At 48.0% G+C, this 57,671-nt stretch carries 54 protein-coding genes (1 of these 54 running past the window's edge); 31 read left to right on the forward strand and 23 right to left on the reverse strand.

Features of this window, described 5'->3' with window-relative positions:
• Together AC5I6P_RS01265 and AC5I6P_RS01270 are read right to left on the reverse strand one after the other, a co-directional pair.
• On the reverse strand, positions 1-184 hold a 184-nt coding region (locus AC5I6P_RS01265; protein WP_495691944.1), incomplete at its 3' end, for a hypothetical protein.
• Complete coding sequence (locus AC5I6P_RS01270) at positions 184-402, reverse strand: hypothetical protein (RefSeq protein WP_495691945.1); 219 nt, start codon at positions 400-402, stop codon at positions 184-186. The genes AC5I6P_RS01270 and AC5I6P_RS01265, both read right to left, overlap by 1 nt.
• A 202-nt stretch (positions 403-604) precedes the next feature.
• On the opposite strand from AC5I6P_RS01270, the gene AC5I6P_RS01275 reads away from it, so the two are divergent.
• A protein-coding gene (locus AC5I6P_RS01275; RefSeq protein WP_495691946.1) for an IS5 family transposase occupies positions 605-1,434 on the forward strand; the annotation gives its coding sequence in 2 pieces (ribosomal slippage) (positions 605-995 and positions 995-1,434; 831 coding nt in all).
• Between the two features lie 211 nt (positions 1,435-1,645).
• Here the strand turns inward: AC5I6P_RS01275 and AC5I6P_RS01280 are convergent.
• The 3 genes from AC5I6P_RS01280 to AC5I6P_RS01290 all read right to left on the reverse strand — a co-directional run bounded on the left by AC5I6P_RS01280 (position 1,646) and on the right by AC5I6P_RS01290 (position 3,378).
• Positions 1,646-2,461, reverse strand: a complete 816-nt coding sequence (locus AC5I6P_RS01280) for an RICIN domain-containing protein (protein WP_495691947.1) — start codon at positions 2,459-2,461, stop codon at positions 1,646-1,648.
• A gap of 454 nt (positions 2,462-2,915) precedes the next feature.
• On the reverse strand, positions 2,916-3,128 hold the full coding sequence (locus AC5I6P_RS01285) for a type II toxin-antitoxin system HicB family antitoxin (RefSeq protein WP_495691948.1): 213 nt from the start codon (positions 3,126-3,128) through the stop codon (positions 2,916-2,918).
• Positions 3,112-3,378 carry a type II toxin-antitoxin system HicA family toxin gene (locus AC5I6P_RS01290; RefSeq protein ID WP_495691949.1) on the reverse strand — a complete coding sequence of 89 codons (267 nt, stop codon included), beginning with the start codon at positions 3,376-3,378 and terminating at the stop codon, positions 3,112-3,114. Before AC5I6P_RS01290 ends, AC5I6P_RS01285 begins: the two co-directional genes overlap by 17 nt.
• 705 nt (positions 3,379-4,083) lie before the next feature.
• Here AC5I6P_RS01290 and AC5I6P_RS01295 point away from each other — a divergent pair.
• The 6 genes from AC5I6P_RS01295 (at position 4,084) to AC5I6P_RS01320 (ending at position 11,057) form a co-directional block, all read left to right on the forward strand.
• Complete coding sequence (locus AC5I6P_RS01295; protein ID WP_495691950.1) at positions 4,084-4,491, forward strand: hypothetical protein; 408 nt, start codon at positions 4,084-4,086, stop codon at positions 4,489-4,491.
• Between the two features lie 279 nt (positions 4,492-4,770).
• Positions 4,771-5,955, forward strand: a complete 1,185-nt coding sequence (gene dxr / locus AC5I6P_RS01300; RefSeq protein WP_495691951.1) for a 1-deoxy-D-xylulose-5-phosphate reductoisomerase — start codon at positions 4,771-4,773, stop codon at positions 5,953-5,955.
• A gap of 243 nt (positions 5,956-6,198) precedes the next feature.
• Entirely contained in the window at positions 6,199-6,408 is a 210-nt protein-coding gene (locus AC5I6P_RS01305; RefSeq protein WP_495691952.1) for a hypothetical protein, read from the forward strand.
• 340 nt (positions 6,409-6,748) lie between these two features.
• Positions 6,749-7,726, forward strand: a complete 978-nt coding sequence (sds, locus tag AC5I6P_RS01310; protein WP_495691953.1) for a solanesyl diphosphate synthase — start codon at positions 6,749-6,751, stop codon at positions 7,724-7,726.
• 656 nt (positions 7,727-8,382) lie between these two features.
• Entirely contained in the window at positions 8,383-9,672 is a 1,290-nt protein-coding gene (locus tag AC5I6P_RS01315; protein ID WP_495691954.1) for a glycosyltransferase family 4 protein, read from the forward strand.
• Between the two features lie 293 nt (positions 9,673-9,965).
• Positions 9,966-11,057: a DNA topoisomerase IB gene (locus AC5I6P_RS01320; RefSeq protein WP_495691955.1), complete on the forward strand. Its 1,092-nt coding sequence runs from the start codon at positions 9,966-9,968 to the stop codon at positions 11,055-11,057.
• 190 nt (positions 11,058-11,247) lie between these two features.
• Here AC5I6P_RS01320 and pdhA read toward each other — a convergent pair whose 3' ends face one another.
• On the reverse strand, positions 11,248-12,279 hold the full coding sequence (gene pdhA, locus AC5I6P_RS01325) for a pyruvate dehydrogenase (acetyl-transferring) E1 component subunit alpha (RefSeq protein WP_495691956.1): 1,032 nt from the start codon (positions 12,277-12,279) through the stop codon (positions 11,248-11,250).
• A gap of 451 nt (positions 12,280-12,730) precedes the next feature.
• On the opposite strand from pdhA, the gene AC5I6P_RS01330 reads away from it, so the two are divergent.
• The 6 genes from AC5I6P_RS01330 (at position 12,731) to AC5I6P_RS01355 (ending at position 20,257) form a co-directional block, all read left to right on the forward strand.
• Positions 12,731-14,911: an IMS domain-containing protein gene (locus AC5I6P_RS01330; RefSeq protein ID WP_495691957.1), complete on the forward strand. Its 2,181-nt coding sequence runs from the start codon at positions 12,731-12,733 to the stop codon at positions 14,909-14,911.
• A gap of 102 nt (positions 14,912-15,013) precedes the next feature.
• Positions 15,014-15,970, forward strand: a complete 957-nt coding sequence (locus AC5I6P_RS01335; protein WP_495691958.1) for an AEC family transporter — start codon at positions 15,014-15,016, stop codon at positions 15,968-15,970.
• A gap of 129 nt (positions 15,971-16,099) precedes the next feature.
• Entirely contained in the window at positions 16,100-16,867 is a 768-nt protein-coding gene (locus tag AC5I6P_RS01340) for a winged helix-turn-helix domain-containing protein (protein ID WP_495691959.1), read from the forward strand.
• 175 nt (positions 16,868-17,042) lie between these two features.
• Positions 17,043-18,350 (forward strand): ATP-binding protein, encoded by a 1,308-nt coding sequence (locus AC5I6P_RS01345; protein ID WP_495691960.1) that lies wholly within the window; start codon positions 17,043-17,045, stop codon positions 18,348-18,350.
• Between the two features lie 261 nt (positions 18,351-18,611).
• Complete coding sequence (locus tag AC5I6P_RS01350; RefSeq protein WP_495691961.1) at positions 18,612-19,412, forward strand: pseudouridine synthase; 801 nt, start codon at positions 18,612-18,614, stop codon at positions 19,410-19,412.
• The gene (locus AC5I6P_RS01355) at positions 19,409-20,257 is read left to right on the forward strand and encodes a helix-turn-helix domain-containing protein (RefSeq protein ID WP_495691962.1); all 849 of its coding nucleotides are present in this window, start codon (positions 19,409-19,411) and stop codon (positions 20,255-20,257) included. Before AC5I6P_RS01350 ends, AC5I6P_RS01355 begins: the two co-directional genes overlap by 4 nt.
• Before the next feature lie 20 nt (positions 20,258-20,277).
• On the opposite strand, the gene AC5I6P_RS01360 is transcribed toward AC5I6P_RS01355, so the two are convergent.
• On the reverse strand, positions 20,278-20,946 hold the full coding sequence (locus AC5I6P_RS01360) for an SOS response-associated peptidase (RefSeq protein WP_495691963.1): 669 nt from the start codon (positions 20,944-20,946) through the stop codon (positions 20,278-20,280).
• A 170-nt stretch (positions 20,947-21,116) separates the two neighbouring features.
• Positions 21,117-21,614, reverse strand: a complete 498-nt coding sequence (locus AC5I6P_RS01365) for a rhodanese-like domain-containing protein (protein ID WP_495691964.1) — start codon at positions 21,612-21,614, stop codon at positions 21,117-21,119.
• A gap of 274 nt (positions 21,615-21,888) precedes the next feature.
• Here AC5I6P_RS01365 and AC5I6P_RS01370 point away from each other — a divergent pair, with 274 nt between their 5' ends.
• Positions 21,889-22,011 carry a hypothetical protein gene (locus tag AC5I6P_RS01370; RefSeq protein WP_495691965.1) on the forward strand — a complete coding sequence of 41 codons (123 nt, stop codon included), beginning with the start codon at positions 21,889-21,891 and terminating at the stop codon, positions 22,009-22,011.
• A 1-nt stretch (position 22,012) separates the two neighbouring features.
• Here AC5I6P_RS01370 and AC5I6P_RS01375 read toward each other — a convergent pair whose 3' ends face one another.
• On the reverse strand, positions 22,013-22,909 hold the full coding sequence (locus AC5I6P_RS01375) for a M23 family metallopeptidase (protein ID WP_495691966.1): 897 nt from the start codon (positions 22,907-22,909) through the stop codon (positions 22,013-22,015).
• A 448-nt stretch (positions 22,910-23,357) separates the two neighbouring features.
• Here AC5I6P_RS01375 and AC5I6P_RS01380 point away from each other — a divergent pair, with 448 nt between their 5' ends.
• Positions 23,358-24,080, forward strand: coding sequence for a class I SAM-dependent methyltransferase (locus AC5I6P_RS01380; protein WP_495691967.1), 723 nt, complete (start codon positions 23,358-23,360; stop codon positions 24,078-24,080).
• On the opposite strand, the gene AC5I6P_RS01385 is transcribed toward AC5I6P_RS01380, so the two are convergent.
• From AC5I6P_RS01385 to AC5I6P_RS01405, 5 genes are all read right to left on the reverse strand, one after another.
• Entirely contained in the window at positions 24,077-24,559 is a 483-nt protein-coding gene (locus AC5I6P_RS01385; RefSeq protein ID WP_495691968.1) for a WbuC family cupin fold metalloprotein, read from the reverse strand. The two genes, AC5I6P_RS01380 and AC5I6P_RS01385, sit on opposite strands and share 4 nt — an antisense overlap.
• A 10-nt stretch (positions 24,560-24,569) precedes the next feature.
• Positions 24,570-25,442, reverse strand: coding sequence for an S-methyl-5'-thioadenosine phosphorylase (locus AC5I6P_RS01390; protein ID WP_495691969.1), 873 nt, complete (start codon positions 25,440-25,442; stop codon positions 24,570-24,572).
• Positions 25,443-25,473: 31 nt separating this feature from the next.
• On the reverse strand, positions 25,474-25,959 hold the full coding sequence (locus AC5I6P_RS01395) for a Tab2 family RNA-binding protein (RefSeq protein WP_495691970.1): 486 nt from the start codon (positions 25,957-25,959) through the stop codon (positions 25,474-25,476).
• Positions 25,960-26,048: 89 nt separating this feature from the next.
• On the reverse strand, positions 26,049-28,277 hold the full coding sequence (gene glgP, locus AC5I6P_RS01400; RefSeq protein WP_495691971.1) for an alpha-glucan family phosphorylase: 2,229 nt from the start codon (positions 28,275-28,277) through the stop codon (positions 26,049-26,051).
• Positions 28,278-28,544: 267 nt separating this feature from the next.
• The gene (locus AC5I6P_RS01405; protein WP_495691972.1) at positions 28,545-28,802 is read right to left on the reverse strand and encodes a helix-turn-helix domain-containing protein; all 258 of its coding nucleotides are present in this window, start codon (positions 28,800-28,802) and stop codon (positions 28,545-28,547) included.
• A 738-nt stretch (positions 28,803-29,540) separates the two neighbouring features.
• Between AC5I6P_RS01405 and AC5I6P_RS01410 the strand changes: the two genes are divergently transcribed.
• Positions 29,541-30,749, forward strand: a complete 1,209-nt coding sequence (locus tag AC5I6P_RS01410) for a M20 family metallopeptidase (RefSeq protein ID WP_495691973.1) — start codon at positions 29,541-29,543, stop codon at positions 30,747-30,749.
• Positions 30,750-31,152: 403 nt separating this feature from the next.
• A complete protein-coding gene (locus AC5I6P_RS01415; RefSeq protein ID WP_495691974.1) occupies positions 31,153-32,988 on the forward strand; it encodes a M23 family metallopeptidase in 1,836 nt (611 codons plus the stop codon).
• 99 nt (positions 32,989-33,087) lie between these two features.
• On the opposite strand, the gene AC5I6P_RS01420 is transcribed toward AC5I6P_RS01415, so the two are convergent.
• Positions 33,088-34,281 carry a class I SAM-dependent methyltransferase gene (locus AC5I6P_RS01420; RefSeq protein ID WP_495691975.1) on the reverse strand — a complete coding sequence of 398 codons (1,194 nt, stop codon included), beginning with the start codon at positions 34,279-34,281 and terminating at the stop codon, positions 33,088-33,090.
• Between the two features lie 422 nt (positions 34,282-34,703).
• Here AC5I6P_RS01420 and AC5I6P_RS01425 point away from each other — a divergent pair, with 422 nt between their 5' ends.
• The 4 genes from AC5I6P_RS01425 (at position 34,704) to AC5I6P_RS01440 (ending at position 39,326) form a co-directional block, all read left to right on the forward strand.
• The gene (locus AC5I6P_RS01425; protein ID WP_495691976.1) at positions 34,704-36,407 is read left to right on the forward strand and encodes a sensor histidine kinase; all 1,704 of its coding nucleotides are present in this window, start codon (positions 34,704-34,706) and stop codon (positions 36,405-36,407) included.
• Between the two features lie 166 nt (positions 36,408-36,573).
• Complete coding sequence (locus AC5I6P_RS01430; RefSeq protein WP_495691977.1) at positions 36,574-37,059, forward strand: hypothetical protein; 486 nt, start codon at positions 36,574-36,576, stop codon at positions 37,057-37,059.
• A gap of 127 nt (positions 37,060-37,186) precedes the next feature.
• A complete protein-coding gene (locus AC5I6P_RS01435) occupies positions 37,187-38,275 on the forward strand; it encodes a glycosyltransferase (protein ID WP_495691978.1) in 1,089 nt (362 codons plus the stop codon).
• Positions 38,276-38,369: 94 nt separating this feature from the next.
• Entirely contained in the window at positions 38,370-39,326 is a 957-nt protein-coding gene (locus AC5I6P_RS01440; RefSeq protein WP_495691979.1) for a DUF4432 family protein, read from the forward strand.
• An 84-nt stretch (positions 39,327-39,410) separates the two neighbouring features.
• Here AC5I6P_RS01440 and AC5I6P_RS01445 read toward each other — a convergent pair whose 3' ends face one another.
• The 3 genes from AC5I6P_RS01445 to AC5I6P_RS01455 all read right to left on the reverse strand — a co-directional run bounded on the left by AC5I6P_RS01445 (position 39,411) and on the right by AC5I6P_RS01455 (position 41,675).
• Positions 39,411-40,091, reverse strand: coding sequence for a cyanoexosortase A system-associated protein (locus AC5I6P_RS01445; RefSeq protein WP_495691980.1), 681 nt, complete (start codon positions 40,089-40,091; stop codon positions 39,411-39,413).
• On the reverse strand, positions 40,088-40,918 hold the full coding sequence (gene crtA, locus AC5I6P_RS01450; RefSeq protein WP_495691981.1) for a cyanoexosortase A: 831 nt from the start codon (positions 40,916-40,918) through the stop codon (positions 40,088-40,090). The genes AC5I6P_RS01445 and crtA overlap by 4 nt, the downstream gene beginning before the upstream one ends.
• A gap of 283 nt (positions 40,919-41,201) precedes the next feature.
• Complete coding sequence (locus AC5I6P_RS01455) at positions 41,202-41,675, reverse strand: hypothetical protein (RefSeq protein WP_495691982.1); 474 nt, start codon at positions 41,673-41,675, stop codon at positions 41,202-41,204.
• A 353-nt stretch (positions 41,676-42,028) separates the two neighbouring features.
• On the opposite strand from AC5I6P_RS01455, the gene AC5I6P_RS01460 reads away from it, so the two are divergent.
• Complete coding sequence (locus AC5I6P_RS01460) at positions 42,029-42,712, forward strand: MotA/TolQ/ExbB proton channel family protein (RefSeq protein ID WP_495691983.1); 684 nt, start codon at positions 42,029-42,031, stop codon at positions 42,710-42,712.
• A gap of 2 nt (positions 42,713-42,714) precedes the next feature.
• Positions 42,715-43,122 (forward strand): ExbD/TolR family protein, encoded by a 408-nt coding sequence (locus AC5I6P_RS01465; protein WP_495691984.1) that lies wholly within the window; start codon positions 42,715-42,717, stop codon positions 43,120-43,122.
• Positions 43,123-43,199: 77 nt separating this feature from the next.
• On the opposite strand, the gene AC5I6P_RS01470 is transcribed toward AC5I6P_RS01465, so the two are convergent.
• Positions 43,200-44,315, reverse strand: a complete 1,116-nt coding sequence (locus tag AC5I6P_RS01470) for a hypothetical protein (RefSeq protein WP_495691985.1) — start codon at positions 44,313-44,315, stop codon at positions 43,200-43,202.
• A gap of 299 nt (positions 44,316-44,614) precedes the next feature.
• On the opposite strand from AC5I6P_RS01470, the gene pstS reads away from it, so the two are divergent.
• The 5 genes from pstS to AC5I6P_RS01495 all read left to right on the forward strand — a co-directional run bounded on the left by pstS (position 44,615) and on the right by AC5I6P_RS01495 (position 49,735).
• Entirely contained in the window at positions 44,615-45,652 is a 1,038-nt protein-coding gene (gene pstS, locus AC5I6P_RS01475) for a phosphate ABC transporter substrate-binding protein PstS (protein WP_495691986.1), read from the forward strand.
• Between the two features lie 239 nt (positions 45,653-45,891).
• Complete coding sequence (gene pstC / locus AC5I6P_RS01480) at positions 45,892-46,857, forward strand: phosphate ABC transporter permease subunit PstC (RefSeq protein ID WP_495691987.1); 966 nt, start codon at positions 45,892-45,894, stop codon at positions 46,855-46,857.
• Between the two features lie 2 nt (positions 46,858-46,859).
• On the forward strand, positions 46,860-47,738 hold the full coding sequence (gene pstA, locus AC5I6P_RS01485; RefSeq protein ID WP_495691988.1) for a phosphate ABC transporter permease PstA: 879 nt from the start codon (positions 46,860-46,862) through the stop codon (positions 47,736-47,738).
• Between the two features lie 99 nt (positions 47,739-47,837).
• The gene (pstB, locus tag AC5I6P_RS01490) at positions 47,838-48,656 is read left to right on the forward strand and encodes a phosphate ABC transporter ATP-binding protein PstB (protein ID WP_495691989.1); all 819 of its coding nucleotides are present in this window, start codon (positions 47,838-47,840) and stop codon (positions 48,654-48,656) included.
• Positions 48,657-48,985: 329 nt separating this feature from the next.
• The gene (locus AC5I6P_RS01495) at positions 48,986-49,735 is read left to right on the forward strand and encodes a response regulator transcription factor (RefSeq protein WP_495691990.1); all 750 of its coding nucleotides are present in this window, start codon (positions 48,986-48,988) and stop codon (positions 49,733-49,735) included.
• A 97-nt stretch (positions 49,736-49,832) separates the two neighbouring features.
• Here AC5I6P_RS01495 and tpiA read toward each other — a convergent pair whose 3' ends face one another.
• The 3 genes from tpiA to AC5I6P_RS01510 form a co-directional block, all read right to left on the reverse strand.
• Positions 49,833-50,564: a triose-phosphate isomerase gene (gene tpiA, locus AC5I6P_RS01500; RefSeq protein ID WP_495691991.1), complete on the reverse strand. Its 732-nt coding sequence runs from the start codon at positions 50,562-50,564 to the stop codon at positions 49,833-49,835.
• 81 nt (positions 50,565-50,645) lie between these two features.
• Entirely contained in the window at positions 50,646-50,885 is a 240-nt protein-coding gene (locus tag AC5I6P_RS01505) for an Asr1405/Asl0597 family protein (RefSeq protein ID WP_495691992.1), read from the reverse strand.
• 170 nt (positions 50,886-51,055) lie between these two features.
• Positions 51,056-51,430 carry an IS1/IS1595 family N-terminal zinc-binding domain-containing protein gene (locus AC5I6P_RS01510; protein ID WP_495691993.1) on the reverse strand — a complete coding sequence of 125 codons (375 nt, stop codon included), beginning with the start codon at positions 51,428-51,430 and terminating at the stop codon, positions 51,056-51,058.
• Between the two features lie 254 nt (positions 51,431-51,684).
• Between AC5I6P_RS01510 and dpsA the strand changes: the two genes are divergently transcribed.
• Positions 51,685-52,221: a DNA starvation/stress protection protein DpsA gene (gene dpsA, locus AC5I6P_RS01515; RefSeq protein ID WP_495691994.1), complete on the forward strand. Its 537-nt coding sequence runs from the start codon at positions 51,685-51,687 to the stop codon at positions 52,219-52,221.
• A 445-nt stretch (positions 52,222-52,666) separates the two neighbouring features.
• Here dpsA and AC5I6P_RS01520 read toward each other — a convergent pair whose 3' ends face one another.
• Complete coding sequence (locus AC5I6P_RS01520) at positions 52,667-53,560, reverse strand: alpha/beta fold hydrolase (RefSeq protein WP_495691995.1); 894 nt, start codon at positions 53,558-53,560, stop codon at positions 52,667-52,669.
• A 240-nt stretch (positions 53,561-53,800) separates the two neighbouring features.
• On the opposite strand from AC5I6P_RS01520, the gene AC5I6P_RS01525 reads away from it, so the two are divergent.
• Positions 53,801-54,478, forward strand: coding sequence for a CIA30 family protein (locus AC5I6P_RS01525; RefSeq protein WP_495691996.1), 678 nt, complete (start codon positions 53,801-53,803; stop codon positions 54,476-54,478).
• Positions 54,479-54,720: 242 nt separating this feature from the next.
• A protein-coding gene (locus AC5I6P_RS01530) for a GAF domain-containing sensor histidine kinase (protein WP_495691997.1) crosses the window boundary here: on the forward strand, positions 54,721-57,671 show its 5' portion. It continues 124 nt past the right edge of the window; the window shows 2,951 of its 3,075 coding nt (coding positions 1-2,951); its start codon is at positions 54,721-54,723; the stop codon falls past the right edge of the window.

The following is a 57,671-nucleotide window of genomic DNA, read 5'->3' on the forward strand; positions in this document are numbered from 1 at the left end:
GCGAGGGCAGTTCATAACTCAGTCCTACATCATCATTTCTTAGTATGCAACACCACTTTACGACTCCACCCTCACCGAAAACTACGTGATAGGTTGCAGAGGATACGACGGGAGCGGGACGGCGTTTTATTTCCATCGCACCTGGAAGATCAACGGTCACTGAATCACCAGCATTGAAGGGCATCAAACAACCTCCTCGTCAGGGAACAAAGAGGCTGCGTACTGCAACGAAAAACTAACGACATCTGTTTGATCCTGTTCAGTCCAATCATCCTGTTGATCGATAATGGATGAATTTTGCTGGACTAGCTCATTGAGAATCAGCGTTGCTAAACGTAAGCGTTCAGTCGGGGGTAAAGCTCGAATGAGTTGGTCATAAATCTCTTGAGCAGTGGACGGCATCTGAGATTCTCCGAGTCATCATCTCATCAGCCTAACATTTCTCCCACGCGCCCCATTATGCATAACTACACATCTCAAGTAGCCTACCAACACTACCTAAAATGCGATCGCTCCACAGCAACATTAGAGTGCGATCGTTCTATAGACCTCTTGCAAAAGTCATCGATAGGGGAAATAGTGAGGTGATTGAGAGGAGAACCTGATGACCTACGAACAAGTACGAACTTTGAAGCCCGAAGCCTTCAAGCGATTCTGCGGCGTTCAAACCACGACCTTTTCAGAAATGGTGTCCGTTCTGAAGCAAAAGCAACAGGCGAAACGCAAACCTGGTCGTCCTGCCAAACTGAGCTTGGAAGACCAAGTGCTGCTGACGTTGCAATACTGGCGAGAGTACCGCACCTACTTCCACATTGCTCAAGGCTGGAATATCAATGAGTCCACTGCGTTCCGGATCATTCGGCATGTCGAGCAGACCTTGATTCGTTCCGGTCGATTTCGGTTGCCTGGAAAGAAGGCATTGGTGCAATCGGACTGCGTTCTCGAAGTCGTGGTGGTGGACGTGACGGAAAGTCCAGTCGAGCGTCCAAAAAAAACCAACGACGCATGTTCTCCGGTAAGAAAAGGCATCATCCCTTGAAGTCGCAGTTGGTGGTCAACCAAGGCACCGGGGCAATTGTATGCACGGCTCACGGCAAAGGCAGAGTTCATGACTTTCGTCTGTTTAAGATGAGCCAAGTTCGGTTCGTCGCCACGATCCAGCTTTTAGGTGACAAGGGGTATCAGGGAGTTGCGCAACTCCATCCCAATAGTCAGACCCCTACGAAGAAGCCAAAAGGCGCTCACTTATCTCAGGCTCAACGGCAGGCGAATCGAACCCTCGCAACTCAGCGGATTGTTGTTGAGCATGTCAATCGCAGCCTGAAGATTTTTCGGATTCTTGGGGAACGTTACCGCAATCGCAGACGCAGATTTGGCTTACGATTCAACCTGATTGCTGGCATCTATAACTACGAACTCAAGTCAAAGAGTTGACTTTTGCAAGAGGTCTTATCACTAACTTAGAGTGCGATCGCTTTTTAAGCTCTAGAAGTGTGATACTTACACTTATCGCTCTAACATGAGGTTTTGTGAAAACCTGATATAAGCCGCCTAAAAACGCGACACATAATGTTTAAAGGGGCTGTGAGCGTTTGTACTTAGTGTTTATCTTTCACATATTGTGGCGTCTTGATAGACCGCGCATCTATTCAACTTCAACTTGTCTTAAACTCCATGTCTGTGTAGGGCTTCCTTTGCATTGCTCTAAATGTAGCGGAGAGCCATCCTGGCTTTCTCCATTATTTTTTATGGCTAAACAAAGATTACCTGCACTTAAAATTTTTCCGTGCAAATATGTCCATTTTTGAGCAGCTTGTGTGTTGCACTTCCACAGATGTAAAGGATTACCCAGGCGTTTTTCCCCATAATCCTTTGCATCTAAACAAAGATTCCCTGCACTCAGAATGCGACCTTGCTGAAGACCTTGCTGAAGCTGAAATTTCCACCACTGAGGCGGTAGAGGCGGTTGACTACTACAAGACCAAACTTGCAAACTGCCTCCTTCCTTGTCATAGCCGTAATCCTTTGCATCTAAACAAAGACCACCTGCACTCACAAGTTGGTATGTACCTTTTGAAGAAGGTTTAAGCACAGCCTTCCTCTTCGCAGAAGCGTTGAGCGAAGTGGGCAATTGATTGTTTTCTACTATTTCTCGTATTCTCTCAGTATCCAAACTCCGAATAACACCAGAGTCAATTAGAAAAACTAATTGTTTTGCAGCCTCACTTCTATCTTTAGTTTCTAATGCTTTTTGAACTAGATTAAACTCGAACTTTTGTCTCTCCAGTTGAAAGCTTGAGTATCCTTGAAGAGCGGCTCCAAACCCAGTACCAAGCAATCCTGCAAGTGTAAGAATTAATGGGGACGATAGCCACCTACGTTCTTTGCCGGATTCTGCGTCAGTCTTTGCTTTACTTTCCTTTAGATCAAGCTGTGTTTCCTTAGGAGTGGTTCCATCCATCGGCTTCTTCTCGTTTGAGTGATCTTGTGATGGTCAAGCTTCATCGAGCGTATCTCAGCTAGCAAGAAATCATTTCAGACGATACGGATGAAACTGCAACCGTGTCCATGCAGAAGAATGTGTGGTCTAACTAATTATCTAGACTGCTCTGACCCGTTCAAACCCATCTAACGCTCTGAAATGTAACCTTATTACAGAAGATAGTCTGTTAACATGAGCAGATTTGATTTCGTACAAACCGTAATTCAGAATTATATATTTAGACAAGGGAAATCAGGTTAACTCTTCATCAAGTCTTTATTTTCAAGCCTCGTGTAGCAAAGCTATCCGATTGTGAAGTAGCTTTTTCTAGAACCGAACTGCTCTTCTACATAGAAGTATCTAATTGAGCTTGATCACGCTCACACATCTCTATCAGCAAGTCAATCAGTTTCAACTATTCTAAACTAACAACCTACGCAAATAGTAATCGACCTTTGGGTTCTGGGATCGGTCGCCCTAACGCTTGTGCCGTTTCAATCCATTCTCCAATCACAACTTCCGCATTTTGCACGGCGGCTTGATATGTTTCGCCATCTGCCATACAACCCGGCAGTTCTGGAACCTCGACAATAAACGCTTGATCCACATCGCTCCAGTAAATGATGAGTTCATACCGAATCTTCATCTTGACCTCCAAGTTGATAGTTCAAAATCATAGTGCGGACTTGTTTAACTTGATACGCCTTGGCTTTTCCTTGCTTAGGCTGGAGGTTCAAGATTTCCTCAACCCCTTCTTTAGAAAAGATGTGGTGGCTGCCTCGTATGCGTTCCTCAAAACCAAGATTGCACAACAGTTGACAGAGTTGCTCAAAAGGAATGTTGGCATCGGAGTTGCCCAGCAAGATTTTGACCAGTAGCTTGTCTCGCTGACTCACTTTCGTCACTTCCCCCCATCGCTAGTGCTTCAGTCCGGTAAAGCCACTCAACTGCAAAGCAAGCTTCCTTCAGGATCGTATTTTACACAAAAGAGTTTGGTTGAGCTTGATTTGCGATTCTGCTGTGCCACCTTTGAAAGGATCGCCTCAAACCTACACTAGCGATTCAAGCAGATCCTCGATCGCAGCAGCGCTAATGCCAGAAGGAAACAAAGATAGTTCTATTTCCCCTAGCGGCGATACAGAGCTACCAGATTAACGATCGCAGTAGAAAGCTCAGTTCTTGATCGACAGGGTTTTGTTCTTAATGCGATTAGCGCCAAGGCACAACTCCAAAGGAACCGCACCAAGAACAGAGCAACGTACTTTAATAACCTATGTTTATTCGGTAAGAACTAAAGCTTCCATTTATGTTATCGATGGACTAACGTTTGTTCTTCATGTTCGAGTTTTTGTTCTTAATGCTCAAACTTTTGTTCTTAATGCTCAAACTTTTGTTCTTAATGCTCAAACTTTTGTTCTTCATGTTCGAGTTTTTGTTCTTCATGTTCGAGTTTTTGTTCTTCATGTTTGAGCTTTTGTAATTTTTCCAGTACAACTACTGATTCAGTCCACATATCTTTATTCAAACAATACAAAAAATCTGCGAGATTTGCGCCTCCGATTATCACAATGTGCCAGCTAATTTAGAAGTGTCCTGTTATCTTGAAGTCTCTACTATGGCTAGAAAAAAGCGTACTTCTTCTGCACTCAAAAAAAGCTGAGATCCGTATCGCCGGACTGAAAGCAATTAATCCCACAATCGATTTTGGCAACGATCGTAACATCCCGCAGTTGACTCAGCTAATTGATAAAGTCCGCACTCGATTGAACGCCTACAATGATGCGCTTGCCGTAATTGATGCCACCCAGAATGAACTCGACGATCTCGAAAAGCAGTTAAATACCTTAGTCGATAAAATGCTGTTGGGCGTTGCGTTTGAATACGGTCGAGATAGCCATGAATATGAATTGGCCGGCGGAGTCCGCACGAGCGATCGCGTTCGTAAAAGCATGAGAACTCGCATCAAAAGTGCAACCGAAGGTCAACCTAGCGAAATAGTTTTAGCCTAAGCGATCGCGCCTCGCTTCCGAATTCCTTCAATATTTTGCAAAGCGGAGTCAAAAGAATTTTTGATCGTGAAAGGATGTAAATTCACCTAGTTCGACATTAGGTGAACTTATATTGTTTTAGATAAGCCCGTGAACCCCAAAAACGATATATCCAGACTTCTCCGAAAACTAGTTAGCTGGGCGAACGATGTCCTGCCTAAGTAACGCTCTTTCTCTCCCTCTATCCCCTTGTCCCCTCTACCCCGTAAGATACGGTTGGCGTGTCACCACAACCGAACCGTGAAAGCACTTTCCCTTCTTGGCTCAACTGGCTCAATTGGAACCCAAACCCTGGATATTGTGGCTCAGTACCCAGAGCAGTTTCGGATTGTTGGCATGGCCGCCGGGCGAAACGTTGAACTCTTTGCCCAACAGATCCGTCAATTTCGCCCACAAATTGTTGCTATTTGTGACGAAAGTAAAGAGCAAGACCTGAGAGCCGCGATCGCAGACCTGAATCCGCAACCTATCTTATTATCTGGAGACGCGGGAATTGTTGAAGTAGCCCGATACGGTGATGCGGAAGTCGTGGTTACCGGAATTGTCGGATGTGCTGGATTGCTGCCAACGATCGCCGCGATCGAAGCCAAAAAAGATATTGCTCTCGCCAATAAAGAAACCTTAATTGCTGGAGGCCCAGTTGTTTTGCCGCTCATTCAGCAACACGGCGTCAAGTTATTGCCTGCCGATTCCGAGCATTCTGCAATTTTTCAATGCTTACAAGGCGTTCCTCAAGGAGGATTGCGTAAGATTCTCCTCACAGCATCGGGCGGTGCCTTTCGAGATTTACCCGTCGAGAAGCTAGCAGAGGTGACAGTAGCGGACGCATTGAAGCATCCAAACTGGTCGATGGGTCGCAAAATTACCATCGACTCTGCCACCTTGATGAACAAAGGATTAGAAGTAATCGAGGCCCACTATCTGTTTGGTATGGAGTATGACGATATTGAAATCGTGATTCATCCACAAAGCATCATTCATTCGCTTATCGAGTTGCAAGACACCTCTGTATTAGCGCAGCTTGGTTGGGCAGATATGCGGCTTCCGTTACTCTATGCCTTGTCCTACCCAGACCGGATTCATACCGATTGGGAGCGCTTAGATTTGGTCAAAGCTGGAAACCTGACCTTCCGCGAACCCGATCATGCAAAGTACCCCTGTATGCAACTTGCCTACGCTGCTGGTCGTGCTGGCGGATGTATGCCCGCCATTTTGAACGCGGCAAATGAACAAGTCGTTGCTCTATTTTTAGAAGAGAAAATTCGCTTCTTGGATATTCCGAAATTAATTGAACAAGTCTGCGATCGCTATCAATCTCAAAATAAGCTCAATCCAACCCTAGAAGATATATTGGTTGCAGATCAATGGGCGCGACAAGAAGCGATCGCTCTGCATGAAAAGGCAAAAACATTAGTAAATTTATAGTTACAAGTAGTTCGTAGTTAAAGACAGTTTTCCAGGCTTTGATTTTGTTATTTAAAGGAGAATTAATGAGATTTAATTTTTCTTAGAGAAGCGATGAAACGCTAACAAAATTAAGGTTTCCCTTTTCAAAAGCAATTAATTCAGTGCCATACTTTGCGAATTAGTGATTGTAAAGATCATTCTCCGGATAGGTGACTTACGGTTAGAATCCTATTTGATTCGCAGTTCACTCACACACACGGCATGAATCCTCAATTCCACAACTTCGACAGATTTCCGTTCTGGGCATATTTAAACCAACCCTTGTTTGACGCCAATCAACCCTTCATCCTTAATCCCCGTGAGTTTACTCACTGTCACAAGATCCGCCAATTAGAGCACTGCTGGAGGCTCTCAGAACGCCGTCTGCTGGAGCATTGCTGGCGTCAAGATTTGAAGGATAAGAATCCATAACTCATTCGGTCGCATCATACGAACAACTGAAGATGAAGGTTATGGTTTGATCTCTAGAGTAGGGATGTGAGCCTCTGCTCTAGAGATCAAAGCGTCGTATACCAAGCTTATTAATGCCCTTGAGCTTTTGCGCTTCAGGGCTATTTTAGTATCAGTATTCTAAAAATCTTCGCCCCACCTCAACTTTGTGAGAAATTGTCAGCCTGACTGAGGCAGCCATGCTGCTCATTTTTTGCGCCTTTCCAAACTAATTTCCAGCATTTCCTTTGATCTAGCAGTCTAGTACCTTAGAATAAAGTCATAAGCCTTAAAATAACTTAACTATCGCCCCTGAGTCGGCATGTCCATGACTTCAGCAACATCTTTATTTTCTCCAGTCGAGGCAGATCTTTCCCAATTGACGGAGAACCTTAAAAATCTAATTGGTGCCCGTCACGCAATGCTCTACGCTGCTGCAGAGCATCTCTTTGGCGCAAAGGGAAAACGAGTCCGACCCGCGATCGTGCTGCTAGTGGCACGGGCGACGATGCCCAATCAGGACATCACTCCCCGCCATCGACGGTTAGCAGAAATCACTGAGATGATTCATACCGCAAGTCTGGTACATGACGATGTAGTAGATGAGTCGGAAATTCGGCGCGGCATCCCCACGGTGCATACTAGTTTTGGCAATCGAGTTGCTGTCTTGGCGGGCGATTTTTTGTTTGCTCAATCTTCTTGGTATCTTGCAAATCTAGATAATTTAGAAGTTGTCAAGCTGCTGTCGGAAGTCATTATGAACTTGGCAGAAGGTGAGATTCAGCAAGGCTTAAACCGATTTGCAACCGAACTTACAATTGATGCTTATCTTGAAAAGAGTTACTACAAAACAGCATCATTAATTGCTAATAGTTCCAAAGCTGCAGGCATTTTGAGTGATGTTTCAGATGCTCAAGCGCAAAAGCTTTACAATTACGGTCGTCATTTAGGCTTAGCATTTCAGATCGTTGATGACATTTTAGATTTCACGGCATCTACAGAAGGATTAGGTAAACCCGCTGGCTCGGATTTAAAAAGCGGCAATTTAACGGCTCCGGTATTATACGCATTAAAAGAAAAGCCGTATTTGGAAGCATTGATCGAACGAGAATTTGCTCAAGATGGTGATTTGGATCAAGCATTATCGCTAGTCCACGGTAGTCATGGAATTGAGCGATCGCGGGAACTCGCTGCGCACCACGCAAAACTGGCAACAGATTGTCTTTCTGATCTGCCTCCATCCCAGTCTCGCCAAGCCTTAATCAAATTAACTGATTATGTATTGAGTCGGTTGTATTAGCCGATTTAGAATGTAATACTTAGTTTAGACCTTGCTAACGTTTCAGCAGGAGATAGGTGCCAAATCTGTCTCCTAATTTTTTGGTTTCAGATGCGATTAATTGTTAGTTGGCTCTGAATTGCCTTCTTCTATAGAGGGATAGAACCTGGGATAAGCGAAGAAAACTGTCTCTAAAATGACAGTTTTTGCGTTGTTTTGTTACTTCTAAACTTCTACTTAGATTGGTCTTGATGCTCTCAAATTCTACAATCTACTCAAGTATTAGCAACGTGTTACTGTAAGGATAAAGGCATATTGCTCTGCACGCTAAATATCATAAACAGAACATTCTATATTGCGCAGTTATTAGAATTCTAAGGCGTAGAAACGGACACTAGCTGTTTTAGATCCTCAACTAGAATCACAATGTCTTGCACTGTGAATGCTCAACTCCCTATGAAAAGCCATCCACCTTATGACATAGGTAAGCTCAACTTAACTGATAGAAGAATCGGTGTCCTTCTATATCGATTTATTTCCCATGACTGATGAAGAGAAATACTCTTATTTGTATTGTTTAAATCAATAGAATATACCGGATTGAACCAGAGTTTCTGCGGTACATTCGTCCCCATTTTATTAGTGATCCCTTTTAGTGTGTTTTGGTGAATTGATCTATGTTTATTTCAAGTCATAAAAAGCGGCTTGCGTTGATCTCGGTTCACGGTGATCCGGCAATTGAAATTGGTAAAGAAGAAGCAGGCGGACAGAATGTATACGTGCGCCAAGTCGGTGAAGCGCTATCGCGCCAGGGATGGCAGGTTGATATGTTTACCCGGCGTTCTACTCCTGATCAAGCTGGGATTGTGCAACACACACCCGATTGCCGCACGATTCGACTCACCGCTGGACCTCAAAAATTTATTCCTAGAGACGAACTATTCGAGTATTTGCCAGAGTTTGTGCAAGCGTTTCAACAGTTTCAGAGCGATTTAGGAGCACAGTACGAGATCGTTCACACGAATTATTGGTTGTCTTCTTGGGTAGGGCTTCAGTTAAAGAAACTCCAGGGCGCGAAGCAGATTCACACCTATCATTCGCTCGGTGCAGTTAAGTATCAAGCTGTTTCAACGATTCCACTGATTGCCAAAACACGTTTAGCAACCGAGAAAACTTGCTTAGAGACGGCAGAACGGATTGTCGCAACGAGTCCGCAGGAAGAAGACCACATGCGATCGCTTGTCTCAACGAAAGGTGAGGTTGATATTATTCCTTGCGGAACCGATATCCGCCGCTTTGGTTGTGTTTCCCGTGCAGAAGCTCGTCAGCAGTTGGGTCTTGATCAAGACGCCAAAATTGTGTTCTACGTTGGACGGTTTGATCCGCGCAAAGGCATTGAAACGATTGTTCGTGCTGTGGGACGTTTAGAACGGCAAGATAACTTTAAGCTGGTCATCGGTGGTGGTAGTCGTCCGGGTCACAGCGATGGCAGAGAGCGCGATCGCATTGAGAGCATTGTTGCTGACCTTGGTTTGCAAGATGTCACTACTTTTCCTGGGCGCTTAGGGCTAGATAATCTCCACCTCTACTACGCCGCCGCAGATGTCTGCGTTGTGCCCAGCCACTACGAACCGTTTGGATTAGTCGCAATCGAGGCAATGGCAAGCCGGACGCCTGTCGTCGCTAGCGCGGTGGGCGGATTGCAATTCACTGTGATTCCAGAAGTCACAGGGCTGCTTGCACCTCCTAAAGATGATGCTGTCTTTGCAGACGCGATCTCTCGGATTCTGTCTAGTCCTGAATGGCGCGACCAGTTGGGAGAAGCTGGACGAGAGCGAGTTGAGACGATCTTTAGTTGGGATGGTGTAGCATCTCAGTTGAGCAAGCTCTACAAGCGTGTGTTGAAAGAGTCAAGTCAATCAGAAGTCGCGGCGAAAGAGTCTAGCGATTCTGCCGTGAGTGCCTGATGAAACTCTAACCATTCTTTCATCGAAAGATTAGGACTGGCTTGGAATCAGCAGTATGCGGGTGAAGCAGAGCATTCATCCGCTATTTTTTTGCTGACTAGATTGATGCTGCCTCAAAGGCATAACCACCCTGCATGCCTAGCTTCTCGCCGTAGGATTTGACTAGTGTAGTTTAAGTCACTCAAAAGGCAGACCCCACTTGTGAATCAACTTCTGCTTTGCTGTAGAGTCCGCAACAGTTGCTATCCGTTACGCTACCGAATATAGGAGCCTAAGCTCACAATTAGCAAACTATGCAACTCCAGAGCGAACGTTTGATTGACCTAGACTCAATTGATGTAGAAGCGTCTGCAAGCCCCATTGAATCTGCTGAAGCAGTTGGACTGAAGTATGTAACGGACGACATGCCAGGGATTCGACGGCAGAAGTCAGGGAAGAAGTTTATCTATTTTGATGTGAACGGTGATCGCATTCGAGACCAGAAGACGATCGATCGCATCAACTCCTTAGCTATTCCACCTGCCTATAAAAAAGTGTGGATTTGTCCGCTAGAAAATGGGCATCTTCAAGCAACCGGACGCGATGCCAAAGGGCGCAAGCAATACCGATATCATCCCCTGTGGCGTACGGTGCGTGACCAGTCCAAATTCAGCCGAATGATGGCATTTAGCGAAGCGCTGCCCAACATTCGACGCCAGCTAGAGAAGGACTTAGCGCGACCAGGATTGCCCAAGCAAAAGGTATTAGCGGCAGTTCTAAAATTGATGGAGTTGACGCGCATTCGAGTTGGCAACGACGAATATGCGAAAACCAATGACTCTTACGGCCTGACAACGCTCCAAGACGAACACGCTGATATCTCTGGCTCAAAAATCCAATTTACCTTTCGAGGAAAAAGCGGCGTCGATCATGAAATTGAAGTCAAAGACAAACGTCTCGCAAAAATTGTAAAACGCTGTCAAGATCTGCCTGGACAAGAATTATTTCAGTATCTTGACGAAAATGGCAATGTTCAAGATGTCACGTCAACGGATGTGAACGACTATCTCAAAGAAATTGCTGGAGACGATTTCACCGCTAAAGATTTTCGGACTTGGGCCGGAACTGTTCTCGCTGCGACTCATCTCTCAGAAATGGGTCGTTTTACCTCGCAGACCGCCGCCAAAAAAAATATTACGCAAGCGATCAAAGCCGTTGCAGCTCACTTAGGCAATCGACCCGCAACTTGTCGGAAGTATTATGTGCATCCAGCTATTCTAGAAGCTTATTTGGATGAATCGCTGCATGTTGTGACCGAGAAGCATTCCACGCTCGTAGTGGAAGACGGTCACGCCCTCAGAGTTGAAGAGCTAATCGTTGTGGCGCTACTGGGTGAAGTCCCATAAAGCAATAAAACCCCCAGCACGAGTGCCAGGGGATTCATCAGGGTGCATCTACCAATCCACTATTCCCAAATTTCAGGTCGCGATCAGGAAAGTTTAGGCAGAATTTCTAGAACTTCGCGTCAAGGAGGACGCTGGAGAAGAACCTAACCCGATTAGGACAGAGTTACGCTTTGCGCGAATCGCACCTACTTTAATCTTCCGCAAAGATGTACTTGTAAAGCTCACTCGGATCAGGCTCAGGACTGTCGATCGCGAATTGAACCGCATCTTCCACCACAGTTTGAATCTTTTTATCGATATCTTTGAGTTCCTGCTGATCCGCCAAGTTTTGCTCAATCAGGTAGGCAGAAAACTTTTTGATTGGATCGCGAGCCAACCATGCCTCTTTCTCAGCCTTTGATCGCAGTTCATCTGGGTCAGCTAACGAGTGGCCCCGGAAGCGATAGGTCAAACACTCGATCAGCGTTGGACCTTCACCCGCACGGGCACGCGCTACGGCTTCTTCAGCAATACCGCGCACTGCCAAAACATCCATCCCATCGACTTCGTATCCCGGCATCCCAAATACGCTGGCTTTCTTGTAGATTTCGGGTTGCGAGGTCGCGCGATCGTGCGCCATCCCAATCGCCCACTTGTTATTTTCGACCACAAATAGAATAGGCAACTTCCAGAGGGCCGCCATGTTAAGACACTCAAAGAACTGACCGTTGTTGGTGGTGCCGTCGCCAAAGAAAGCCGCCGTGACCTGATCTGCACTCGTATCACCCATCGCTTCCCGGCGATACTTCGTTTGAAATGCGGCTCCAGTCGCGACTGGAATGCCTTCTGCAATAAAAGCAAATCCTCCTAGCAAGCGGTGCTTCTCAGAGAACAGGTGCATCGATCCACCCCGGCCTTTGCTACACCCGGTCGCTTTACCAAACAGTTCTGCCATCACTTCTCGCGCAGGCACGCCGCAGCTAAGCGCATGGACGTGATCTCGGTAAGTACTGCATACGTAATCGTCTCCCTGACGCATCGCTCTAATGACGCCTGACGAGACTGCCTCTTGACCGTTGTATAGGTGAACAAACCCGAACATTTTGCCCCGATAGTACATTTCGGCGCACTTGTCTTCAAAAGAGCGCCCCAGTACCATGTCCTCGTAGAGCATTAGCCCCTCTTCCCGCGTCACTTGGGCAGGGGCAGTTTGAAATGTGGGAAACGCTCTTTCCTGAACCATAAAAGTAACAACCTCGCTGCAATACCCAATTAGGGACAGAATGTAACAGGGCTAACGACAAAAAGCGTCAGCACTCATAATTTAATCTAAAATACCTTTCTGGTGGGTCAAAGATCAAACAGTCGGCGGAGGATGATAGCGGTAACCGCAGACAAATGCCTAAAGCTTCATCTTCTATTAAGGTTAAGATCTGCTCTCTATTAATATTGGTTTTTAGAACAATTTTGGTTTCTAGAACACTCGTTCCTCGAACACTCTGCATGTTAGACAACTTTAGAGTGAGACCGCTATCATCTGATATTGCCTGAACATTCTATCTATCCTTAAGACTGATGAACAGATGACTACGCTTTATTTAGGGTAAAATACCGTTTCTGCTGAGACGGGGTATGATGGCTCTCATTCGCTCGTCACGTCCGCTAATCACTTTTGACTGTTGGGGAAGTTAACCGTGCGTATACCGCTCGATTATTATCGGATTCTGGGTCTGCCAAATCAGGCAACGTCTGAGCAGTTGCGGCAGGCTCATCGCGATCGCACTCTCCAACTTCCGCGACGAGAGTACTCTGAAGCGGCAATTGCTACTCGCAAAAGTCTGCTAGATCAGGCATATGCTGTTTTGTCTAATCCTGAGCAGCGACAGGACTATGATGAGAGTTTTCTCGCGTCAACTTATGAGCTTGAGTCCAACCCACCGGAAGGGCTGGCGGACGATGCCTTAGACGTTAATACTCCGACGATCGAAATTGACGATCGCCAGTTAATCGGGGCGCTCCTTGTGCTGCAAGAACTCGGCGAGTACGAATTGGTTCTGCGATTGGGGCGTCCTTATCTCAGTAGTGGCACAACCAATCTGCGCGATGGGCGCTTTGGCGATCCAAAACTAGTGCTACCCGATATTGTGCTAACAGTTGCGTTGTCCTGCCTAGAATTGGGCCGCGAACAATGGCATCAAGGGCAGTACGAAAATGCCGCAGAAGCGCTAGAAACAGGGCAAGAGTTACTCTTACGGGAAGGGTTATTTGCCAGCGTTCGTCATGAGATTGGCTCGGATTTATATAAGCTGCGCCCCTATCGCATTTTGGAACTGTTAGCCCTGCCGATTGAACACAACAACGATCGGCAGCAAGGCATCCGGCTGCTGAAGGACATGCTACACGAACGGGGCGGCATCGACGGCGCCGGAAACGACCAGTCCGGTTTAAGCATTGATGATTTTCTGCGGTTTATTCAACAGCTACGAGGCTACTTGACGGCGGAAGAACAGCAGACTCTGTTTGAAGAAGAATCCCGTCGCCCCTCTGCTGTAGCAACTTATCTGGCAGTCTATGCCCTCCTTGGTCGCGGATTTGCCCAGCAGCAGCCCGCCCTGATCCGCCGAGCGAAGGCAATGCTAGCGCGATTAGGAAGCCGTCAAGATGTCCACTTAGAGCAAGCGGTTTGCGCCTTGCTATTAGGACAAACTGAAGAAGCGAGTCGAGTTTTAGAACTCAGTCAAGAATACGAGCAAATTGCGTTTATTCGTGAAAATTCTCAAGGCTCTCCTGACCTGCTGCCCGGACTGTGTTTGTATGCAGAACGGTGGCTGCAAGATGAAGTTTTTCCGCACTTTCGTGACCTCGCCAAGCAGCAAGCCTTGCTGAAAAGCTACTTTTCAGACGAGCAGGTGCAAGCCTATCTTGAAGAACTGCCCACTGAAGCAGAAAGCCGACACGACTGGTCGCTCACTCAGAGTTGGAACCGTCGCCAGGAGGAAGCCACTCAGGACTCTAAAATTGCGACTCGTAATGGCCGCTCAACTGGGGCCGTGTCGGTTGAGCAATTCGGTTCTCGGGCGGCAACGGCAACCCTAACCTCGGCTGCAGGGTCTACTGTAGTTACCTTGTCGCCTGCTGAGCGCTTTGCCAATCGGTCGTCAGAAGGCAGTTTGCAAGAAGTAAAATCTCCAGTCGGGCGCAATCCCTCGGTTCGACGATCGCCGGGAGGAGATGCTTCGGAGTCTGGTAAAGCCAATCGTAGTGGCGTTCAAGCAGACGCGGTTCCTTCCCGTCGAGGCGAGGGCTCGACGGGAAGGAACCGTCTGCCAATTTTGCTGCTAGGAGTGGCGGCGGCAGGCTTGCTGGGATTTATTTTGATTAAATCTGTCCGATCGCTAATCGGGAGTAGCACGAGTCCTGCAAGTGAGCCACTGTTAGTACAACTCGATCAGCCAGTTGTTCCCTTGCCGGAGGCATCTGAAGCGGCCTCAATTTCGGGGGAGATGAACCAAGCAACCGCGCAAGCTGTTCTTGATGCTTGGTATAGCGCTAAGCAAGCGGCAATGGGACAAACGCACTCCCCTGAAAAGCTAGCTCAAATTTTAGCTGAGCCGAAGCTAACCGAGTGGCAGCGTAACTCGGAAGAGGCGAAACGAGATAACTTAGCCATTCAGTATGAACACTCGCTCAAAATCGATAGCGTAGATGTGAGCCAAACCGATCCGAACCAAGCGATCGTGAGCGCAACGGTCACCGAAATCAGAAAGTACTTCCAAGGCTCGCAACCATCTGACACACAGACCGATCGCGACATGCAAGTGCAATACACGATGGTGCGTCAAGATAATCAGTGGCGGATCAAAGACTGGGAATAGCGATTGAGAGAACGTGCTGCGCTCCCCATCTGCACAATGCTTTGAGACAGGAGGGCTTGATTTCGCTAAGATTATTTGACAGTGTCGCCCGGTGCAGTGGGCATGATTGAAGTTCTTTTGCATGCTTATACTCCTTTGATCCTGTGGACAGGATTGGGAGCGATCGCGCTTCGGTTTTTGCCTCAAACGTTTCCTCGCTTGCTGGGTCGGAGTCTCTATTGGGTCGGTGTGCCCTGGCAGCTTTTTGGGTTGGCGCGGCATACGCATTTTGATCCAACCCTCAGTTTGGCTCCGGTGGTGACGATCGCAACCCTCGGCGTGGGCATTGTTTTAGCCTGGCTTACTCTACGAGGCTTGATTGCTCTAAAACAGAGCAGATCAAACGTGTGGATGCCTCCCATCCCGCCCCTAGATAGCCCTCACCAAGGAACCTTTGTGATTGCCTCTATGCTGGGTAATACTGGGTTTATAGGGCTAGGCATTATTCCAACTTTGCTACAAGCAGGAGATATGAGTTGGGCGGTGCTGTTTAGCGTCACGCAAAACCTGGTGGGAACCTATGGTGTTGGAGTTTTGCTGGCTAGTTACTATGGGAGATCTGAGCAGCCAAATCATTGGTGGATGCTGCTACGGGACATGGTGACGGTGCCGACGCTATGGGCATTTGCAGCGGGTTATTTGACGCAATCGGTCGAGTTCGCGCCGTGGGGGAGCGCGATCGCAGACTCGGCGTTGCTGTTTGTAATTCCCACTTCATTTGTTTTGATGGGAATGCGTCTGGGTCAACTCCAAGGGTTGAATAGCTTAAAAGTTGCTGCCATTCCTGTCTTTCTCAAAGTGTTGGTTCTACCTGCCTTGGTCGGCATTGGCACAACGCTCCTAGGACTGTCAGGAGATACTAGACTTTCGTTAATCTTAATGGCAGGGACGCCCAGTGCTTTTGCAAGCTTAATCTTGGCAGAAGAATACAATCTCGATCGTGACCTTGCAGCGAGTTGTATTGCCCTCAGTACGGTTAGCATGTTGCTGACTATTCCACTGTGGCTGCTAATTTTCTAACCCAATCCTCATCTAAATAGCACTGTATTAAAAGAGAATGTATCGATTCGCACTCAAATTCTAAACAATGGTAGAATCGGCCCGACACAGCTATTTCGGTATCTGCACAGTTGTCTTGAAGCGTTAGTTATGCCACCCACCTTGATTGCAGAAGCGACGACCGCTCAGTTTAAGTCCACCCTTGGACACATTTTAGTGGTCGAAGACGAAGATTTGATTCGAGAAACCATTGCCCTCGCGCTGACAGAAGAAGGGTACGATGTAACCGCTGCATCCAATGGTCGCCAAGCATTAGATTTGCTGCAAGCCTCGCTAGGAAAGCCGTCTAGCGCTGCTCCCAGAGTTGTCATTGATCTCATCATTCTCGACTTGATGTTGCCGTATGTAAATGGCTTGGATCTCTGTCGCCTGATGCGGCGCGAAGGAAATAGCATTCCGATTTTGATTCTGAGTGCCAAAGGTAGCGAAACCGATCGCGTTGTAGGCTTAGAAGTCGGGGCAGATGACTATCTCACGAAGCCCTTTGGAATGCGAGAACTCGTTGCTCGCTGTCGGGCCTTGCTGCGTCGGCATCAGCAGTTTCAGACTGCACCCAAGTCCTTGACTCTACAGTATCAAGGCATCACGCTCTATCCTGAAGAATGCCGTGTCACTGTCCGGGGCGATCTCGTCAGCTTCTCTCCAAAAGAATTTAAGCTGCTGGAACTGTTCATGACGCATCCCAAACGGGTTTGGTCACGAGATCAGCTTCTAGAACGAATTTGGGGACCTGACTTTATTGGAGAAAGTAAAACCGTTGACGTTCATATCCGTTGGCTACGAGAAAAACTAGAGCGCGATCCGAGTAATCCTGAATATTTAGTCACGGTCCGGGGGTTCGGCTACCGATTTGGCTAAGTTCTTGGTCACTGATTCAGATGATTTACAGTTTTCTAGCGCTTTATACTCTGCCGCTCCCCAGGGTCAGAATAATCCGCTAGGGTTGTAAATGGTGGCTGTAATCACTACTATGGCTAGTGCAAGCTAGTTTGGATGCACTGGCGACGCGCCCCTTTTTCTCTAGAATCATGTTGTGAGCTTTTTGTGGTTTCTGCTTGGACTGGCGATCGGTGGTGCTGCATTGCTGATCTATCGAATGCGGTTGAGTTCTCGGCTAAAGCAGCTAACTCATGCTCTCAGTACGGATCAGGCAGGGGTAGGAATTTCGCTGACCTCACAACTGACCCTTGCGATCGCGCATCACCAGGAGATCAATCACGATCTAGAGCACGTGATCGAAACGTGGAAACAAATTGTCAACGCGGCACCGATTGGCTACATTCAAGTCGATGAAGAAAATCAACTGATTTGGTGCAATCCTCAAGCGTGTCAGCTGCTGGGCATTCAGTTTGGAGTTCAACATTCTCCACGACTGCTGCTGGAATTGGTGCGATCGTACGAACTCGATTCGCTGATCGAAAAAACTCGGAATTCCCAGCAACCCCGGCAGCGCGAGTGGCTATTCTACCCAGCAGCCGTCGATACCGAAAATGTGACTGATCCTCGAACAACCCCGATTCGAGGATCAGCAATTCCTCTGTCTGATGGGGCGGTTGGTGTGTTTTTAGAAAACCGACAAGAAGCCTTTACGTTGACTCAACAGCGCGATCGCTGGGCATCAGATGTCGCTCACGAACTGAAAACGCCGCTGACCTCCATTCGTTTAGTGGCAGAAACGCTGCAATCTCGGCTAGAGCTACCCCTACGCGATTGGGTTGATCGGCTGCTAAATGAAACAGTCCGGCTCAGCATGCTCGTGCAAGAGTTGTTGGATCTAGGTCAGCTAGAGATGAATCCAACTCAGCAACTTCGCCTGAAAAAAGTAAATGTAACCTCACTGATCTATGCGGCATGGAGTAGCCTTGAACCTTTAGCGACTGAAAAACAACTACACTTAGAGCATACAGGTCTAGAGTCAGCTATCGTGACCGCCGACGAGGCGCGACTGCACCGTGTGTTTCTCAACCTTTTTGATAACGGCATCAAGTACAGTCCGAATCAGCAGCCGATTCACGTTCATCTTCAAAAGGACGACACCGGCGAGAACGTGTGGTTGAAAATTGATGTCATCGATCACGGACAAGGGTTTCCTAGGCAAGCGTTGTCTCACGTGTTTGATCGCTTCTATCGGGCTGATCCCTCCCGATCGCGGCTGGATCGATCGCGTGATTCTACCGCGACTTCGCTCCAGCCGAGTAGTGGTAGTGGGTTGGGACTGGCGATCGTTCGGCAGATCGTTGAAGCCCACCACGGCACTGTTTACGCTAGAAACCACCCTGAGACGGGAGGGGCTTGGCTGCAAATTGTTCTTCCTTTAAGTTATTCTTCGTTATTAAACTGACATAGAAGATTTGAATTTGAAATCAAACTAGTTTTTGTTGCTCCACCGAAGCATCTCCCTGTACGCTAGACAGCACGCCCCCCCTGCAATCCGTGAACTTTTAGCGCATCTACGCGGGCAGTTTACGCTATTTAACGGAATCCATCATCGTGTAATATTTATACATATTAGTATTTATACAGGTGCTACTTCCGTAATTTGAATGTATGTAAGTGATTGATAGAGATCCAGCAGTTTCACAGGTTCCGCCATCGAGTTTGTATGCAAGAACGGGTGCAAAAGCTTCTTTCCCAATGGGGTATCGCCTCCCGCCGACAAGCGGAAGAGATGATTGTGGCGGGGCGAGTCCGGCTGAATGGTGCGATCGCAGAGCTTGGACAAAAAGCCGATCCGACTCACGATCTCGTTGAAGTGGATGGCAAGCGGGTACAGGTTGAGGCGCGTCCGGCTCGACTGTATCTGCTGCTCAACAAGCCGGTTGGCGTAGTATCGACCTGCACTGATCCGCAAAATCGCCCCACCGTATTAGATTTGCTGCCTCCCGAACTTCGGTATCACCAGGGTCTTCATCCAGTCGGTCGTTTAGATGTAGAATCGACCGGAGCCTTGCTCCTAACAAACGATGGCGAACTGACGAACTATTTGACCCATCCTCGCCATCACGTTGCTAAAACCTACGAAGTTTGGGTAGAAGGGTTTCCCTCAGAGTTGGTCTTGCGGCAATGGCGAGAGGGAGTTATGTTAGACACCCGGCAGACATTGCCTGCTACAGTCAAGGTGATTCGTCGTTCAGAGTCTCAAACCCTGCTGCACGTTGTGCTTCGAGAAGGCAGGAACCGACAAATTCGCCGGATTGCAGAGCAGCTAGGGCATCCCGTTCGACGCCTGCATCGAAGTGCGATCGGCTCTATCAGTTTGCGGCAGGGTGACACTTTTCTTGCTCCCGGAACGTACCGTTTTTTGAAACCCTCTGAAATTTCTTCTTTAAAGTCCCCCTTAAAATCTCATAGTGGTCCACAAGTCGTCATGTTGTCAGCACAGGTGAAGGAGCGTAGCGTATGAAGAGGCAAATTTCCCAGCACAATCGGGAGCAGTCCGAACGGCTGACCGAGCTAGGAATGCGTCTTCGCGATCTGCGCCAGCAGAAAGACATTCCTTTGGAAGAGATTGCTGGCAAAACTCGAATTCAGCCCCGACTGTTACGCGCGATCGAGCAAGGCAAGCTAGAGGAACTGCCAGAAGCGGTTTATATTCATAGCTTCTTGCGTCAGTACGCCAATGCGCTCGGGCTAAATGGTGTTCAGTTCGCCAGCGAGTTTCCGACGATTTCAGGATTACCCGCCTTTCGTTCTACACGATCATGGCGGAGCCTGCCGGGAGCGCAACTGCGCCCGATGCACTTATATTTGCTCTACATGGTGTTGATTGTTGCTGCCGTAAATGGGCTGTCGCTCTTGGTGAATCGCTCTGCTCAATCTCCAGTCGCAACGGCAGATCTGCAAACGCTTCGACCGATTCCATCGGTCACGTTGGGCCCGGTCAGCCCGGCACAATTAAGTGTTAGTAAGGCGGGTACGAAGAATCAGCCGAAAGGCGCTCAAAAGTCAGTGCGTTTGGGTGTCACCTTGACGGAGCAATCGTGGGTGCGAGTCGTGGCTGACGGCAAAACCGAGTTTGAAGGTGTCCTCTTGGAGGGGAGCCAGAAAACGTGGACGGCAGATAAACAACTCGTCATCCGAGCTGGAAACGCCGGTGGAGTTTTGGTTGCGTTTAACGACGGGCAGGCAAATGTTATGGGGCAGTCCGGCGCAATCGCAGAAAAGGCATTTCCGCCAGATGCCCAGTTTGCCAATTTGCCTGGCAATGTGCCCTATGTAGAGCCAGCGATCGCACCATCCTCGCCTTAGGGTTTGTACGCGAGGCGGTTTTAGGCGACCTGTTGAATGCAGTCTGGAGCATCGTGAGTAGGGCTATTGACAGCGCGATCGACCGGATAAATCTTCAGGTTGCCTGAGTATGGATCGAGCAACGATCGTAACTCATCGGTTTGCGTCACGCGGGGATCGAGCCAGCGATCGTACTCATCTGGATCGAGAATCACGGGCATTCGATGATGGATTGTTGCTGAGCTTTGATTGGCATCGGTTGTAATGATCGTGCAGGTTTCGAGCAGCGCGCCGCCTGCCGCACCTCGCTGCTCGCACAATCCAGCAAAAGCAAATGGTCTATGGCTTTCTAATTGAAAATAAAACGGCTGCTTCTGACCTGATTGCGTTTTCCACTCGTAGAAACCATCCGCTAAGATTAGGCAGCGTCGCCGCCGAAAGGCATCGCGAAAGGCAGGTTTCTCAGCGATCGTTTCCGCTCGGGCGTTGATTAGTTTTGACCCGATAGATTCGTCTTTGGCCCAAGACGGGATCAAGCCCCAGCGCAATGTTTTGAACGTCCGGTCCTGCTGTTCTAGGGTTTGAACGATCGCGGGGATCGTTTGCGTCGGGGCAATGTTGTAGCGAGGCTGCCACTCTGGAACTGCACTAAGTTGAAAGGTTTCTGCAATACTTTCAGCAGACTGGGCTAGAGAAAATCGACCGCACATATTGATTCGCGTAATGAGTAATTTAGGTAATTTGCAACCCTAAAATCTGATAAAAAGCTTGGCAGTCCGCTTTAGAACTGCCAAGCTTTATTGAATTCTTCTCGTTCACAATCTATACAAGTTGGACGATCGCTTCAACACCAATTCGTTGGCATTACTCCTTCACGCCTTTACTCCTTCACGCCTTTAAAGTCAGCCTCTTGAGTTTTAGCGTGGAAGGCAACGTTTTCTGCAACGTTGTAAGACTGGGGAGGAGCATCAGTTCGGGAGTCGGAAATGCCTTCGGTTGGCCCTGCGATCTCTTTCCATGCTTGTAGTCCGCCTTTAAGTTCTGCCACACTGTTGAAGCCCGCCTGACGCAATTGAGCGGCTGCTTCAGACGTCTCTGCGTCATTTGCGCCGTACACATAAAGATCACGCTCGGCCTCAAAGTTATTCTTTGCCAAGTCCACAAGTTCGTCCATTGGAAATTCCATCGCGCCCAAAATATGGCTGTCATTGTAAGCGTCGCGAGGACGAACATCTAAAATCGTGAGTGCGGGCTCACCCCACTCTAAGCGGGACTTTAAATCATGTACTGAAGATTCTTTTTTAAGATCGGGAGGCGTCGGAGTGAGGTTAGGCAGCGCGTCCTTAGCTTTTTGGATCAGATCTTGTGGATTTTCCATAAAAATAAATTCCCAGTAAAGATAACTTAAGACTCACAGTTCACACTCAAGCTGCAAACTACGAGCAACATTCGATGAATCTCCTAAACCGGTTTTTCACCTATTGAAACTTTAATGGGGACTGGAGATATGACAATCTTTCTAAGGTAGGAGGGCAGGGATCATCTAAAGATATAAATATTCAGGAATGATTCATTCGTACTGAAAATTTCTGAAGAGCGGTAAATTTGGGTTGACAGCGGATGTATAGAACGGATGAAGAAGACATAAACAGATGGATCTGTTGTCCGTCCGCTTCATTGACTATCGTGCATCCGCTGCCAGTATTTTTCTCGGGCATTTTCTAGGGGATGTGAAGCGGTTACAGGCGAAACCGCTCCCCAGTACTGAGCAGTAGCTTATTCCACGCTTTGAGTTCTCCACGGTGAGGGATCGATGGATTGACCCTGAACGTACAATCCCCAGTGGAGGTGAGGCCCTGTCGCTGCGCCAGTGCCACCCAAGGCACCAATCGTTTGTCCGGCTCGAACGAGATCCCCTTCTTTAACGTTGATTTTGCTCATGTGCAGGAATATGCTTTCAACTCCTTGCCCATGATCGATTCCAACGCAGTTCCCGTGAATTTTGAAACCTTCCGATTCTCGACCGATCAACATCACCCGTCCTGCCGCTGGGGCAACGATCGCAGAGCCATAGTTGCCCGCATAATCCACGCCTCGATGGTAATAATCTTTGGCAAAAACACCATTGTAGTAGCGCCGCAAGCCATATCCAGTCGTTACTTCCCCAACGTTAGGACGGGCAAACTTGCCGTTCCAAAACTTCTGCGGACTGACGATCGCTTTGAAGGCATCGACGCGATCGAACTCTAAGTCTGTGCCATCTCCATCTTTGCCGGGGGGAAGCCAAATTCGCTGAGTTGGAAATGAGCGATTCCGTAGCTTCACGTTTAGCGTTTGAACGCCGCTACCTGCATTCACTTTAAGAGCAAGGGTTCCCGGACGATCTAACGGGGTAGTTGGCAAGAGGGCACGATACCGATTGTTGCCAATATCAAACGTTGGATAGGTTTTTGCGCCCATTGTGACTGTCGGAGCCGCGCCTTGAGCTTGCACAATGACCGAAATCGTATCTCCTAGCTGAGGACTACTGGGACTAACTTGCGCCTGCATTGCTCGTGAAGGAGTTGCAAATACGACAAGCGCGATCGCAACGCATCCTGCAATCACAACGTTGAGAACAACCGACGATTTGAAGAACGAGAAAATGGATCTGACCTGGTGAGGAACAGGCATGGATTACAAGAACTCCTGATTGAATGCAATTCGATAAACAGTCTACAAGCAATCTAGGAGAGGGAAAAACTCTTGCAGAGAGTCTAATGAGCGATTCCTTGAGCTTGGCAGAGCGAAGCGCTAGTGGAGTTGCGATCGCACAATTCTTCTGAATTTCTTCTGAGACAAAATCAGTTCATCCGCGCGGCCGGAATAGTAGTTAGGATTGCTCGGTTGTACTTTGATATACAAATGCTCGTAGTTAGTTCACATCAGATGCAGCTTGATGTACAAGCGTGCGAACTACGATCACACCAGTTGCAGCTTGATGTACAAGCGATCGCAGTTAGTTCACACAGGTTGCAACGAAGTACGAGAGGCGACGCGGCCAGAAGCAAGTAATTCGATAGCGTGAAGGTTCTCGTGAGTCTGTCTTGTAAAGTAAAGGCGTTGTGGTTAGAGAACTGTGATGGTGCGGAACCTTTTATTGGTGCTGATTATAGGGTTGTGTTGGTTGGGGCTTCCGAGTGTTGTTTATGCTGATGCTCCAGTTTATGAACAACGTACCCGACACAATCCAGATGGAATCGGCAAGATTTATATGGGGCGCGAGATCGCTCATGTGATGGGTTATGAAGGAGCGGGATGGTTAGAGCGATCGGGGCGAGATGCTGAAGAACAACCGCAAAAAGTGATCGCCGCCTTGAGTCTGAAGCCGAGCGATGTTGTCGCCGATATTGGTGCTGGAACCGGGTACTTTAGCTTCCGAATTGCATCCGCCCTGCCTCAAGGTAAAGTCTACGCCGTGGATGTTCAGCCCGAAATGATTGAGATTCTGAATGCGCTCAAAGCAGAGAAACAGATTTCCAATGTTGAACCGATCTTAAGCAGTCTGACCAGTCCGAATCTGCCAGAAAATAGCGTTGACGTGGCATTGATGGTGGATGTCTATCATGAGTTGGAGTATCCACGAGAAATGATGAGCGCGATCGCGCAATCGGTCAAACCCAGCGGACGGATTGTACTGGTCGAATATCGTGGCGAAAATCCATTTGTGATGATCAAACCGTTGCACAAAATGACCCAGAAACAGGCGAAGAAAGAACTGCGATCGCTGGGACTAACTCACCTAGAAACGATCAATAGTTTGCCTCAACAACACGTGATGATCTTCCAAAAAAGCGCTGCTTAGGCGAAAGTCTCCCACGTTTTCACCCAGTGTTGCGCTTCAACTGTGCCTTCCGTTGGAAATTGCTCCAAGAATTCTTTATCGGAGGCGCGATCGTAAGGCCCTTCTTTAATCTCTAGCATCACCGTATCGGGTTCTAACGCAATTAGCGTGTGATAGATTCCTTCGGCTAACTCAATGCCGCGAGTTTCGCCATTGGCTGTAATTCGCTCCGTTTGCAGCACCTCACCTTGTTCGTTTAGAATCAGCAGCGCGATCGCCCCTTGTAGCACCAAAAAAAACTCGAAGCCATTCACATCGGGTACACGTCGATGGCGGTGAGGACGCACATAAGTTCCGGGTTGTAGAACGTTGAGAAAACGCTGAACCCGCTCGTCTAATTCGTGAAAGTTGTAGTTTTGGCGCTGACGAGAACTCATGCGAGACTGAGATGCGATCGTAGCAAGCAGGTCTTGGGTGAGGCGTTTAATCGGTAATTCCACAGGTCATCGATTAAAGATACTTTTCTAGTAGTAAGTTCAGCTTTTCTTTAGCGGCGTCAGGAATTTTATCCAACCGCGTGAGGATCGCATACTTCAACGCCGAGTGCGCCTCGGACGGAGGCGGATTCTGGGTCAACCGTCGCACCGTCTCTTGAATCACTTTTTGAGCATTGGTCGCATTGCGCTGAAGATTGCCAATCACCATCTCAACCGTGACACTATCGTGATCGGGATGCCAACAGTCGTAATCTGTGACTAACGCTAGTGTTGCGTAGGCAATTTCAGCTTCACGAGCCAGTTTGGCTTCGGGTAAATTGGTCATGCCGATCACCGTCGCGCCCCAACTCCGATGCAAATTTGATTCTGCTTTGGTCGAGAAGGCGGGACCTTCCATACAGACGTACGCTCCACCGCGATGCAGCGTCACATCGGTTAGATTGAGACTTGCGATCGCGTCCCCCAGCACGTTCGCTAGATTGAGACAGACCGGATCGCCAAAGGCGACGTGCGCCACAACTCCCTCTCCAAAGAACGTAGAGATGCGGTTTTTGGTGCGATCGATAAACTGATCGGGGAGTACCATGTCAAGCGGCTTCGCTTCTTCTTTTAGCGATCCCACTGCCGACGCTGAAATCAAGTATTGGACGCCCAAACTCTTCATCGCATAGATGTTTGCCCGAAACGGAAGCTCAGACGGCAACAAATGGTGATTTCGTCCATGTCGCGCTAGAAATGCAACTCGCGTTTCGTCCAATGTCCCTAAAATCAGAGCATCCGACGGATCACCAAACGGTGTTTTAACACGCAGTTCCTCTACGTCTTTCAAGGCATCCATTGTGTAGAGACCGCTACCGCCAATGATGCCGATTTTTGCTTGTGACATAAATTTCTAGAGGAGGAAACCAGGATTTATTTTAATGCTTTACGGTGTCTGAGTCCTGACGCTGTAATAACCAAACTCCGGTGTACGTCATCCCAGAATCATCTGGCTGAACGAGCAGAAAATGCAGCCCTCCACTCGCGTGTTTACGCTGTTCATACTGCTCCGCCGCCGATCGTACCTCTGGGTCATCAAACGTGTTGAGAATCCAGCGATCGCGCTCTCCGGCTTCTAGAATGAGTCCGTCGGGCGCACCTGCAATGTAATTGAGAGAAACAGGTTGGGAGTCTTGTAGCCATTGAGCGAGTTGCCGCGATCTCCGCCCCCCATCAAACACAACTCCTGGAATGGGCAGCGTTGAGGCCAACCCAAGGTTCAGAGGTTGTAAGTCGTGGGGTAGGTTTAAAAACGGAATGAGGCGATCACGGAAGGCATCAACGATATCACCTGCTGGGAGGGACGCAAATCGCCAGCTATCGCCTCTAAAAGCATCAGGAATGGGCTGAGGAGGATTTCTCATAGATCATTCATAACTCGGTTTTCTCATTATCGAACTCTCATTATCAAACAGAGGGATCGAACAGAGAGTAACCGAGTTACGACGATAAATTAGAAGCTGCTCTGCTGTGGAACTTTTGCCAGCGTTATTTCAAACGCTTTTGTTCCGGGAGCATAGACTTGCGCAACATAATCCGCGATCATCCGATGTGTACTGAAGGCAGGACAGTTCGTTTTCAGCGAGCCTTTCATCATCGCAATCCAGCCGTGAGGGATGCCCTTCTCATCGCGATCGTAGTAAAGCGGCACAATTTCCTCTTCTAACAGCTGATACAGCGACTCGGAATCAATCCGGTCTTGCAGGGCTTGGTCGCTGGTGTTGGCGTCTTCACCAATCGCCCAACCATTCGTGCCTTTGCCGTTCGCATCTTCCTGGTAGCCTTCACACCACCAGCCGTCTAGCACACTGCAATTCAGACCGCCGTTAAAGCAGACCTTCTGACCGCTGGTTCCAGACGCTTCGAGCGGACGACGGGGATTATTCAGCCACACATCAACGCCTTGCACTAACTTCCGCGCCGTATGCATGTCGTAATCTTCGATAAATGCCACGCGATCGTTGACATTGCCATGATTGCGACACCATTCGATAATCCGTTGAATAATCCGCTTGCCTTCTTCGTCTCTAGGGTGTGCCTTACCAGAGAAGATAATTTGCACCGGACGTTCTTTATTGCTAAAAATCCTCAGCGCTCGTTCTGCATCCCGCAGCAGCAAATCACCCCGTTTGTATGGGCTAAAGCGACGGGCAAAGCCGATCGTCAGAATGGTTGGATCGAGGAGTCGGTTGGTCGCCTCAATCGAAACGCCATGTTCGCCGCGCTGCTGCCGTGATTGACGCACCTTGTATCGCGTATGGGCGATCAGCCGCTCCTTGAGGATTTGATGGCGCTCCCACAATTCTTCATTGGGAATCTGATCAACTTTTGCCCAAGTTTGGGGATCGACAAGTTGAGTTGTCCAATCCTCACCCAGGTATCTGTTGTACAAGTCTTGCATCAGGGGAGCTGCCCACGTTGCCGCATGAACGCCATTCGTGATGTAGCCAATCGGAACGGCATCCTCTGATTTTTCGGGATACATCACCGTCCACATTTTGCGTGAAACCTTGCCGTGCAGTTCGCTGACGCCATTCGCAGAGCGACACAGCCGCAACGCCAGAACGGTCATGCCAAACGGTTCCCAAGGATCGCCCAATCGACGAGCACCCAACGCTAAGAACTGCTCACGAGACAACCGGAGCTGATCCCAGTAATTGGCGAAGAACGAATCCATCAGGTCGGCGGAGAACACATCGTGTCCTGCTGGGACGGGCGTGTGTGTGGTGAAGACGCAGCGATCGCGCACCGATTTTTCGATGTCGTAGAACGATTTGCCTGTTTTCTGAATTTCTAACCGACACACTTCTAATAAGCAGAATGCCGCGTGACCTTCGTTTAAGTGATGCACCGATGGCTCGATGCCTAAGGTTTGTAGCGCCCGCACGCCGCCAATACCCAACACGATTTCTTGGGCAATGCGCGTTTCTTGGTTGCCGCCGTACAGGTGCCCGGTGAGCCAGCGATCGATGGGATCATTATCCTCGCGATCGCTATCGAGTAGATAAAGGCTGACCCGTCCAACCTGCGCTTTCCAGATCTGAATCTTGACCGTCCGGTGGCGAACCTGAATCTCAAATTTGAGGGGCTGCACTCCGCCCTCATCTTTGAGCAGTTCAAGCGGCATCTGCTCAAACGGATTGTTGGTGTAATAGTCTTCTTGCCAGCCGCTGCCATTGAGGCGCTGATGAAAATAACCTTGACGGTAGAGCAATCCGACACCAATCAGCGGTACGCCCAAATCCGAAGCAGATTTGAGATGATCCCCAGCCAGAATGCCCAAACCGCCCGAGTAGATCGGCAGCGATTCGTGAATGCCAAATTCAGCGCAAAAATAAGCGATTGGCTTCTCAGCTGTAATTTGTGGGGCAACGCGGCTCGACCACGTGCTATCCGCCTTCATGTAGCGATCGAACTGATCTGCCAGTCCTTCTAACCGCGTCATGTATTGGGGATCACAGGTCAGTTGCGCCAGACGCTCATAGCTCACGGTTTCTAGTAAAGCGACCGGATTGTGTCCACAGCGCTCCCACTCCTCAGGGCTAATCGTCTGAAACAGCGAGATCATATCTGGTGTCCAACACCACCAGTAGTTGAACGCAATGTCTGCTAACCGTTTGAGTGACGATGGTAATTTGGCACTCAATCTGTCAGCAGGAGCGGCAGTCATAGTATAAGTCATAGATTAATCTCTGAGCGTTTGCAAAGCGGAGCTTAAATCGTAGAAGTGTGAATAAACATTGGCTTGACCTACTTCCACGAAATTTAAACCCGCCAATATTAGGGGGTAATTACCTTGATCCCAGTCCGTGCCTTACTTTACGGGGTGTTCTGAACTACACGTTTTCGATCAAAAGCATTTGTGTTTGCATCGTAACCTGTTGATCGACAGAAAAAGTCTATCGATTCTTCAAACACTTTGAAGATTTTCAACTCGATTGATTACGAATTACAAATTTTCCTGGTCTCGATCTCCTTCCTGAACGTGCCGTTCCAGATAAAGGTCTACAAACTGCTCGGCGGCAGTGCCATCGAGTTCCCGCAATGCTTTGATAACTTCAGTGACAGCTTCAGCTAGAGGGTCACTGATCTCATTCACCCACTGGTGAACGGTAGAACGGTTGATTCCCATGGTCACTGCCAAGCGGTTTTGGCTAATGCCGTGGCTAGACAGTACTTGTTTAAGTGCCTTTCCTGCTTTTCCCATGATGTCGATCGTTGCAGAGCTAACCCTGTTGCTAAAAGACGGTAGTAGATACTGACGATGATAGATACTCCGAAGCGTCAAAATGCCCAATTGGTAAAGATGCAGTCTGATCTAAGTACTAGAGAATTCAACTGACTTTGCAATGCAAATCTCTTGGAGCCAATCGCGCAGATTTTTGAATCAGAGCGGTTTTTCCAAGATAATTATGTCGATAATTTTCACCCTTGAATCTAGAATGCTTTGAATCTAGAACGCAGGCTGATTTGCCGCCGAGCCTAATTTGAGGAAACACCCTGCAATTGACTTAGCTTGATTATATATAGCTATATATCGTTCTATCTTGATCTGAGTAAACATTCCTGTCCTCCCTATTAGCTGTTTGTCTTGACTAAATCATTTGTCTTGACTAAATCATTTGCCTTGACCTAATTGTCTTGCCCTAACAGTAATGCAAATCTTCCAAATTGTTCAGCTTTGCGATCGTATAAGGAATTTTCGACGAAAATTATAGCTATAGAAATTCTGTATGCTTCAAGTCAGGTGCCATTAAACGTCGCATGCAGAACTGACAGAAGACCATTTACCACAGCGTTTAATCTGAAGTTGTTTAATCTGAAGGTAGAGGATGTAAATGCTAAGGGTTTGCTCCCTTGATTGTTCATGAATCAAGAGCTGTAACCAGGTGGATAAAATTTTCTCTATGCTTCTCTGTCGTCATCTAAAAATAAGGTCAGTTGTATGTCTTCTACCAGTCTGAGTTCCGTTTCGGCTCATTTATCACGCATTCGCTTAGAGATCCGATCGCTCCAGCCCCAGTTGGTGACGTGGCGTAGAACCCTCCACCAGCGTCCAGAACTTGGTTTTACAGAAAAACTAACTGCCGACTTTATCGCCCAAAAACTTCAAGACTGGGGTATCCCTCACCAAACTGAAATTGCCCAGACGGGAATTGTCGCAACCCTTGAGGGCAATCGTCCTGGTCGAGTGCTGGCGATTCGAGCCGACATGGACGCTTTGCCGGTTCAGGAAGAAAATGATGTGCCCTACAAGTCTCAGCACGACGGCAAAATGCACGCTTGCGGACACGATGGACATGTGACGATCGCGCTCGGCACAGCTTACTATCTCGCCCATCATCGCGATTTTGCAGGGACGGTCAAAATCATCTTTCAGCCTGCGGAAGAAGGTCCGGGTGGAGCGAAACCGATGATTGAGGCTGGCGTCTTAAAGAATCCTGATGTAGACGCGATCGTAGGACTCCACCTGTGGAATAACTTACCTCTGGGCACAGTAGGGGTGAGGGCAGGGGCACTAATGGCAGCCGTAGAAACCTTTCACTGTACTATCTTGGGTAAAGGCGGACATGGCGCGATTCCTCAACAGACGATCGATTCAATTGTGGTGGCATCTCAAGTCGTGAATGCGCTGCAAACGATCGTGGCGCGGAATATTGACCCGATTGAGTCAGCGGTTGTGACGGTCGGCAAATTTCACGCTGGAACCGCTCTCAATGTGATTGCAGATACGGCTCATTTGAGTGGAACGGTGCGCTATTTCAACTCAAACTATGCGGGGTATTTTGAGCGACGCATCGAGCAACTTATTGCTGGAATTTGTCAAAGCCACGGCGCAAACTATGACTTGAGCTATCAGTCGCTCTATCCGCCTGTGATCAATGACGGCGCGATCGCGGATCTGGTTCGGTCGGTCGCAGAAACTGTGATTGAGTCACCGCTCGGTGTTGTTCCCAATTGTCAAACCATGGGCGGTGAAGACATGTCATTTTTCTTGCAAGAAATCCCAGGCTGCTATTTCTTTTTGGGGTCTGCCAACGCTCAAAAAGGACTCGACTTTCCTCATCACCATCCCCGGTTCGACTTCGATGAGACGGCGCTGGGCATGGGAGTTGAGATGTTTGTGCGCTGCGTCGAGCAGTTTTGTCAGTAAGAGGATTGATTGGTAGCGGATGTAGCTGAAACGGCTGATCTATGACAGATCTATCTAGGTTGCGATCGCGCGATTTGACTTGATGTAGTAGAAGAACGGTAGAAGGATTAATCCCGAAACTTACACAATCGGCGTTGCCTCCAATCCGCCAATTGGGAGAGTCCCCTTTCTAGCTCCCTCAAACTTGAAGGATTAAGGGGGCGAGTATGTAAATCCTACATCCGCTACATCCGTTACAACGTCGGCTGGCAATTGGATATCTGTGTTAGTTCTGAGGCAACCCTCTTTTCTGCATAAAGTTTCTATGAAGAAATGAGATCTCTTTATATAGACAGATTATTTCATCCTGAAATCTACGTAGAGAAGTGTACTAGCTGGATGTCCCTCCCTCGCTAGGAGTACGATGTTAGAGCTAGTTCCCTCAATCTTGGCATTGCAATCTGTTCAAGATGCCCAACTCGCCAACGACAAATCTGTAGAAGAGATCGCCGTTACTCAGCAGAAAGCGCCGCTTCCTCAGGCAAACCCGAAGGTAGATCCAACGCCTGCGATCGCGATTCCGGAATCGATCTCAGTTCCATCAATCTCCGTGAGTCCTATTCCGATTCAAACTCCAGTCATCATCTCGACGCCTGCCCCTCGCGCAATTTCTGCAACGCCTTCTAGAACTTTGCTCAATTCTCAAGCCGCTGCACCGAACCCCATTGCCAAAGCCCCAAATCCCTCTCAAGCCGCCGACCCGAAACCCGTTCTTAAAGCACAGGCTACTTCGCTCAGCCGTTCTCAAACGGTGAAGTCCGTATCGTCGTCAAAAGGGATGGTTTCGACCAAAGTAGCAACTAAGGCCTCAACTCCTTCATCTACACCCAAAAGAATATCCTCCACAAAAGACGTTATTGTTTCTACTCAAACCGTATTACCTGTCTCCGTCGAACCGGTGATCCTCAAAACTCAATCTGCAACTGAAATTCAGTCTAAGAATGAGGTGAAACAGCGGATTGCGATTGAGAAGCCCTTAAACAAGTCAACTGCTGAGAGAGCCACATCAGCTACTCCTGATGTAGGTCAACAAAATTTAGGTCAGCAAATCGATCAAAAGAATTTGGATCAACCGAAACACCTGCAAGAGCAGTCCGCTCAGCGGCTCGCGAACCCGGCAGTTGTGCAGCAGCAAAAGCTGCTAGAACAGCGGTTAGCCGAGATTGTAGTGAAAGATAAGGCGGCGAAACAAGCAAAGCGACAAGAAGCCCTGATTGCTCGTGCTTACCAATTCGCTGCCCAACAAAAATTTGAGCAAGCCAGAAAAACTCTACAAGACCCGGAAATTGCTTCTGAGGTGCGATCGCAGGTGTTAGAAACGATTAGCTCGATGCAAGCCAGGAGTCCGCTTTCTAAACCAACGCAGGTTGCTAAAGCTCCAATCATCGTCAACCCCCCTCAAGCTAAACTGCCTCAAGCTAAATCCCCCCAAGCTAAACCTCGTGTCGTTCAGACTGTTGCTCAGGCTCCTGTTATCACTCAAATTCCAGTGGCGGTTCGAGAGGTTGACCGAGTTCCGATCATCATTCAATCGAGAAATCTGCCTCAAAGTCCTGTGAAGTCAAAGCAATCTCTGTTTAGAAACGAGCCGAAGACGCCGCAATTGACTCCGCCAAACTCCCAAGCAAGTCGCTTCGATAAGTTTGTTGGGTCGAGTGATGGTGATTATGCCGTTGTCAATCCGTCCTCAACCAATTCGTCCTCGACGAATCTAGCGTACAACCCTAATCTTCCTAAGTCTGGTCAGATCAGCGATCCCACAGGTGAAGTCGTGTATCCTCTACCTGCGCCTGTTCCAGTCACATCGAGCTACGGTTGGCGCACTCACCCCATCACGCGGGTCAAGCGATTTCATTCTGGCATCGATCTGGGCGCGGCGCAGGGCACTCCGATTCTGGCGACCCGTCAAGGAAAAGTTGCCATTGCCGATCGTTTAGGCGGATATGGACTCGCGATCGTAGTGGAACACCAAAACGGCAAGCAAGACACGATGTATGCTCATCTTTCCGAGATTTTTGTCAGCCCTGGGCAAAAGGTAGAACCGGGCGCGGTGATCGGACGAGTGGGTAGCACTGGCGTTTCAACAGGCCCGCATCTTCACTATGAAGCGCGCCAGCGAAATGGCTCAACGTGGGTGACGGTCGATCCTAGCCCTCAGTTAGAGTCTGCGAAGGTACGGTTGATGCGAGCCAATTCGTAAGCGTGCGATCGGCTTCACCAAGCTCCGTTTGAGTTAGCTCCGCAAAGTCTCTTGGGTTGGCTCCGCGAAATCCGTTGGCTCGCTTTCAAGTACCAGCTTTCAAGCACTAATGGATTTTGCAGCTCGAACGCAGGTCTGCAAATTTGCATCGGTCTTAATCGCATCAGGATGAATATGAGTCGAACTGACCCGATAACCCCAGTCTTGCAAAATTTGCGTTAGCGAGGCTCGTTTCGGAATATCGATTTGACCACGCCGCCCAATTTCACCTAACAGATAGAAGTAAGGCGGCAGGTCTGTTTCGGTCTGCATTAGCCGCAGCAGTCGAGCTTGCGACTTCCAATTCCAAGCTTCGGCAAGGGCAATGCAGGCTTGGAGATACTCCGCATCGTGCAGTTGACCCAGCCAAATCGGGCCTGTGACTACCATTGGTTGAGCATCGTGAGGACAGACCGCTCGTCCTAACTCTCGCCATGCGATCGCGCGGTAGTTGCCACAGTGATGGCAGTATCCTAAGTAGCCGTAATTTTGGGGCGTTAAGCACGATCGCGCTACCAAGCGCACCATGACTCGATAGATTTGTCCCTTAAAAAACGAAAAAATGGGTTCTACTCCAAAGCCATTGGTCGCGGCGAGTTGTTGAACGCGGCCAATCAGGAGCCTCAATCCCTGTTCGTGTCCTGCTGGGTGGACGCGCACATACGCTCCATAATCAGATAAGCAGTTTTGAGGAGCATGTCCGGTTGCAGTTCGTCCATCGGTGCTGGTGAGATAGAGTAATCCTCCAATCGCGACTGCTCCTAGACTTGCGCTCAAATACGGTGCCGGAGAACCGAAGCAATCTAAATCCACCAAGTCGTAAAAATCTTGGCGGTAGTAGCACCCGAGTAAAAGACGATTTGCCTCTTGATGGGTGATCTGATAGCGCGTCGAGGGCAGCGTTCCTGTAGGGCTTGGCAAGGCCAATTGGGCTAAGTTGTGCTGCAAAACCTCGCTTACATCTGGATTGCCGTCATTTGCCCATACCCAGTCGGCTTGACTTTCCAGGGCATAGCGGAGGGCACGGATACCGCATCCTGACATCACATCTAGCACTCTTAAACGAGCCTGTCTCTGACGATAAACCTCAGCCGCTAAGACTCCTAAATCTCTTGAAATAGCGCTCTGCGATCGATAGAACGAGTTGCCAATCTGAATCTCTGCTTTGCCTTCAGTGATGTAATCCTTGACCTGCGATTCGTAATGTTTAATCTCAAAATCCTCCTCATTCGTTCTAAAAAAGTAAAGATGCAATACTCCAGTTACCAAAACTAGAATCAATCTGTAAATGAATTTGATAGCTACTACGAATACTAAGTTTTTATTCTTAATAACGGATTGCTCATATCAAATCCAGCAGTTTAATTATTATTTATGATAAATCTCTAATTGGTTGTGCTACCGATAAACACTTAGAACACTTAGTTGAATTAGAGCAACGAAATATCACAAAAAAAGTCTATTAATTTAATTGTGGATACTATGGTTCCAGTTCATTTAGTGGGAGCAATTAAAACAACATCTCCTACTCCAGCTAGAGACGATTCTCCCTCTCAAGGCACTAACATGGACAGCTAGGCATAATCACGTTGCTGGGCTGAATTAAGCATAAGGAGCAACATGGGTTTAGCTCCCCCGTTCTCACTGGACACTTTGTTCTCTCGATGAAAACGCATATGGAGTCGCAGTCGAAAGTTAAGATTTTGCTCGTGGACGATCAGCCAGAAAATCTTCTTGCTTTAGAAGCCATCTTAGAGCATTTAGATGTGATTTTGGTTCGAGCAAGATCGGGAGAAGAGGTACTGCGATCGCTCCTGCATCAAGAATTTGCTGTCATTCTCATGGATGTGCAGATGCCTGGGATCGACGGGTTTGAAACTGCCGAACTGATTCGTCACCGTTCTAAATCGCGTCAAACACCCATTATTTTCCTGACGGCACTCGATAACGACCAGAAAATGTTTCAGGGCTACGCCTGCGGTGCGGTCGATTATTTGCAAAAACCAGTTGACGCTGCCGTTCTTCTCTCTAAAGTCTCTGTTTTCGTCGATCTGTTCAAAAAATCCGAGGCATTAAAGCATCAAGCTGCCCAACTGATTGCCGTCAACACCGAATTGCGGAAGAGCGAAGAACGATTTCGTTCGTTGAGTACCTGCTCGCCCGTCGGCATCTTCGTCACCGATCCCGATGGACGGTGCACCTATACGAATCCGCGATGTCAGGCGATTTGCTATCTCTCGATGGGAGAACGCATTGATACATCCTGGCTTCAGTCTGTTCATCCAAGCGATCGCGATCGCGCCATTTCAAGCTGGCAAGCCCATCTAAATGATGGCGGCGAGTACTCCGATGAGTTTCGGGTTGAGTTGGCGTATGGCACGATCGGCTGGGTGCACGTTAGCTCGGCTCCTATGCTATCGGCGGAGGGTCAACTCCTCGGCTATGTCGGAACGCTAGAAGATGTCACCGCCCGTAAGCAAGCTGAACTCGCCCGGGTTCAGGTGGTGCAAGAGCAACTCGCGCGTCAGGAGGCAGAATCTTCTAACCGCTTAAAAGATGAATTTCTAGCGATTCTCTCTCACGAGTTGCGGACTCCTCTCAATGCGGTGCTGGGCTGGTCGCGCCTCTTGCGATCGCGTTCCTTTGATGCGGAAGCCCGCGATCGCGCCTTAGAAACCATTGAGCGCAATGCCGCTGCCCAAGCCAGCATGGTAGAGGAAATTTTAGATATCTCTAAAATTATTCAAGGAAAACTTCACCTCAAGTTTGGGCTAGTTAATTTAGAAGCAATTATTAGTAACGCTCTGCAAGCGGTTCGTCCATCAGCAGAGGCAAAATCGATCCAGTTAACCGCCGTGTTAGATACGCCGGGGGGCCAAGTTTGGGGCGATCCGGCGCGATTGCAGCAAGTGATTGGCAATTTACTCTCAAACGCAATCAAGTTTACGCCTGAATCGGGGAAGGTAGAAATTCGTCTTAAGCGTCAGCCCAACTCTATGCCTCTCAATTTGCAAAATTCGATTCGCCCTCCGTCTCTGGTTCCTCGAACCTCAGAACATGTTCAAATTCAAGTTGTGGATACGGGCATTGGCATTAGCTCAGAGTTTTTGCCGATTATTTTTGATCAATTTCGCCAGGTCGATAGCAGTATGACTCGCCAATTTGGCGGGTTAGGGTTAGGGCTTGCGATCGTCCGCCATTTAGTGGAACTTAATGGGGGTCAGGTCGAGGCGACGAGTGCAGGTGAAGGGCAAGGCGCAACGTTCACCGTCAGCCTGCCAATTTGGAAAGAAGATGTAGAGGCGATGAGACTCGCTAAAGTTTGCAGTTCTGATCTCGGGTTGCAGAAGAGTGCAGATTGGGTGAGTCAGCACGTTTAATGACCTCTAATTTACAGTGGGGTTTAGTCAGGTAAGTGCTGCTGATACTAGCCGTCACTTAACGTCTTTGAGGGTTAAATCTAGGCTTATGGCACATATCTTCAGATAGAGGTTAGCCTATCTATGCCGCAGTAGGATTCCTATCACGGCGTATGAGGGTTAAGCAGTGCGACAAGATTTAGAATCCACCCAAAAGAATTCTGAGTCTATTAGTTTAGAAAATTCTAAACTTTGGCTAGTCGTTCCCTCTAATTTAACAGGGCGAATCCCTCAACTGTATGACAAAACAACAGAGCTAGATACGCTCACATCTAGTTTTCAGGATCGACCGGATGAAGAGACTCCGGTTTTGCTCAAACACTATGCCGAGATCGGAATCGAACCTGGCGATGGTATTTCGCTGCCAGATTATTCGATCGACTCTAGGGTTCTCGACTCAGACAAAGCTCTGAGTCATGTTCCAAACTTCAAGATTGAGATTCAAGCTTTAGGGAAGCCAGTACCCCGATTCCAAGGCAGGATTCAGCATTCACTGATATTGGGAACCTGGATTGGACTTCTCGTTTGCTCTGATGAAGGTGGTGTGATTAGCCTTCACGAGGTTGGAGACACTCAAGTGCGATCTGCTGGAGATGTTGTTCCTCCCCCCTGATCTGATTCCCCTAGTCTGTGTCCGCTGCTCACTTTAATGGAGTGGAAATAGCCTATTACCTCTTCTTGGCTTCTGAAGTTGGTACAACTCGTTTGGTCATTTGAGATTTTACTTTTGAGGTTTTGCTATGGTGCGATTGGCTTTGCCAAGCTCCGAAGGATCGCTAACTTGGGGACTCGTTGTTGCAACCTACAACCGTGAGAAAGTTCTCCCAACCTGTCTTAAACTTGCAGTGGAACAAACTCGTCCACCTAGTGAAATTATCGTTGTTGATGCCAGTGATCGGTGGGAGGAAACCCGCGATCGCATTTCGATTGAGATTGCAGCCCATCATCCCCAGATTCGCTGGACTTATGTCGCTGCCCACACTCGATCTTCAACCCATCAACGAAATCAAGGCATTGACTTAGCCACTGCGGATGTTTTGTTTTTGTTTGATGATGATACGTTTATGTATCCGATGTGTGCTGAAGAAATCATGCGCGTCTACGAGGCAGATCCCGAAGAACGAGTGAAGGGCGTGCAGGCAGCGGCGATCGATGTTCCACCTTCAGAAGTAGAAGTTAGTGACACTAAGAAAAAAGTAGGTTGGTCAACCCAACAATTTTCGCGATTGGGTGCGCTTCAGAGACTGCTCTGGAAGTATCTGCTTTTGATGGACATGGAACAGCTTTGGATTCCTTACGATCAAGACTATCCCGATCGTGAAATTCCAATGGCTGTTCAGCAATTGAATACCCATCCAGTCCATATCATGGCAGGATATCGCATGACCTTTCGACGTGGAGTGCTTTTAGCTGAACCCTTTGAACCCCTGCTGCTGTACTATGCAATGGCTGAAGATGCGGATGTTAGCTATCGAATCTCTCGACATGGAGCTTTGGTTGAGGCAGGCAATGCTAAAGCACACCATTTTAATAGTGGCAGCGGTCGGCTTTCGCGCTACCAAGTTTCTGCTATTTCTGGCTTAAATCAGGCACTTTTCCTTAGAAAAAATTCTGATCACTTACTCCGCAGTCAAGTGCGATTTTATCAACTAATCAGCCGCCGATTAATTGCAGAGTGGCTTAAAGATGCACTCAGTCGTCGATGGTCTTTACCGCAGTTTCGGGGACTCTTAACCGCTCTAAGATATTCACTGCCAATTTTTACAATGAGAACTGAGCAGTTAAGAGTATGGTATCCATCATTACAGCAAAGGCTTCTTCAGAAGTAACAGATCTTCTGAAAACAGCAAAGGCTCTGAAACTGGCTAAAGTTTCAGTTCGGACAGCAGTAAAATTTTTACTAGAGTATGTGAGGATCAAGTATTGCGACACGATTTGGGATCGACTCAACAGAATTCTGAGGCGATTAATTTAGAAAATTCTGCACTTCAACTGGTCGTGCGTCCCGATTTAGGAGGGCGAATCGATCAACTACGCGATAAAAAAACAGGGCAGAATTGGCTTTGGCATCCGCCCGATTACGACGAGTCACAAACTAGAACCCTAGCCCTTGGAGCCTCGTTTGATGGGAATTGGACTGGCGGCTGGGACGAGATTTTTCCAAACGATGTGGAAGGTGAATTTCGGGCATATCAACTAGTCGATCATGGCGAGTTTTGGTCGCAAGCTTGGGGTGTAAAATCGCATGTGCCTTTTGACCTGCATCTTGAGTTGATGTGTCACACGGTTCCGGTACACGTCAAAAAAAGGATTCAACTCCACCCAACAGAGCCAGAGTTCACCCTCACCTACAGCTTTCAAAATCAGTCAGATCAAGAGATTCCGTTTTTGTTTAAGCAACATGCCGCGATCGCGATTGAACCCGGTGACGAAATTTTGCTGCCAAATTGCCTCATCGAACCTGTGGTTCTCGACTTTAGCCGCATCATCGGACGCGACGGCAAAACTCAGTTTCCAACAGCATTAGATGCAGCCGGAAACGAAGTGAATGTGCAGCACACCCGAGCGCGATCGTCGCAGCTTCAAGAATTCTTTTACAGTTCAGAATTAGCCGTGGGCGAATGTGGCATTTCTAAGTCACGATTGGAGAACGGCACAACTCCGCTGAGATCAACGCTGAAATTACGATTCGACACAGCCGATTTTCCCTACGTTTGGGTGTTTCAAAGCTATGGCGGTTGGTGCGATCGCTATGTATTGATTTTAGAGCCGTGTACAACCATGCCTTATGACTTAGAAACCGCTTGTCAAAAGGGAACCGCCGCGATACTGCAACCCCACGAAACCCAGACTCGAACTTTAACGGTGCGATTGGAATAACTGCAATTCAATGGTTCTTTTGTAACGCCAATCTTAACGCCGGACATCATTCTTGCTCCGGCGAGAGACGCTCAGAGGCTCGCATCACAAATCAGGATAATGGTTCTGCCACCATTGCACCCACTCCGACCACGTTTGATCTAGCAGTTGCGAGTTTGCATTCAACGCCCGAGTTTCGATCGCCATGTTGACCCAAACGCAGCGCAAATCCCGCAATGAAGCTTGACCCAAGAACCACGGGAAAAAGCGCTTTGACAGCACAGGCAGGGTGTTTTGGCGTTGGCGTAACTGGCGATCGCTGACCGAAGTTCCACCGTACTGCGTCACGCAAGCACTCTGATGCACTTTGCCAAATTCTTCAAATCGCGCATATTCTCCCGTTGCTGAGTTGAGTACTTTGTAGTCCGGCTTACGAGAGGCGAGCGTTGAGTCTTCTAGAATAGACGGAACGTGAATGTAAGTGTCCACAAAGTAGCGCATCTCGATCGTTAATGGCGCTCCGTTTTGGATGTATCGATACTGCTGACCCGCTACCGTTTGAGCATCGACGCTGGTTACGAGAGCAGGTGCAGTCTCCTTCTGAAGCGTCATCGGATAGCTCTGCACAAACCGCCACTTTTGCAGCGGCACTGTTGTTGGAAACGTATATGTTGGCATGTCCGGCATCTGATTTTTAGGAAAGAGAACGAGCTTTCCTAAAACACCCAGGCTCCCTAGTAACGTAGCAGCTAACAGGTAACTGCGGACTTGTTCCCACTGCTTCACGGCTCGGCTCCTTCTTGCACATCAGAGCGCTCTGCTTGCTCTAATAGGTGGTAGCACACTCCGCCGAGTAACGAAACAGCGATCAGTGAAAAGATGAGTGAGCCATTGCCTAAATGCCAGTAATCAAATGCCTCTCGTTTTGATTGGGCAAATAAAATTGCCATCAACGCAACACGAATCCCGTTAATTACGAAACCAACGATAACAGCAATGATCGGTAACATCAATGTCTGAAGACGGCTCAACGGAAAGAGCATCACAAATATGAACGTCAGCGTAAGCAGTTGAAAGATTAGGCCAATGCCAGAACATCCAGAATAGACTTCTACGGTTCCGGTTGGCATAATCAGATTAACGCCTTGCTGGGTGACAGGATAGCCTGCGTACCATAACAGATTGCTGGCAAAGTCTGCGGTTGGGCGGGAGATGTCCAGTGCTGCCATCAAACTCGTGGTTGGAATGGCAATAAATCCAAGAATAACCAACTCGCGCCAGTACTGTCGCAGTTGCCCAAACCCAGACGCCAATAGCACTAAGCTGACGCCCGAAATAACAGGGGCAAATCGCAAGAATGAGTCGTATCCTGTAATGGATGCACTCCGAAGCAAAATCCACGCGATCGCAAGGACGCCAACGCTAGTTGCCGTCCGTCCGCTATTAAACTTGCTCCAATCTTGCCGCCATGTTAAGAACCAAGCTGCCGACCAACACAACACGCTTGGCTCTAATAATTCAGGATGCTCACTCCGCCACACTAGAGTCAAGTGAAGCGTTGTCAGCGCAACGGCGACTCCGAGCAGTAGAAACTTTGCATCAAAAAATTTCACGATCGCTAAATCAACCTAGTTACCGCCTGGTGAATGACATTACTGAATTCGTTGGGCTGAGCGCGAGGCTCTGCGGATAGAGCTTTTCAGTACTATTATGTTGATAGACATCCATCCTTAGAGATAGCATCCATCCTTAGAGATAGCGCTTACTTTAACGTTACTGAGTGGAAAAGATTCGACATTCACCGTTGTCCTGCAGCAAAAGAACCAGAGCGCTATGCTTAGGCGCTTCTAATGGATCAGGCATTGCAGATCAGCAGGGGAGATTTAGGGCGAGATATCACTGGCCGTAATGGGTTTTTAGCAGCGATCGCAGCATATCTGCCATCGGCACGCCTTCTTCAACCGCCTTCGCCTTAATCGCTTTGTGCAACGGCTTAGAGATATCCAACGTGAGACGCTTCATTTTCACTGACTTCTCAGAGGAATCCTCTTTTTCCGCTTTTTTAGCTGCCTGTTCTTGCTTTTTCGCCGACTTTTTATCAGTTTGTGGCTCAACGGTTTCTACAGTCTGCCCGTTGTTTGTACTCTTCGCGGCACGATCAGAATTTGGTTTAGTTGCTTTTTTGGCTTCAGTAGACTTCTTCTCTGTAGTTAGTTCTGTAGTTAGTTCTTTGGCTTCAATTGGTTCTACTGTTGCTGGGGAGGTCTCCGGAACGGGGCTTTCAGCTACACCATTGTTCTCGATTGTTTTAGAGGGATTGGGTGAAACTGCTTTAGAGTTTGTACCAGCTTTACTTTTTTTACCTACCATCTTCTATCTCCATGAATCAACAAAGGTAATTCGCGAATTTTCGTCTTACCAATTTCTGTATTTACAGAATATCGTATTTACAGAAACGAACGTCGGTGAATTCACGATAAGGCAGAGCAGACGCATCTAAAACTTAACTATAGAATTGTTGGGCTACTAACAATTAACGAAGCATTAGATGAAAGCTCAAATTCATTTTTTAACTTAAAGTTATTGCCTTTCTTACCTAAGCTTAACTATCACACGGTTCTCTTCCGCTATTCTAAGTAGGGACTTGTTGTGCATCAATTGCTGCATCTGAAGCATCGTTTTCGCTGTTGCATTCATCGCTAACTTAAATTTTTCCTAGCTTAATGTCCAATTTGTACGAAGTTGTAAGTAAAGGTGGCCCAGTCGTCATTCCTCTTGCAGGTTTGTCGATCGCGACCCTTGCATGTGCGCTAGATCGGAGTGTATTTTGGTTCCAGTTGTGGCGAACCGAAGCACAACTTTCCCATGATATTTTGGAAGCAGCACGCTATAGTTTGACTGATGCCCGTGCGATCGCAGAACGATCGAAATCCATGCCACTCGGTCGATTTCTGTTAGCGCCCCTCAAGCTCAAGCAGCCGACGCCCGAAACCTTTCGCCTTGCGATGGAAACGGCAGGCGACCAAGAATTTGCCAATATGCGAAAGGGCGACAAGTTACTAGAAACCGTGGTTGCCCTCGCGCCGCTTCTGGGACTGCTGGGAACGGTGACAGGTCTTATCCTCACATTTAATAACCTCAACATCGGTGGTGGGGGCACCTCAACAGACACGACAAAAGTGGCGGCGGGAATCGGTGAATCTCTCATGTCAACCGCAGTCGGTATGGTCGTGGCAATTTTAGCGCTGTGTGTTTTTCGGATTTCTGTGACGCTGCAAGCTCAGCAAGTTGAATATTTCTCAAGAGTCGGCGGTGAGCTAGAACTGATTTACCGGCAAGTGTGGTACGAGCCACTTTTAGACGAAATCGAACGATCCTCTGCTCCTGAAGTTGCCCTTCGAGGATAACCATGAAGTTTAAACATCAAAGTCGCGGCTCTCAAATGCCAGAATTGAATCTTCTTCCAATGATGGATGTGATCATGACGATTCTGACATTTTTTATTGTAGTGTCTATGTCATTAACCAACTTCCAATCGGTTGATGCATTGCTGCCGAGTACAGAACAGGGAGTAAGTAAGGAAACGCCGCCCGATCCGCTGGTGATTGGTATGACTAGACAAGGACAAGTCATGATCGGCAACACTACAGCCAACGATACTCAGATTGCTCAGCAAGTCGTGGGCTATTTTCAGAAAAACCCGAAGGGTAACATTATTTTAAAGGCGGATAAGTCGCTTCCGTATGAGAAGGTCGTCCAAACCTTAGGTGTACTGAGGGATGTGGGTGGCGATCGCATCTCGCTAGCGATCGAGTAAACCGCATCCCCTTTTATTTAGTTTGACCACCTGTTGCCGCACAGACCTATACCGAGGTTTCTGCGGTTTTCTTACGTCTATCCTTTTGTTGGATCTTTTAGCCAAGTCACTACGATCGTGCCTTCCTGTCCTTTCACCGGAATGAGATTGAGGTAAATCGTTGTGCTTCCTTTTTTCAAGCGGTAGAGGTCGCCGCCGCCGTACTGCCCTTGTTTCGCAACTTCATCAAATATGCCTTTCAACTCTGGTTCTAGCGTGGCGCTATAGAAGGTTGCCGGAGCTTGTCCGAGGGCAAGTTTGGGCGAGGTGTCAATTCCCGGACGCATCTCAGGAATCGTTCCCTTCTGGAGTTCCGCCTCATCCACAACGTTATAAAACATCTGCGGTTGCCCAAACTGATCTGGATTAGCATTATTTGCTGGATTGTCTGAGCGATTGCCTTCCGGTAAAACCGTTGCCAACAGTTCAACATAGTCGGCTGGAGGGCTAACTGATCCCTTCAAACTTGCCAAATCTGTAATCTTCTCGCTAGAGAGCAAAATCACGGTAGTTGGCTCATCGCTAAATAAACTGAGATAGCGAGTTTCACCGCTTTTAGCAGTGACGCTGAATATTTTTGTGCCCGCGCCATTTTCTGCGGGCGTCACTGTAAATCCTTTGGCTTTGGGAGCCGATTGATAAAAGCTTTCAACGGTGGTTAAAGCGGCGGTTGCCACACGGCAGTTTTCGCCCAATCCTTTTTCAAAGCAATCGGGCGTAGAAGGTTGATACTGAGGAAAATCAGCAAACGAAGTCGCGGCAGTCTCAGTTGTCTTATTGAGCGGCTGACTTCTAGATGGTGAATTAGATTCCTCTACTTGGCGCGATTGCGGCTGAGTTACTGACCTTTGAACGACTGAATTTGGGCTGATGCGATTAATTTTAGGCAGCGTTGGCTTGTTGGGTTTTGCGGTTCCTATGGAGTTGCGCTCCGCGCTAATCGTTGCCTTGGGCAATTTAGGTTGAGAATTCGCTTTTGTTGTCGGAAGCTGAGTGATCTTAACGGGTGTTTCTTTGTTCTCTGGCGGCTTCTGCTGCTCTTTTGGTAACGGCACAAAAAGAATCAACGCATGAAGTCCCAGTGCCACAAATAGCATCGGTCTAACCAATGCTTGAATAGAAGGGGGGATCGCAGGTAAGGATGGTTTCATCATCGCGTTGGATTGCTTTAATGTGCTGGATTGCTTTAATGATTGTTTAATTGATTGGCTCTATTGTTACTGCGGCCGATCTCCATGTTAAATCACTTTGTGCCTACAGTTAGATCTCATTTCAAATCATTTTTGTCATAATTTGTAGTGAATTATTGATTCTAGTTGGTGTTTTAGTTCTCTTAATCAAAGATTTAACTCTATTTAATCAGTTGTTATTAATTTGTTTGTCTTCGCTTAACTACTCTAGTTGTACTGTTGTCGTTGTTACCTGAATTGCCGTATATCGGTTTTTGATGACAATGACACTCTCTGCATCCGTTGTACGTCGCGCTATCACTGCTTCTGCGGTAACGGCTGCGATCACGCTCAGCCCCATCTTGACTGCCATTGCTCAAGCTATCCCGGTCAATGGAGCTGGAGCAACATTTCCGGCGTTGCTGTATGAAAAGTATATTGCCGAATTTAAGAAAAAGAATCCTGATATCACGGTGAATTATCAAGCGATCGGGAGCGGTGGCGGAATTCGCCAACTGATCGCAGGGGTTGTCGATTTCGGCGGTAGCGATGCTGCTATGACCGATGAAGAGATGAATAAAGTCTCGCGCGGTGTCATTCTTGTACCAACGGCTGGCGGCGCGGTCACTCCAGTTTACAATCTCCCTGGTGTCGCTAATCTCAAGCTTTCTCGCCAAGTCTTGCCTGAAATTTTTGCAGGGCGCATCACTAAGTGGAACGATCCGAAGATTGCTCAAGACAATCCTGGCGTGAATCTTCCAGACTCTCCAATCAAATCAGTGGTGCGAGCAGATGGGAGCGGCACGACGTTTATCTTCACCAATCATCTCAGTTCCATTAGCCCTTACTTCAAAGGTCGCGTGGGCGTCGGAACGGCTCCTCGCTGGACAACCAATCCGCTCAAAGGTCGCGGAAATCCTGGAGTTGCCGCTCTGGTGCAGAAAACACCGGGCTCGGTTGGCTATGTTGAGTATTCTTACGCCAAGAAGAACAATTTGGCGATCGCGGCGGTGCAAAATAAGAAAAACGAGTACCTCACGCCATCGATTGAGAATACGAACAAAGCGCTTTCGGTGATCAATTTTCCCGCCAACTTTCGCGTGTTTGAGGGTGACCCCAGCGACGGCTACCCCATCACGGGTTTGACCTGGATGATGGTTTACAAGAAATATGACGATCCCCAAAAGGCAGACGCTGTTAAAAAATGGGTGCAGTATGTCCTAACAGAAGGACAAGAAGTCAACGCTTCTCTCGACTTCACCCGCATCCCTGCTGACACGGCAAACCGTGCGCTTCAGCAAGTTCAGAGCGAAGTGAAGTAAAAGTCTGATCACACCTGTGAGGGCTGTCGCCGTTCCTTTAGAGCTGCGTTTCGGGCGCATTGCTCTAAAGCAGATTGGTAGAGGACGATTGGGGTTACAGTCCTTTACTTGTCTCTCCATTGCGATCTGCGTAAGCCCTTTTTCTAATCGCCTTTCTGACGTTGTTTAGGTTTCACACCCTCTAGGGGGCACTTCTGTACAGATGCCCCTTTTCTGGTTTTCTACTGACCCGTCACCTGATGAATTCTTCCAAAGCTCAATCAGAAGTTCTTAAATCAGAATCGATTGTGGGTGGAGACACAGCTTGGCTCGATCTCAGTTTTGCCTGGTTTCTCCAGATCATTGCACTTGCCGCGATCGCACTCCTATTTTGGATGGGAAGCGTCATTTTCAAACAAGCATTCCCCGCCATCAATACCTTTGGTGCAGCGTTTTTGACAAGTCAAGACTGGGATGTCAATCAACTCCAGTTTGGGGCACTGACGTATCTGTACGGTACGGTTGTATCGTCTGCGATCGCGCTGCTCTTTGCCGTTCCGATCGGAATTTTTGTTGCCATTGTCACGAGTGAAAAACTCTTGCCCGCTTGGGTGCGATCGCCGCTTGGATTTTTAGTTGAACTGATCGCCTCGATTCCCAGCGTTATTGTCGGACTTTGGGGAATTTTTGTGTTGATTCCTATTCTCAAGCCAATTCAGCTTTGGTTGCACAATCAATTCGGTTGGATTCCACTCTTTAGTACCGAGACCTTTGGGCCCAGTATGCTCGTGGCAGGTGTCATTTTAGCCATTATGATTTTGCCAACGATCGCCGCGATCAGCCGCGATGTCATGGCGTCCTTTCCGTCTGATCTTCGCACCGCTTCTATGTCTCTTGGGGCGACTCGTTGGGAAATGATCTGCACCGTTCTGCTGCCAGCAAGTTTGTCTGGCATTGCCGGAGCCGTCATTTTAGGATTGGGACGAGCATTAGGGGAAACAATGGCAGTGACGATGGTGATCGGCAACTCTGATCTGATCAGCGCCTCATTGCTCGATTCTGGAAATACGATTCCTGCTATTCTCGCCAATCAGTTTCCCGAAGCATTAGATGAACTGCATATTGGTGCATTAATGTATTTATCATTAATTCTGTTTGCGCTGACATTAGCGGTTAATGTTTTAGCGATGTTTATTGTAAAAATATTTGGATTTAAACATCAGTAGCCATGACTCTTTTCGATCGACAACTGACGAAACCGCTTCCGCTTGGGCGCACTCTGTTTAGCTACGGAATGAACGCGATCGCAGCCCTCTCAACGGCTCTCGCTCTACTCGCGCTGCTCTCAATTTTGTTTGAGATCTTCCGCCAGGGGTTGCCAGGGCTGAAATGGGAGGTATTTACCTCTCTACCCGCACCCGCTGGGGAAACCGGAGTGCCGAGTGGCTTTGGTAATGCGATTCAAGGCACTGTTTTAATGGTCGCGATCGCAGCCTTGCTCAGCGTTCCGTTCGGAATTCTCACGGCGATCTACTTATCCGAAGTTGGCAAAACAAGCGCGACAGCAACGATTGTTCGATTCGTGATGTCAATTCTTAGCGCGGTTCCATCGATTGTCGTTGGCGTTTTTGCCTATGCCGTTATTGTATTAGCCACACTATTTAACTACAAAGGATTCTCGGCGTTAGCAGGTGCATTTGCACTGGCAGTGATCATGTTACCGATCGTAGTGCTATCGACCGAAGAAGCATTAAAGCTTGTTCCTCAACAGCAACGTTTTGCGTCTGCTGCGCTGGGTGCAAACTCGATTCAAACAACATTCAAGGTTGTATTAGCATCAGCATTACCCAGTATTACAACTGGCGTTTTACTTGCCATTGCTCGTGTTTCTGGAGAAACTGCGCCGTTGCTATTCACAGCCCTCTTTAGTCAAAGCTGGATCGAAAATATTCTCAATCCAACTCCGTCGCTGTCCGTCATGATCTACAACTACTCTGGCTCTCCCTTTCCCGAACAAATTCAGTTGGCGTGGACAGCGTCGGTTGTGCTGCTCGGAATGGTGCTACTCACCAATCTGCTCTCGCGATTGATCACTCGCAAGCGTTAACGACATATGTTAACGACATGTGTGGTTCTTCTGAAGTTGCGCTCTGCGCGAATCGCATAACCTGCCTCTTCATTCTTCATCCCTGATTTTCCCTCTCCCATGCCATCCCCCAACTCTCCAACCCCCAGTCTCGTCACATCACCCGAATCGGATCTAGCACTTTGCGCTCGCAGTGTGGATGTTTACTACGGAAATCGCCAAGTTCTTGAAGAGGTCTCACTTGACGTTTACCCAGGACAAGTGACCGCAATTATCGGGCCGTCTGGATGCGGTAAATCAACCTTTATCAAAGCACTCAACCGCATTGGTGAACTCGAAAGCAACATGCGAGTCAAGGGCGAGATTCAGTTTTTTGGACAAAACATTTACAGCCAGCGAGTCAATCTCAATCAATTAAGACGTCAAATCGGAATGGTATTTCAAAAGCCCAACCCATTTCCAACTAGCATTTACGATAATGTGGCTTACGGTGTGCGGGTGTTTAGTCGTCCATCTCGCGCTGTCTTAGATGATGTGGTTGAGTCAGCGCTAAGCGATGCGGCCTTGTGGAATGAGGTCAAAGATAGCCTGAAGAAATCGGCATTAAGTTTATCGGGCGGGCAGCAGCAGCGATTGTGCATCGCGCGGGCGTTAGCGGTAAAACCACGAGTCTTGCTGATGGACGAGCCGTGTTCTGCTCTCGACCCGATCGCAACCCTCAAAATTGAAGAACTGATTCGCTCCTTACAGCAGGAGTTGACGATCGTCATTGTCACTCACAACATGCAGCAAGCGGCTCGCATCTCAGACTACACTGCCTTTTTTAGCACAGACGAAAGCCAAGTGGGGCGGTTAATTGAACTGGGCTCAACCGCTAAAATTTTTGGGTCTGCAACCCATTCTCGGACGCGCGATTATATTGAAGGGCGATTTGGTTGAAGCGAAGGCTTAATATATTTTTTAAATAACCTTAACCTGAGTGAACGGCGCGACACGTATTCTAGAGGTGGTTCACGCATCGTGCAACACGTTGGCAGCCTTTGTTAACACAAGCCTATTTCCTAAGAAGCTGGCTTGAGAACAGTAGGATACATAAGCAGTATTGCACGACAACTCAGCAATCCCTGAACGTTCAAATCCTACTGTCTTCCTGCTAGAAGAAAAGATAGGAAAGCTCTAACAGGTTTCTCTATGCCAACAGAGAGCACATCGGTTGATGTTGGAATTTAAAGTTCTGAGATGCGAGAATTGCTGTTACGAGCGCCTGTATGCAACCGTCCGAAACTCCCTATCTTGCTTGCATTTTAGTCGTTGACGATGAACCTTTGATTCTTGAATCCATTACCCTTGCCCTCACTCAAGAAGGCTATCAAGTCCTGACTGCCGAAGATGGTCGTCGGGCTCTTCAACTAATTCAGCGCTCCTCTAGGACTTCGCAAAGTGAATCGCAAATCGCATCTGCTATCCCCACAATCGATTTGCTGATCCTGGATCTGATGATTCCTTACATTGGGGGGTTGGATCTGTGCCGATTGATACGGCAAGAGGGGAACACAATGCCGATTCTGATTTTGAGTGCTAGAGGAAGCGAAACTGATATCGTGGTAGGGCTGGAAGTTGGGGCGGATGACTATCTCACAAAACCATTTGGGTTGCGAGAATTAGTTGCCCGTTGTCGAGCGCTGTTGCGTCGCCAATCTCAACCTAGCGCTCAAGCTTCTCCTGTGCTTCAGTTTCAAGACGTTGTTCTCTATCTGCAAGAATTTCGAGTCACAGTTCGCGGTGAAGAAATTAGTCTTTCTCCTAAAGAGTTCTCGCTGCTCGAACTGTTTATGCGAACTCCCCGCCGCGTCTTTGCCCGCGAAGAACTTCTAGAACGAGTCTGGGGAATCAGTTATTTGGGCGATTCAAAAACAGTGGATGTTCACATTCGATGGCTGCGCGAAAAGCTAGAAATCGATCCCAGCAGCCCGCAGTACATTATTACGGTTCGAGGATTTGGCTACCGATTCGGATAAGGACGCGTCTCGCTATTATCTGTTGTCCTGTGCAAACCGTTGCCGGAGGCGATCGCTACATCTGCATCTGTTACCAAATCCGCTGCCATACCTTCAACTAAATCTTGCCATAATTGACTAGCTTCGCAAAATCTTGCGGGTTTAGGCTTGCGCCTCCGACTAGTGCTCCGTCAATTTCTGGTTGCATCATGATCTCATCAATGTTGTCAGGCTTAACCGAGCCACCATATTGAATCGTGATGTTTGGGTTACTCAACTGCTTCCGAATCAGACCAATCACGCGATTTGCCTCGTCTGATGCACAAGTGTCCCCCGTGCCGATCGCCCAAATGGGTTCATAGGCAATCACTAAATTCTGCTGATCGATGCCGACTAACCCTTTTTCTAACTGCTGGAAGATCACCGATTCCGTTTCTCCGGCGTCTCGCTGCTGCTTACTTTCGCCCACACATAGGATAGGAATGAGACCCGCTTTTTGCGCCGCCTTGAGACGCTGGTTTACCGTTTCGTCAGTTTCGCCAAAAAACTGTCGGCGCTCACTGTGCCCAATGATCACATAGCGGACGCTCAATTCAACAAGCATGGCGGTAGAAATTTCGCCCGTAAACGCTCCCGATTCGGCCCAATGGACGTTCTGAGCGCCGATTTGAATGCGACTACCATGCAAATTTCTAGACAACGTTCCCAAATCGGTGAACGGAGCGCACAATACAATGTCTCGATCGTCAGGAGTGGTGTCTAGTTGGGGCAAAAAACCCTGTAAAAACTCAATTGTCTCCGATTGAGTTTTAAACATCTTCCAATTGCCAGCAATGATAACTTTTCGCACAGGTCGCTCAGCCCAAAATCACGTTCAATAGCATCCTCCAGTCTACGGCTTTAGGGGACATTTTTGAATGTGCTAATTGCGCTAATCGCACCAACACGCCTCTAACCATTCGATCAGCTGCGATCGCGCCTCGGTTTGCTTCACCACGCTCCAGACGTGAATCAGGGCGATCGCGCTATCCACGCGCACGGTTAAGGGTTGATGAGCCGCGCACCAGCACTGCACGTCTAATTCTTGCAAGCGAAAGTAAACTTGCCAGCGATCGTCACACTGAATTTCGACGATCGCGCTCGATAGGTAAGGGGAATTTTCTAAATTCACGGGGGTACTCACAGATTACAAAGAGTTGCAATAGTATTCAAATTATTTGGTCAGGTTTTTATGAAGCTGCTAAACGATGTAATGACGAATGTTCTGCTATCAATTTAGGTATGAAGGTGTCGTTAGTTCAGCTTTTCAAACCGTGTGAACTAAAGGATTTAAGCTATTTTTCAAACTCTACTCTTGATTTGAAAATTGGAAGAACGAGAGCCTAAATTTTCAATTAAGTCGTCTCCCTCAGGCGGTTCTTGGAGAGTTAACCCTGCTTGTTTAACCCAGTTGCTCACCGTGTTATGGCTGATCCCCGTCGCTCGCTCGATCGCTCTCAACCCAGCCCCATCACAATACATTTTCAAGCAGATCTGTTTAGCATCTTCAGAGTAACCTCTAGAGGAATAAGACTCGACAAACTGCCGTCCGCAGTGTTTGCAAAGATAAGATTGTTTTCCCCGACGGTGACCATTTTTACTAGTTTGCTCAGAGTAACAGTGAGGACATTTCATCTCTAAATTGGGCAGCACAACCATTCGGAACTCAATCGTCATCTCAAAGTAGAAATTGTTACAATTTCAGTATTAAAAACTCCTCTCAACTGTGGCTTGGCAAGCCGCTTTTCTCGCTTGCTTTTTAATAGAAAACATGGCTCAATCGTTTATGAAGACGTGTAGCGGTACAAAGTTACTGAATACAGAGTTACTGAATGCTATGTCTATCCTCTGCTGAGTCCTGCTGAACGGAGAACACGTTAAGAGAACACTTAAGGAAACACGTTAAGGAAATACATTCACAGGAGAACCCCATGGTTGATGCTCAGATGCTAGTTCGTCCTTTCGGACAGATTGTAGACAATCCGGTTTTGCTGGAGCGCTCAACGACTGAGCCAGTTTGCGAAGGATTAAATATTCTATTCGCCAGTTTTCAAGCGTTGTACTTGCAGTACCAAAAGCAACATCTTGTTGTCGAAGGAGCAGAGTTCTATTCGCTGCATCAGTTTTTTAATGAAAGCTACGAGGAGGCTCAAGAGTATGCTCACGAGATTGGTGAGCGGCTCAATGGGTTAGGTGGCATCCCCGCCGTGAGCTTTAGCAAGCTGTCTGAGCTATGCTGCTTCACGCCTGAGTCAGATGATGTGTATTCCTGTCGAGTCATGTTGGAGCATGACCTCAGCGCAGAACAAGCCATCATTGGCGAACTCAGACGGCGAGCGGCTCAAGCGGAATCGTTGGGCGATCGCGCGACTCGCTATCTGTATGAAAAGATTTTGCTGACAACCGAAGACCGTACATTTCATATTACCCACTTCCTTGCGCCCGATAGTTTAGTCATTGGTCGATAGTGAAGCCGTTTAATTAGGTTACAGGTCGCTGTAGAGACAGACATGTTCTCTCTACGGCGATTTGTCGTTTTGGGGAATCCAATAACGTTGATTCGGATCGAACAGGTGTTTTACCTATTGAGAGCCAGACTCAATTAGTTTACTTCAAATAATCTACATAAATTCTCAATAACTGCCGATTAAGTTTTGTTACAGCCTAACGTTCGATCGCACAAAACCTTTATCCAATCGAGTCTTGGAAGCAAACTAGTTATTTTATTTCCAGGTCAAAGGACTTAGTGTCGCGATCAAACGCTGATAATTTTGATAGCTAATGGCAGTATCTCTACGCTTTTTCAATGCTAAAGAACCGCTATATTGGCGATCGCATCCCAATCGCATCCCAGAAGCTCCCTCCTAAGAACAGGTTGGAGCAAAACATAGTATTAAACTAGGGCATCTCAAGTCATCGGGTGTGAAATTGCAACCATTGCAATAACAAGCCTGCTATGACACCGGGCTGCTCTAGATGAGATAAAACGCCCGCATTAGGAATAGGCTGAAAGCTCTGAACCGCTTGAGGATTTAGGGCAGCTAAACGACGACCCAGATCGACCGACGTAAACTGCGCCTGTTCGCCCCACACGATCGCGGTCGGAATTGTCAGTTGAGACAGGTACATTGACAAATCAAAATACAAATCGCCTCGCAAAAACGCTAAGGCAGAATATTCCGCATTGGGCTGACGCGCAGATTCTAGATAGGCTGAAACCATTTCATCGGTGATGCGGTTGCGCTTCGCAAACAAAAATTGCTCCAAAAAGTTCCGAACGGCTAACTCTGTTGTTGCGCCAACCGTATAGATCGCGCGATCAAGGAACGGCAACCCAATGACTTGCAACGGAATTCGGCGTCCCGCATCTTGTCCAAAATCCGCAAATCCGGACGGACAGCTAAGAAAGAGCGACTGAACTAATTGGGGGCGCTCTATGGCGAGACGAACAGCAATCGCCCCTGTCAGCGACGAAGCAACTAACGTTACCGGATCTTCGGAGACCTGCTGAATGATTTCTGCGATCGCGATCAAATAATCGTCCACGCGATAATTTCGGGCTGGATGATCTGAGCTTCCCCAACCAATCAGATCAGGCGCAATGACGCGATGCGTGTTGGCAAATGTGGGATAGACTTTTGACCATTCGTAAGCAGAAGCTCCGCCACCAAAGCTATGGAGAAAGACAATCGGAGACGAGGCGGAATCCGGTGTCCAAGGTGCATCGATCGGAGTGTAGTATGCGATCGCACCGAGCGATGTCTGAATAGTTTTTTGTCCAAATCCAGGTGGCTGAAATTGCAACATAGTGTCGTCAAATAAATGGTGTCGTCAAATAAAGTTCCTTCCCACGGCATAGAGCAAGAATAGAGTAAGGATCTGCGATCGCCATCTTCCTAAAGCCTTGAACCGTTCCAAGTAGTTGAACCAAGTAGCGATACCACGCTTACAACATATCAAACTCGATTCGTATTTCCGTACTTCATTCACCCGGTTTCCAATTGAGCGTTTTACTAAAATGAGGATGTTCTCTACCAAAGCGCAGCCATGACGCAGAAATGGGATCTCGGTAGATTCATTCAAACGCTAGACTATTTTGAAGCGATTCCTGTTGTCAGTTGGATTCAAAAGATGATACAACCCCGTCCTAATCCTCAAGCCGACCTCACAGGACAAGGTAACGAACGGATTCTGTTCGACTTTAGCAATTCTGCAACTGATATTTCTAAGACATGGGGTGCGCTGGATGATGTCGTTATGGGTGGCGTCAGCAATAGCTCGTTCCAGTGGAGTAATGGCAAAGCGGTATTTTCAGGCAATGTCTCAACCAATAACTCGGGCGGGTTTGCCTCAGTACGGACTCGTAACTTTGATCCAGCCATCGATCTTTCCGGTTACACCGGGATTGAACTGCGGGTCAAGGGCGACGGCAATCGCTACAAATTTTTGGTGCGCGATGATGACGGTTGGGACAGTATTGGATACTCTTACTCGTTTGATACCGTGGCGCATGAGTGGATCAACGTTCGAGTTTCGTTTTCAGAATTGATTCCTGTGTTTCGAGCGAAAACAATGGCCAATGCAATGCCAGTGAATTCGAGCCAAGTGCGATCGCTGCAACTCATGCTCAGCAAATTTGAATATGACGGGGCACTCAACCCTAAATTCCATCCGGGAGAATTTCGTTTAGAAGTCAGTGAGATCAGGGCTGTACGAAATCCTTAACGAACGATCGCTGATACCGCCGTGTAGGATTTGATGCTTATATTTGTAACTTAAGTTTCTAAGCGCGTTCACAAGAAGTTCATCTAGGAATTTACTTTGTCAATCAGTCCAAGGGCAGGTTAGAGCTGAAAAATGGTTGGGCATTTTGAGTGAAGATTTTCCTCACAGAGAGTAGGGCTAAGGTAGCGTCTCTTTGCTACTAGAGCGGTCTTCATAACATAGCTTTCCATGCCATGCACAACATGACTCACCTAATCAGCACCTCAAGCCCACATTCTTCAACCGTCGAAGCTGAGACAGACCAGCAGAAAGCGCTAGCTGGCGTGATTGCTCGAATCCGAGAATCACTTGATCTCGACACGATTCTCAAAACAGCGGTGACGGAAGTTCGACAATGGCTGAAGGTCGATCGCATTGTTGTGTTTCGGCTCTACCCAGAACAAAATTGGGAGGGCGAATTTGTATCTGAAGATGTTGCTGCGCCGTGGGGATCAGCAATGCACCATAAGATACAGGATCATTGCTTTGGTGAACAGTTAGCACCGCTTTATCAGCAAGGGCACATTCACGCGATCGCAGACATTCACGCAGGGCAATACCAAGACTGCTATCTCAAGATGCTAGAGCAGTTTCAAGTCCGGGCGAATGTGGTAGCTCCCTTACTGAAAGGGGAAACGCTGTGGGGATTGTTATGTATTCATGACTGTCAGCAAGCACGAAACTGGGAAGATTCAGAAGTCGAGTTTGTCGGACAGATCGCGCAACAGTTGGGAACCGCCATTACTCAGGCCGAGTATTTAACGCAAGTGCAAGCCCAAGCTATCCAGCTTGCGAGTGCCACAGAATGCGAACGAGCACTGGCAAAAACAATTGATGTGATTCGGCGATCGCTCGATCCAGACACCATTTTTCAAACTGCGACTGAGGAAGCCCGGAAGCTGTTGCAAGTCGAGCGGGTGGCGATCTATCAATTCTTGCCAGATTGGAGTGGTTTGTTTGTAGCAGAGTCGCTCTTAGACGGGTGGAAGCCACTGGTCAACAGTTCGCCAATGGTAGCAGATACATTTTTACAGGAGACTGGAGGGGGTCGATATAGTCACAACGAAACCTGTGCGATCGCAGACATCTATCAAGCGGGACTGAAAGACTGTCACATACAACTGTTGGAACAATTTCAGGCAAAAGCCTTTGCAATTGCGCCGATTCTGGTGGGGGAGCGTCTCTGGGGCTTGGTTGCGGCCTATCAAAATACGTCTCCTCGCGATTGGCAGCAATTGGAAGTTGATTGGTTGGCGCAGATCGGCACACAAACGGGCGTTGCGCTTCAGCACGCCGAGTATTTCAAACAAGTTCAGATGCAATCGGCGCTGTTAGCGCAAGTGGCAGCTCAAGAAAAAGCGGTCGAACGGCAGCGTGCGATCGCAGCATCCATTGATCGAATTCGGCAGTCGCTCGATCTAGAGACGATCTTTCAGACGGCAGTTTACGAAGTGCAGCAGTTATTGAATGCAGATCGCGTTGTGATCTACCGATTCAACCCAGATTGGAGCGGACGGTTTGTGGCAGAATCGATGGCTCCTGAATGGGATTCGCTAGTGCATCCCCTAACTTCATCTTCTCATTTGCGCGACAACGTGAGCGACTGTAGCTTGCAGCAGTTAGCCACGCTGCCGATCGTTGATTCCCATCTGCAAGACACTCAAGGAGGACGATTTGCAAAAGGTGAGCGGGTTCGCGTGTGCCACGATGTTGACCAAGCAGGCTTCTCCGATTGCTATCGCCAAGTGTTGAAGACCTATCAAGCGCGTGCCTATGCGATCGCGGGAATCTATCATGATCAGCACTTGTGGGGCTTGCTTGCCGCTTTTCAAAACTCTGAGCCTCGACGTTGGCAGAGCGATGAGGTTCAGTTGCTGACTCAAATTAGCTCGCAGCTTGGCGTTGCGCTTCAGCAAGCCGAATATGTCAAACAGATTGAAAAAGCAGTCGAACGACAACGATCGCTATTCAAAACAATTGACAAAATTCGCCAGTCGCTCGACCTCGACTTTATCTTTCGAACAACAACTCAAGAAGTCCGTCAGTTTTTGGAGGTCGATCGCGTCGCCATCTACCGATTTTATAAGGACTGGAGCGGCGAATTTGTCGCAGATTCGATCGCCGATGGCTGGACGCCGACCACTACTCCTCAAATCTCGGTAGCTGACATTTTTCTGCCCAACACTCAAGTGGGACAATACTCACGTCACGAGATTTTTGTGCCGATTTTGCAGGGCGAAACGCTTTGGGGATTGCTGGTCGCCTATCAAATGTCAGAGCCGCGCCACTGGGCAACCGATGAGAAGAATTTATTAACACAAATTGGTGTTCAGCTTGGAATTGCACTTCAGCAAGCAGAATTACTGGAGCAAACAAGACAACAAACAACTGCATTAACTCAAGCGTTAGCAGAATTACAAGACTCGCAACTTCGCCTGATTCAAGGAGAAAAGATGGCAAGTTTAGGGCAACTAGTAGCAGGCATTGCCCATGAGATTAACAATCCTGTTAACTTCATCTCTGGCAATCTTGGTCACCTTGATGAATATTTCCAAACTGTTCTGGAGTTGATTGATCTGTATCAAAAGCATGTTCCTAATCCTAGCGTTGAGATTCAGGATCTCATTGATGATTTTGATCTAGATTTCGTTCGACAAGATTCACTGAAGCTGCTCCGCTCAATGCAAAGTGGAGCTGAACGAATCTGCCAGATTGTCCTTTCGCTACGCAGTTTCTCGCGTTTGGATGAGGCTCAATGCAAATTTGTCAATATTCACGATGGAATCGATAGCACCTTGCTGATCTTGCAGCATCGCTTAAATTCAACGCCGGCTCGCCCTGCCATTCAAATTATTAAGCAGTATGGCGAATTGCCATCTGTGGAATGCTATCCAGCTCAGCTAAACCAAGTGATTATGAATATTTTGAGCAACGGAATCGATGCTTTAGAAGAATCGATCGCAGCAAGAAATAATATCACTCCTACGATTCAGATTCGTACCATGGTTGTAAATACTAACCGAATTAGCATTCGGATTAAAGACAATGGAATAGGCCTACTTGACCGAGTGCGATCGCGCATTTTTGATCCCTTTTTCACAACTAAACCAGTGGGCAAAGGAACCGGTTTAGGGCTGTCTATCAGTTATCAGAT

The sequence above is a fragment of the Myxacorys sp. genome (assembly GCF_059501405.1).

Coding starts and splice junctions, on each gene's coding strand:
- AC5I6P_RS01270 (WP_495691945.1), bottom strand. CDS start 402: ATGCCGTCCACTGCTCAAGAGATTTATGACCAACTCATTCGAGCTTTA.
- AC5I6P_RS01280 (WP_495691947.1), bottom strand. CDS start 2,461: ATGGATGGAACCACTCCTAAGGAAACACAGCTTGATCTAAAGGAAAGT.
- AC5I6P_RS01285 (WP_495691948.1), bottom strand. CDS start 3,128: ATGAAGATTCGGTATGAACTCATCATTTACTGGAGCGATGTGGATCAA.
- AC5I6P_RS01305 (WP_495691952.1), top strand. CDS start 6,199: ATGAATCCTCAATTCCACAACTTCGACAGATTTCCGTTCTGGGCATAT.
- sds (WP_495691953.1), top strand. CDS start 6,749: ATGTCCATGACTTCAGCAACATCTTTATTTTCTCCAGTCGAGGCAGAT.
- AC5I6P_RS01315 (WP_495691954.1), top strand. CDS start 8,383: ATGTTTATTTCAAGTCATAAAAAGCGGCTTGCGTTGATCTCGGTTCAC.
- AC5I6P_RS01320 (WP_495691955.1), top strand. CDS start 9,966: ATGCAACTCCAGAGCGAACGTTTGATTGACCTAGACTCAATTGATGTA.
- pdhA (WP_495691956.1), bottom strand. CDS start 12,279: ATGGTTCAGGAAAGAGCGTTTCCCACATTTCAAACTGCCCCTGCCCAA.
- AC5I6P_RS01335 (WP_495691958.1), top strand. CDS start 15,014: ATGATTGAAGTTCTTTTGCATGCTTATACTCCTTTGATCCTGTGGACA.
- AC5I6P_RS01340 (WP_495691959.1), top strand. CDS start 16,100: ATGCCACCCACCTTGATTGCAGAAGCGACGACCGCTCAGTTTAAGTCC.
- AC5I6P_RS01350 (WP_495691961.1), top strand. CDS start 18,612: ATGCAAGAACGGGTGCAAAAGCTTCTTTCCCAATGGGGTATCGCCTCC.
- AC5I6P_RS01355 (WP_495691962.1), top strand. CDS start 19,409: ATGAAGAGGCAAATTTCCCAGCACAATCGGGAGCAGTCCGAACGGCTG.
- AC5I6P_RS01360 (WP_495691963.1), bottom strand. CDS start 20,946: ATGTGCGGTCGATTTTCTCTAGCCCAGTCTGCTGAAAGTATTGCAGAA.
- AC5I6P_RS01365 (WP_495691964.1), bottom strand. CDS start 21,614: ATGGAAAATCCACAAGATCTGATCCAAAAAGCTAAGGACGCGCTGCCT.
- AC5I6P_RS01370 (WP_495691965.1), top strand. CDS start 21,889: ATGGATCTGTTGTCCGTCCGCTTCATTGACTATCGTGCATCCGCTGCC.
- AC5I6P_RS01375 (WP_495691966.1), bottom strand. CDS start 22,909: ATGCCTGTTCCTCACCAGGTCAGATCCATTTTCTCGTTCTTCAAATCG.
- AC5I6P_RS01380 (WP_495691967.1), top strand. CDS start 23,358: ATGGTGCGGAACCTTTTATTGGTGCTGATTATAGGGTTGTGTTGGTTG.
- AC5I6P_RS01390 (WP_495691969.1), bottom strand. CDS start 25,442: ATGTCACAAGCAAAAATCGGCATCATTGGCGGTAGCGGTCTCTACACA.
- AC5I6P_RS01395 (WP_495691970.1), bottom strand. CDS start 25,959: ATGAGAAATCCTCCTCAGCCCATTCCTGATGCTTTTAGAGGCGATAGC.
- glgP (WP_495691971.1), bottom strand. CDS start 28,277: ATGACTTATACTATGACTGCCGCTCCTGCTGACAGATTGAGTGCCAAA.
- AC5I6P_RS01405 (WP_495691972.1), bottom strand. CDS start 28,802: ATGGGAAAAGCAGGAAAGGCACTTAAACAAGTACTGTCTAGCCACGGC.
- AC5I6P_RS01410 (WP_495691973.1), top strand. CDS start 29,541: ATGTCTTCTACCAGTCTGAGTTCCGTTTCGGCTCATTTATCACGCATT.
- AC5I6P_RS01415 (WP_495691974.1), top strand. CDS start 31,153: ATGTTAGAGCTAGTTCCCTCAATCTTGGCATTGCAATCTGTTCAAGAT.
- AC5I6P_RS01425 (WP_495691976.1), top strand. CDS start 34,704: ATGGAGTCGCAGTCGAAAGTTAAGATTTTGCTCGTGGACGATCAGCCA.
- AC5I6P_RS01435 (WP_495691978.1), top strand. CDS start 37,187: ATGGTGCGATTGGCTTTGCCAAGCTCCGAAGGATCGCTAACTTGGGGA.
- AC5I6P_RS01455 (WP_495691982.1), bottom strand. CDS start 41,675: ATGGTAGGTAAAAAAAGTAAAGCTGGTACAAACTCTAAAGCAGTTTCA.
- AC5I6P_RS01460 (WP_495691983.1), top strand. CDS start 42,029: ATGTCCAATTTGTACGAAGTTGTAAGTAAAGGTGGCCCAGTCGTCATT.
- AC5I6P_RS01465 (WP_495691984.1), top strand. CDS start 42,715: ATGAAGTTTAAACATCAAAGTCGCGGCTCTCAAATGCCAGAATTGAAT.
- AC5I6P_RS01470 (WP_495691985.1), bottom strand. CDS start 44,315: ATGATGAAACCATCCTTACCTGCGATCCCCCCTTCTATTCAAGCATTG.
- pstS (WP_495691986.1), top strand. CDS start 44,615: ATGACACTCTCTGCATCCGTTGTACGTCGCGCTATCACTGCTTCTGCG.
- pstC (WP_495691987.1), top strand. CDS start 45,892: ATGAATTCTTCCAAAGCTCAATCAGAAGTTCTTAAATCAGAATCGATT.
- pstA (WP_495691988.1), top strand. CDS start 46,860: ATGACTCTTTTCGATCGACAACTGACGAAACCGCTTCCGCTTGGGCGC.
- pstB (WP_495691989.1), top strand. CDS start 47,838: ATGCCATCCCCCAACTCTCCAACCCCCAGTCTCGTCACATCACCCGAA.
- AC5I6P_RS01495 (WP_495691990.1), top strand. CDS start 48,986: ATGCAACCGTCCGAAACTCCCTATCTTGCTTGCATTTTAGTCGTTGAC.
- AC5I6P_RS01510 (WP_495691993.1), bottom strand. CDS start 51,430: ATGACGATTGAGTTCCGAATGGTTGTGCTGCCCAATTTAGAGATGAAA.
- dpsA (WP_495691994.1), top strand. CDS start 51,685: ATGGTTGATGCTCAGATGCTAGTTCGTCCTTTCGGACAGATTGTAGAC.
- AC5I6P_RS01520 (WP_495691995.1), bottom strand. CDS start 53,560: ATGTTGCAATTTCAGCCACCTGGATTTGGACAAAAAACTATTCAGACA.
- AC5I6P_RS01525 (WP_495691996.1), top strand. CDS start 53,801: ATGACGCAGAAATGGGATCTCGGTAGATTCATTCAAACGCTAGACTAT.